At 34.2% G+C, this 57,671-nt stretch carries 48 protein-coding genes, 2 tRNA genes, 1 other RNA gene and 1 pseudogene (1 of these 52 running past the window's edge); 41 read left to right on the top strand and 11 right to left on the bottom strand.

Annotated elements, in window-relative coordinates; translation table 11 throughout:
- The 11 genes from PHS07_02295 to ligA form a co-directional block, all read left to right on the top strand.
- On the top strand, positions 1–2,757 hold the end of the coding sequence (locus tag PHS07_02295) for a hypothetical protein (GenBank protein MDD4607147.1). 5,688 nt of this gene lie to the left of the window's left edge; 2,757 of the gene's 8,445 nt are visible here — the last part of the coding sequence; its start codon lies beyond the left edge, outside the window; it ends in the stop codon at positions 2,755–2,757.
- Between the two features lie 110 nt (positions 2,758–2,867).
- The gene (locus tag PHS07_02290; protein ID MDD4607146.1) at positions 2,868–3,482 is read left to right on the top strand and encodes a hypothetical protein; all 615 of its coding nucleotides are present in this window, start codon (positions 2,868–2,870) and stop codon (positions 3,480–3,482) included.
- A gap of 222 nt (positions 3,483–3,704) precedes the next feature.
- Entirely contained in the window at positions 3,705–4,448 is a 744-nt protein-coding gene (locus PHS07_02285) for a prepilin peptidase (GenBank protein MDD4607145.1), read from the top strand.
- A 263-nt stretch (positions 4,449–4,711) separates the two neighbouring features.
- Positions 4,712–8,257 (top strand): DUF2341 domain-containing protein, encoded by a 3,546-nt coding sequence (locus tag PHS07_02280; protein ID MDD4607144.1) that lies wholly within the window; start codon positions 4,712–4,714, stop codon positions 8,255–8,257.
- A gap of 26 nt (positions 8,258–8,283) precedes the next feature.
- Complete coding sequence (locus PHS07_02275; GenBank protein MDD4607143.1) at positions 8,284–8,784, top strand: hypothetical protein; 501 nt, start codon at positions 8,284–8,286, stop codon at positions 8,782–8,784.
- Positions 8,785–8,831: 47 nt separating this feature from the next.
- A complete protein-coding gene (locus PHS07_02270) occupies positions 8,832–9,425 on the top strand; it encodes a prepilin-type N-terminal cleavage/methylation domain-containing protein (GenBank protein MDD4607142.1) in 594 nt (197 codons plus the stop codon).
- A gap of 11 nt (positions 9,426–9,436) precedes the next feature.
- Entirely contained in the window at positions 9,437–10,927 is a 1,491-nt protein-coding gene (locus tag PHS07_02265) for a hypothetical protein (GenBank protein ID MDD4607141.1), read from the top strand.
- Between the two features lie 62 nt (positions 10,928–10,989).
- Complete coding sequence (locus tag PHS07_02260) at positions 10,990–12,465, top strand: hypothetical protein (protein MDD4607140.1); 1,476 nt, start codon at positions 10,990–10,992, stop codon at positions 12,463–12,465.
- 46 nt (positions 12,466–12,511) lie between these two features.
- Entirely contained in the window at positions 12,512–15,490 is a 2,979-nt protein-coding gene (locus PHS07_02255; GenBank protein MDD4607139.1) for a hypothetical protein, read from the top strand.
- Between the two features lie 113 nt (positions 15,491–15,603).
- Positions 15,604–16,863: a hypothetical protein gene (locus tag PHS07_02250; protein ID MDD4607138.1), complete on the top strand. Its 1,260-nt coding sequence runs from the start codon at positions 15,604–15,606 to the stop codon at positions 16,861–16,863.
- A gap of 69 nt (positions 16,864–16,932) precedes the next feature.
- Positions 16,933–19,017 carry an NAD-dependent DNA ligase LigA gene (ligA, locus tag PHS07_02245; protein ID MDD4607137.1) on the top strand — a complete coding sequence of 695 codons (2,085 nt, stop codon included), beginning with the start codon at positions 16,933–16,935 and terminating at the stop codon, positions 19,015–19,017.
- Positions 19,018–19,297: 280 nt separating this feature from the next.
- Here ligA and PHS07_02240 read toward each other — a convergent pair.
- Positions 19,298–19,370: transfer RNA gene (locus tag PHS07_02240), tRNA-Ser, on the bottom strand.
- Positions 19,371–19,645: 275 nt separating this feature from the next.
- Here PHS07_02240 and gatC point away from each other — a divergent pair.
- From gatC to PHS07_02210, 6 genes are all read left to right on the top strand, one after another.
- Complete coding sequence (gene gatC / locus PHS07_02235; protein MDD4607136.1) at positions 19,646–19,942, top strand: Asp-tRNA(Asn)/Glu-tRNA(Gln) amidotransferase subunit GatC; 297 nt, start codon at positions 19,646–19,648, stop codon at positions 19,940–19,942.
- A 1-nt stretch (position 19,943) separates the two neighbouring features.
- Positions 19,944–21,392, top strand: a complete 1,449-nt coding sequence (gene gatA, locus PHS07_02230; protein MDD4607135.1) for an Asp-tRNA(Asn)/Glu-tRNA(Gln) amidotransferase subunit GatA — start codon at positions 19,944–19,946, stop codon at positions 21,390–21,392.
- 4 nt (positions 21,393–21,396) lie between these two features.
- Positions 21,397–21,864 carry a hypothetical protein gene (locus tag PHS07_02225; GenBank protein ID MDD4607134.1) on the top strand — a complete coding sequence of 156 codons (468 nt, stop codon included), beginning with the start codon at positions 21,397–21,399 and terminating at the stop codon, positions 21,862–21,864.
- 79 nt (positions 21,865–21,943) lie between these two features.
- Positions 21,944–22,777: a hypothetical protein gene (locus PHS07_02220; GenBank protein MDD4607133.1), complete on the top strand. Its 834-nt coding sequence runs from the start codon at positions 21,944–21,946 to the stop codon at positions 22,775–22,777.
- A 1-nt stretch (position 22,778) separates the two neighbouring features.
- Entirely contained in the window at positions 22,779–23,615 is an 837-nt protein-coding gene (gene lgt, locus PHS07_02215; protein MDD4607132.1) for a prolipoprotein diacylglyceryl transferase, read from the top strand.
- Positions 23,616–23,842: 227 nt separating this feature from the next.
- Entirely contained in the window at positions 23,843–24,049 is a 207-nt protein-coding gene (locus tag PHS07_02210) for a hypothetical protein (GenBank protein MDD4607131.1), read from the top strand.
- Between the two features lie 91 nt (positions 24,050–24,140).
- On the opposite strand, the gene PHS07_02205 is transcribed toward PHS07_02210, so the two are convergent.
- The 8 genes from PHS07_02205 to smpB all read right to left on the bottom strand — a co-directional run bounded on the left by PHS07_02205 (position 24,141) and on the right by smpB (position 26,990).
- Complete coding sequence (locus tag PHS07_02205) at positions 24,141–24,323, bottom strand: hypothetical protein (GenBank protein MDD4607130.1); 183 nt, start codon at positions 24,321–24,323, stop codon at positions 24,141–24,143.
- A gap of 203 nt (positions 24,324–24,526) precedes the next feature.
- A complete protein-coding gene (locus tag PHS07_02200; protein MDD4607129.1) occupies positions 24,527–24,703 on the bottom strand; it encodes a hypothetical protein in 177 nt (58 codons plus the stop codon).
- A 178-nt stretch (positions 24,704–24,881) separates the two neighbouring features.
- Positions 24,882–24,955, bottom strand: a tRNA-Asp gene (locus PHS07_02195).
- 7 nt (positions 24,956–24,962) lie between these two features.
- A complete protein-coding gene (gene rplT, locus PHS07_02190) occupies positions 24,963–25,316 on the bottom strand; it encodes a 50S ribosomal protein L20 (protein MDD4607128.1) in 354 nt (117 codons plus the stop codon).
- A 6-nt stretch (positions 25,317–25,322) separates the two neighbouring features.
- A complete protein-coding gene (locus PHS07_02185) occupies positions 25,323–25,517 on the bottom strand; it encodes a 50S ribosomal protein L35 (GenBank protein ID MDD4607127.1) in 195 nt (64 codons plus the stop codon).
- A 14-nt stretch (positions 25,518–25,531) separates the two neighbouring features.
- Positions 25,532–26,026: a translation initiation factor IF-3 gene (infC, locus tag PHS07_02180; GenBank protein MDD4607126.1), complete on the bottom strand. Its 495-nt coding sequence runs from the start codon at positions 26,024–26,026 to the stop codon at positions 25,532–25,534.
- A gap of 79 nt (positions 26,027–26,105) precedes the next feature.
- Positions 26,106–26,506, bottom strand: a transfer-messenger RNA (tmRNA) gene (gene ssrA / locus PHS07_02175).
- 31 nt (positions 26,507–26,537) lie between these two features.
- Positions 26,538–26,990, bottom strand: coding sequence for an SsrA-binding protein SmpB (gene smpB / locus PHS07_02170; GenBank protein ID MDD4607125.1), 453 nt, complete (start codon positions 26,988–26,990; stop codon positions 26,538–26,540).
- 115 nt (positions 26,991–27,105) lie between these two features.
- Here smpB and PHS07_02165 point away from each other — a divergent pair, with 115 nt between their 5' ends.
- The 3 genes from PHS07_02165 to PHS07_02155 all read left to right on the top strand — a co-directional run bounded on the left by PHS07_02165 (position 27,106) and on the right by PHS07_02155 (position 30,676).
- Positions 27,106–27,867 (top strand): hypothetical protein, encoded by a 762-nt coding sequence (locus tag PHS07_02165; protein ID MDD4607124.1) that lies wholly within the window; start codon positions 27,106–27,108, stop codon positions 27,865–27,867.
- 255 nt (positions 27,868–28,122) lie between these two features.
- A complete protein-coding gene (locus PHS07_02160) occupies positions 28,123–29,304 on the top strand; it encodes a glycosyltransferase family 1 protein (GenBank protein ID MDD4607123.1) in 1,182 nt (393 codons plus the stop codon).
- Positions 29,273–30,676 (top strand): hypothetical protein, encoded by a 1,404-nt coding sequence (locus PHS07_02155; GenBank protein MDD4607122.1) that lies wholly within the window; start codon positions 29,273–29,275, stop codon positions 30,674–30,676. The genes PHS07_02160 and PHS07_02155 overlap by 32 nt, the downstream gene beginning before the upstream one ends.
- A 68-nt stretch (positions 30,677–30,744) precedes the next feature.
- Here the strand turns inward: PHS07_02155 and PHS07_02150 are convergent, their stop codons facing one another.
- Entirely contained in the window at positions 30,745–31,224 is a 480-nt protein-coding gene (locus PHS07_02150) for a hypothetical protein (GenBank protein ID MDD4607121.1), read from the bottom strand.
- 116 nt (positions 31,225–31,340) lie between these two features.
- On the opposite strand from PHS07_02150, the gene ileS reads away from it, so the two are divergent.
- The 14 genes from ileS to PHS07_02080 all read left to right on the top strand — a co-directional run bounded on the left by ileS (position 31,341) and on the right by PHS07_02080 (position 43,549).
- Positions 31,341–34,226 carry an isoleucine--tRNA ligase gene (gene ileS, locus PHS07_02145; GenBank protein MDD4607120.1) on the top strand — a complete coding sequence of 962 codons (2,886 nt, stop codon included), beginning with the start codon at positions 31,341–31,343 and terminating at the stop codon, positions 34,224–34,226.
- Between the two features lie 9 nt (positions 34,227–34,235).
- Entirely contained in the window at positions 34,236–34,982 is a 747-nt protein-coding gene (recO, locus tag PHS07_02140) for a DNA repair protein RecO (GenBank protein ID MDD4607119.1), read from the top strand.
- Positions 34,983–36,086 (top strand): tRNA guanosine(34) transglycosylase Tgt, encoded by a 1,104-nt coding sequence (tgt, locus tag PHS07_02135; protein ID MDD4607118.1) that lies wholly within the window; start codon positions 34,983–34,985, stop codon positions 36,084–36,086.
- 91 nt (positions 36,087–36,177) lie between these two features.
- Positions 36,178–36,465 carry a hypothetical protein gene (locus tag PHS07_02130; protein MDD4607117.1) on the top strand — a complete coding sequence of 96 codons (288 nt, stop codon included), beginning with the start codon at positions 36,178–36,180 and terminating at the stop codon, positions 36,463–36,465.
- Positions 36,466–36,534: 69 nt separating this feature from the next.
- Positions 36,535–36,747 carry a hypothetical protein gene (locus tag PHS07_02125; GenBank protein ID MDD4607116.1) on the top strand — a complete coding sequence of 71 codons (213 nt, stop codon included), beginning with the start codon at positions 36,535–36,537 and terminating at the stop codon, positions 36,745–36,747.
- 35 nt (positions 36,748–36,782) lie between these two features.
- Positions 36,783–36,914 (top strand): hypothetical protein, encoded by a 132-nt coding sequence (locus PHS07_02120; GenBank protein MDD4607115.1) that lies wholly within the window; start codon positions 36,783–36,785, stop codon positions 36,912–36,914.
- Between the two features lie 127 nt (positions 36,915–37,041).
- Positions 37,042–37,161 carry a DUF3310 domain-containing protein gene (locus tag PHS07_02115; GenBank protein MDD4607114.1) on the top strand — a complete coding sequence of 40 codons (120 nt, stop codon included), beginning with the start codon at positions 37,042–37,044 and terminating at the stop codon, positions 37,159–37,161.
- A gap of 83 nt (positions 37,162–37,244) precedes the next feature.
- Positions 37,245–38,621 carry a glycine--tRNA ligase gene (locus PHS07_02110; protein MDD4607113.1) on the top strand — a complete coding sequence of 459 codons (1,377 nt, stop codon included), beginning with the start codon at positions 37,245–37,247 and terminating at the stop codon, positions 38,619–38,621.
- Between the two features lie 9 nt (positions 38,622–38,630).
- On the top strand, positions 38,631–38,924 hold the full coding sequence (locus tag PHS07_02105; GenBank protein MDD4607112.1) for a hypothetical protein: 294 nt from the start codon (positions 38,631–38,633) through the stop codon (positions 38,922–38,924).
- Between the two features lie 6 nt (positions 38,925–38,930).
- Positions 38,931–40,205 carry a pitrilysin family protein gene (locus PHS07_02100; GenBank protein ID MDD4607111.1) on the top strand — a complete coding sequence of 425 codons (1,275 nt, stop codon included), beginning with the start codon at positions 38,931–38,933 and terminating at the stop codon, positions 40,203–40,205.
- Positions 40,206–40,294: 89 nt separating this feature from the next.
- Entirely contained in the window at positions 40,295–41,344 is a 1,050-nt protein-coding gene (locus tag PHS07_02095) for an AI-2E family transporter (GenBank protein ID MDD4607110.1), read from the top strand.
- Between the two features lie 2 nt (positions 41,345–41,346).
- The gene (rsmI, locus tag PHS07_02090) at positions 41,347–42,021 is read left to right on the top strand and encodes a 16S rRNA (cytidine(1402)-2'-O)-methyltransferase (GenBank protein ID MDD4607109.1); all 675 of its coding nucleotides are present in this window, start codon (positions 41,347–41,349) and stop codon (positions 42,019–42,021) included.
- A 12-nt stretch (positions 42,022–42,033) separates the two neighbouring features.
- Positions 42,034–42,666 (top strand): CvpA family protein, encoded by a 633-nt coding sequence (locus PHS07_02085; protein MDD4607108.1) that lies wholly within the window; start codon positions 42,034–42,036, stop codon positions 42,664–42,666.
- A gap of 4 nt (positions 42,667–42,670) precedes the next feature.
- On the top strand, positions 42,671–43,549 hold the full coding sequence (locus PHS07_02080) for a TatD family hydrolase (protein ID MDD4607107.1): 879 nt from the start codon (positions 42,671–42,673) through the stop codon (positions 43,547–43,549).
- An 80-nt stretch (positions 43,550–43,629) separates the two neighbouring features.
- On the opposite strand, the gene PHS07_02075 is transcribed toward PHS07_02080, so the two are convergent.
- On the bottom strand, positions 43,630–44,784 hold the full coding sequence (locus PHS07_02075; GenBank protein MDD4607106.1) for a hypothetical protein: 1,155 nt from the start codon (positions 44,782–44,784) through the stop codon (positions 43,630–43,632).
- 222 nt (positions 44,785–45,006) lie between these two features.
- Between PHS07_02075 and PHS07_02070 the strand changes: the two genes are divergently transcribed.
- From PHS07_02070 to PHS07_02040, 7 genes and pseudogenes are all read left to right on the top strand, one after another.
- Positions 45,007–47,979 (top strand): UvrD-helicase domain-containing protein, encoded by a 2,973-nt coding sequence (locus PHS07_02070; protein ID MDD4607105.1) that lies wholly within the window; start codon positions 45,007–45,009, stop codon positions 47,977–47,979.
- Positions 47,980–48,038: 59 nt separating this feature from the next.
- A complete protein-coding gene (locus PHS07_02065) occupies positions 48,039–48,227 on the top strand; it encodes a hypothetical protein (GenBank protein MDD4607104.1) in 189 nt (62 codons plus the stop codon).
- Positions 48,228–48,251: 24 nt separating this feature from the next.
- On the top strand, positions 48,252–50,012 hold the full coding sequence (locus PHS07_02060; GenBank protein ID MDD4607103.1) for a hypothetical protein: 1,761 nt from the start codon (positions 48,252–48,254) through the stop codon (positions 50,010–50,012).
- Positions 50,013–50,107: 95 nt separating this feature from the next.
- A complete protein-coding gene (locus PHS07_02055) occupies positions 50,108–50,506 on the top strand; it encodes a hypothetical protein (protein MDD4607102.1) in 399 nt (132 codons plus the stop codon).
- A 47-nt stretch (positions 50,507–50,553) separates the two neighbouring features.
- A pseudogene (pheS, locus tag PHS07_02050) lies at positions 50,554–51,528 on the top strand (phenylalanine--tRNA ligase subunit alpha).
- A 167-nt stretch (positions 51,529–51,695) separates the two neighbouring features.
- A complete protein-coding gene (pheT, locus tag PHS07_02045; protein ID MDD4607101.1) occupies positions 51,696–54,140 on the top strand; it encodes a phenylalanine--tRNA ligase subunit beta in 2,445 nt (814 codons plus the stop codon).
- Between the two features lie 887 nt (positions 54,141–55,027).
- The coding region (locus PHS07_02040; GenBank protein ID MDD4607100.1) for a leucine-rich repeat domain-containing protein at positions 55,028–57,671 on the top strand (2,644 nt) is incomplete at its 3' end.

The raw sequence follows: 57,671 nt of genomic DNA, 5'->3' as shown, positions 1-57,671 counted from the left end.
GCCTGTTTGGGTTTAGATCGATCAGAAGATTGGGATGATAAATATAGATATCGTCGAAATGTATGTAGCACGGATTATGGTTTAACTTCAAGTTGTCCAGGTGGAAGCTATGTCGGGGCTGGCACGTGTGTGGCTGTGACTAGAGCAGTTGAGGCCTATCAACAACGCGATATTTCTTGGCAGGGCGAAGATTATTCTGGTTGGTCTATTAATAATTTAGAACCCATTGAATTTTTAACCACTCAAAAATACGGTACTGGCGCGCCCGATGATCCGGAATTTTATGCCAGAACTTATATTTATAAGGAAGACTTACAAGGTTGTTCTGAGGGAGATACTAGTAGCAGTTGTCCGGGAAAATGTTATGGTGATGAATGTTGGATAGACTATGGTTTGAGTAATGATTTTTGTATTAATGATAGTGACTGTATCCTAAGCCAAACTTGTGATTTAACTATTAACCATTGTCGCTGTGCTAGTGATGATCAATGTCCAGACAATCAAATTTGCGGCGATGGTGCATGCGTAGTTAAAGCCAGTACGCGTTTATATGCTGAAAAGGATAGTCCCTTTGCGGCTGGGATGGATGAGCAGGCTTACACAACCCAGGGTAGGCCATATTATCCGGAAGCTAATGTGTGTGATGATGATAGCGGTGAAGAATGTCAATTAAAATATCGCAAAGTTAAATATGGTTCAGAAGTTAGATATTATAATATTAATACTTCGGGGTGTATTGGTGATGTTAATGACGACCCAACCGGAGAAACTTGCATTCCGGAAGGTATTTGTGTTTCAGTGGATACTGGCTATCAAATTGGTAATCGGTGTAAAACCGATAGTGATTGTGGATCTGAAATGGGGAGTTGTGCATTGAAACAACGCGATGATTTATACTATTCTTGGGGTGGATATTGTTTAGAAACAGATCCCTCACAACACGAAGATATTAACGCTTGTATGTCTTGGGATCCGGTGGATGAAACTCTGGGCGAGGTCTCAATTTTTAATCTCCAACCAGAAGCAGCCTATTTTGCTGATCAACCATGGTATTGTGTGGAGGAGATGGAAGATGCACCAGTGATTAATATTGATAAAAATAATTCAACAGAATTTTTTAGTGGACCAAGCAAGCAAGGAAGCTGTAGTGGTTGCGGAGATAATATGTGTGACAAATCTCCAGTTTGTGGCCAGTGGTGTTGTGCGCCAATTACTCATTTTGTGGGTGGATATTATGAAGTGGCTGACAATAAGGATTGTTCCGGTGACTCATGGAGCGAATGGAGTTTTGGAAATTGGCTTGGCAATTCTTTATTTAGAGATCAAATAGAAAAAATATATATAGAAGTGTATTCACCTGACGGGGATTTTTCTCTTGAAGATACAACCGGAGAAAACAATTGTGAACATAGTGGATGTGGGAATGACGATAATAACGATGGTATGGGATGTCCTGATTGCCCAAATTATCTAAATGTGTCAATACAAATTTCAAGTGGGGATGACGAGATTTATATAGGAGGAGATATTTCGGAAGGTGATAAATATCCAAAATGCAGCGCCTGTGATGATGGGGGAAAAATAGGTTTTTGGGTGAGGTGGAACGATGATGACTCATTAAAATCCATAGGAATAAGAGCGGAAGATTATGGCGGTTCTTTAGCCTTTTTAATTGAAAATATAAAAATTCATCTCAAACAAGGTTGTAAAACGGTAGTTGATGTGACGGAAAATAGCACAAATTTTCCCACTTTAACACAAGCTTGGACGAACCGGGTTAATAATTGGCAGAATATTAGTCGAATGCAAAATTACGATACAGCAATAGGTTTTAGTTCTATTGATGATAAAGATTTAAATTCAAATTGTAAACCATGGGGAGCGATTGGTTCAAGTAGTAACATTTTAGATACCTACATAACCGACAATAGTGGGTTAGGTGTGTGCGTTGATTATGCTGGGGCGATGTATGCGATATATTCTAGTAGTTGGAGAGATGGGATTACTTATATCAGTAGTGGTTTGGATAGAGTTTTCGCTTCGGCCAATGGGGTATATGAATTTAATATTGATGATTTTGAATATAATCTATTAACAACAACACACGCGTGGTCGCCACCTTCAACCTTGTGTCCTTTTTCAACTCGAGATGCTGGCACGGCTACAACCTATTGTGGCATTCCACCACAAGTAAAAGGTGTGGAGACTTCTAATAATTTTGACGTAATTAGTCCGACTGATAAATATATTGATGGTAGCCCAGTTATTAAAAACGGTGAACGCGCCGAGATTCGTTTTTATGCCAAAGCAGATGATAATCAGATGCCAATTCGTAGAATAGTAGTCGACGCTGGCGATGAATCAAATGCTTGGGAAAAAGACAATGTTTTATTGAAAAATCGCTGGGATGATTGCAACAATACCTCATTTGGGACTTCCGAAGCAGGGTGTATGAATGATGCATATTTTGCCATGACACATGTGTATGCTTATAAAAACGATTTGCCTTCTTGCGATTTTCGTATAGATAGAGAAGACAATTGTGAAAAAGATATGGTCATAGATGGGATCAATCAAACTGTTAATATCTACAAACCGCGCATTCAGGTTCAGGATAACTGGGGGTGGTGCACGGGGAGTTGTCACACAAACGGAGGCCAGAGCGGGTGTTTTAAGAGTGAATTTTTAGATGAATGCAATACTGCATCTAATGAATCATGGGTGAATTTTGATAAACAAATTATAGTAATTCAATAATAATTATTTTAGATAAACATACTTGGCAAATATAAATAAAAACAATATAATAAAATCACATTCATTTACAGGTTCATTGTAAACTTAAAAATACCAAAGGAGGTATTGCTATGCTTAGTAAGATGATTGCATGGGGGTGCATCTTATTTGTTATTTTCATCGCGATTATGGGTTGTGGTAAAAATGTAGTTACCAACCCACCAGATGATGATGGAGTTGATACGTTGTGCTATGGTTGGGTAAGAGTCGGAGCTATTCCCAGTAATTATGTGGGCACAATCATAATCAATGATTCTTCTGCTCAGATCAACTCACCACATATTTTTATGCTTAAGGAGGGCCAGTATACGATCGATTTAGTAAAAGATACTTATATTTCCGTGCCCAAAATAGTAGACGTCTTACCCGGCGATACTATTGAAGCTGATGTATCGTTGGGGAGAAATATAATCGGAAGATGGAAATATACAAGCATAAACTACACTGATGATATAGAAAGAATCGAGGGTTATTCATATATGTGCGCAATTAGTTTTGGACCCTTAGGTCCATTAAACGTTTTTTGCGTATATGGCGATTCTTTGTATCTAGATACATATGAGTTTGGGCGTAGAAGATATGCCGTTGGTTATATTTTAGAAAACGGATCAAGAATAGAATATACACTCTATAATTTTATGTATGAGGGAGATATAGACGAATATTCGTTTATTAAGCAAATATAGAGGGCGCTAAAGCGCCCTTTTTTATTAAAGTGTGCATTTGAATTTGGAATAGTGTTTGGGTTTGTTTTAGTGACGACTATTGTAAAGATATAAATACTTATCAAACTTAGAAAAAGTTATCTTAGTACAATAAAGCAATGGAATTTAAAGAATGCTTTGCGGGGTTCTTTTTTGTAAATAAAATTACTTTTTAAAATAATTTAAAAGTGTTATAATATAAGTATGATAATTGCAGGCGTTTTCATCCTAGGTTTGTGTTTGGGGAGTTTTTTAAACTGCCTAATTTATCGTTTAGAAATAAAATCATCGCCTTGGAAGGGGCGGTCTTTTTGTCCTCGATGTAAAAATTTTTTAAGTTGGTTTGAATTAATTCCAATTGTTAGTTTTATAATTCAAAAAGGCAAGTGTCGGCATTGTCAACAAAAAATTAGCTGGCAATATCCTTGGGTAGAATTAGCGGCGGCTGGCTTATTTGTTTTAGCTTATTTGATAGACTTTAATAACACGTGGTTGTTAGCTCGAGATTGGCTGATGATTTTATTTTTAATCGTGATTTTTGTTTATGATTTAAAACATGAATTGATTTTAGATAAAATTGTTTTACCCGCTGTTGGATTAGCTTTAATTTTAAATTTAATTTTAGGTTATGTTTGGTGGGAATTGTTAATTGCTGGTAGCGTGGGTTTAGGTTTTTATCTAATTCAATTTTTAATTTCAAAGGGCCGATGGGTTGGGGGTGGTGATATGCGTTTGGGTTTAATGATGGGCTTTTTATTAGGCTGGCCAGAATTAATGGTCGCTTTATTTTTAGCTTATATTTTGGGTTCGATTGTAGGTATAAGTTTAATTTTATTTAATCAAAAAGGTTGGAAGAGTCGCATACCATTTGCACCATTTTTAACTACAGCAACTTTAATAACTATGTTTTGGGGACAATCTTTGGTGCAATTGTTGGGATTGGGCTAGTGAGTAGTGAGTAGGTTGTAGTGAGTAGGGATTAGTATTGTCGTGCTGAATTTATTTCAGCATCTGTGGCCAAGAGAGACGTCTCAATTTGTAGTTAAGTTTTTAAGCGTTAACAGATCCTGAAACATCCTCCGATTTGGCGGACTAGAGTTCAGGATGACAACAACTAAATTTAGGATAATATAAAAAAAATATTTAGTTGTTACCCCAAACCCCATGTACTTTCCGCTAGGGTTTTATTCTCTAAAAATAATTATTTAATAATGTTTTCCAAAATAAAAAAACAACATCACGGTTTTACTATTACGGAATTAATGGTGGCTACCGGCATCATGGTTTTATTATTGGGAATTGTTTTAATTAATTACCGTGAGGCTGGACGTCAGAGGAGTTTAAGTGATGAAGCTGATAGGTTGGCCAGTGTCTTGCGTCAGGCTCAAATGAAAACTTTGGCCGGAGAAATTCCAGCTGGTCAGACTGAGCGTCCGGCGGGTGGTTATGGAGTTAAAATTACTAGTCCAAGCGACAGATATATTTTGTTTGCTGATTATGACGGTGATGGTGATTATGATGAAAATGAAAAAATTCAAGAAACAGTTTTGCCTAAAAAAGTTTATATTCAAAGCGTCGTTGGTGGTGATGAGATTATTTTTATTCCACCCAGTGGAAAAATATCAGGACCAGATTGTAAAATTACAATGGCCCTAGAAATGAAAACTCAAGGAAAAATAATTGATATTTCTTCAACCAGTGGTCAGATTTCTTTACGCTCAGGTGAAGTCGAGCGTAGTTCGTTAGTTTGTAAAATCGATGGTGTTTGTGAGGGCGATGAAGCTTTCAATAATTGTCCCTTGGATTGTTGTGAATCAGATTGCACGGCTATAGATGATACTTTGTGTCATCAGGAATGCGATGGCATCGGTGGTTGTGTTCTTCGGCCAGCATGTAATGGTGTTGTCGGGGGGGCGGGTATATGTTTAGATAATAACACAATGGTACCATGTTGTAGTGGGACGCCAATTGATTGTCCCGGAGATCAATTATGTTGTAGTGGTGCATGCCAAAATGTGACTTGTGTCGCTGATGAAGATTGCGGAGCATGCCAGGTGTGTTCGGGTACAGACTGTGATGCTACATGTTCGCCGGTAGCTTGTGGATTAAAATTGGAAGGTGGCTCAGATGACGGTTGTTGTCCAGAAGGTTGTACAGTTGAAAATGACAGTGATTGTGCTGGCTTGGCTGGTTATAAATATCGTACGCCGATTACAATTAATAACAATTCAGATCAAACTTTAACCGATTATCAAGTTAAAATCCAGGTTAATTATGAAGAGGGTAAGATGCAACCAGATTTTGACGACATTCGTTTTACTCAAACTACCAACACAATAGAATTAAATTATTGGCGTGAAAGTTATAGAGAAAGTTATGCAGTTTTTTGGGTTAAAGTGCCAGAATTAGATATGGGCGATAATCAGATTTATATGTATTATGGCAATGAAGATGTGGCTACAATAAGTAATGGAGATTTAACTTTTGATTTTTTTGATGATTTTATAGGAACTAACTTGGCGGCAAATTGGGCAACAAATGTTTCGGGTGGGACTATAACCGTAGCCAACGGGCAGGTTACCTTAGCATCAACTAGCATTGTTCCAGTGTCAATTTCATCGGCTTTTATACCTACATCACCATCGTTTTTTATTGAGACAAAGCACAAAGAAGGTGCATATTATAGAAACAGATTTTATGCAGCTACAAACTTAGGAGGGGGGAGTCCAATAGGATTTGACTATGGTTATTTTTATAATGGTGCTTCATGGGCTTACACGACAGGAAAATGTTATTGGAATGGAACATGGAATACGACAGTAAATGCAAATACTGATTATATAACTCGTTGGTTGCGGACGGATGGAACAGATACGGCGTATAATTGGTATACAATAAACTATTCAACTGGAGCAATCATTGACACAAGGACAACAACCAATTCTTCATTAATTAGATATATAACGATACGATTAAGTGAGGCAGCAAATACATCAACAATAGTAGATTGGGTAAGGGTCAGAAAATATGCAAATTCAGAACCGATTGTTAATTACAATTTAGAAAATGAAGAAAGATTAATTTTTGAATGTAGTGATGGAATTGATAATGATGGAGATGGAAGTGTAGATAATGATGGAGATGGAAGTGTAGATTTGGTTGATGAGGGTTGCGAGAGTACAAGCGATGATGATGAGTCAAATTGTGGAGATGATGTGTGTGAGGGAAATGAAACTTTTATAAACTGTGAAGCAGATTGTCATTTTGATTTTACTGATTCAAAAACAATTACTATCACTAATATAGCCAGCCAAATACTAACGGATTATCAGGTCAAAGTGATTGTTGATAGAGAACTAGAAATGCAAGAAGACTTTGGTGATATTAGATTTTTAAATGCAGATGAAACTCAATTTTTATCTTATTGGATGGAAAGCTCTGGTGATTTGTATGCAGTTTTTTGGGTTAAAGTGCCACAATTAAACATTGGCGATAATAATATTAAAATGTATTATGGTGATCCAGATTTAACGAGCGAAAGCAGTGTAGCTAATACTTTTATTCGTGAGATAGATGGCGTGGTGGGCGCGTGGGATTTTGACACGGCAGGCAGTTATGCCGATACTTCTGGCAACGGAAATAATGGAACATGTTTTGGCACGAGTTGTCCAACTTGGATTAGCAATGGAATGCGCGGAGGGGCTTATAGTTTTGACGGCGCTGATTATGTGGCTACTAATTTAAATATAGACCAGTCTTCTGGCCATACTACCACTATGTGTGCTTGGGCTTATCCAACTAACCCTATGAATACTGATGATTTAATGAGTACAGATAATAGCGGATGGGATTGGGCAATTGAAGGTCATTACGGACTTTGGCGAATTGCAGATGGAGGTGCCTATAGATCTACCGGCGTGTCAATGAATTTAAACACTTGGCAGTATGTTTGTGCTGTTTTTGGTTCTAGTAATACATCTTTTTATAAAAATGGGTTAGCAGTTTATTCTACTGGAGTTACGCCCGGATATGATGCATCGGATAATAATTTTAGAATAGGTATGAATCCAGGTGGTAGTTCTGAGGCTTGGTATGGTTCGATTGATGATGCGTTGGTATTTAACCGTTCATTAACCGCCAATGAAATTTTAGGTTTATATAATAATTATGGCTATACCACCACATATCATCCAGGTAAAGTTTTAATTCGCAAATATGTTAATCCAGAGCCGATTGTTAATTTTTATCATGAAGATTTTGAACATGGCTTTGGTCGATGGACGTCTTTAGGTGGGACACCAACAAGTAGTGAATATTATTATCATGATGGGATAAAAAGTTACACAACTAATGAGAATAAAGATATAATTCAAACTAGAGCTATCGGAGAAAGGGTGACTGTTTATTTTTATGATAATGCGAGTGATGCGGAAATGACAACTGGGGTTTGGGTTGATGATGGAATTACAACAGTTTTTTTAGGAGTAGATACGGATAGTACGTTGGGAACTGGTGTAGAAAATGAATATGTATATAGAATTGGAAGTTGGGGAAGGACAAATATAACTCGTACTACCGGTTGGCATAAATTTGAGTTTGATTATTCTTCTGGTAGTGGAGTAGTTTTAAAAATTGACGATATTGTTGTTGCTACCTCTAGCGCGATTTCGTCTTTTAATCGAATATTATTGGGAGATGTCTGGGATTGGAAAGTGTCAGTTGGTGATGTTTATTTTGATGATTTAACCATTGAATAGGATTTTTGTTTTTATATTTTAATTTTATGCAAAAAAATAATTCAGGCCAATCTTTAATTGAAACTATTGTGGCTTTTGGAATTTTAACTACTGGCATTGTGGCCATTATGTCTTTGACCGCTAGTGGTTTATTTAACAGTGGTATCAGTCGACAGAGAATTGTTGCGATTAATTTAGCGCGCGAGGGTTTAGAAATTACTCGAGCTATTCGCGATAGCCGTTGGTTGAATCCTGATACGGTTGATTTTTTACCAGCTGGAAAATATAAAGTTGATTATAATGATAATGATTTAGATAATTTAGTCAGCAATATAGTTGATTGTAAATTATACCAAGAAAGCGGAACACAACTTTTTACGCATTTTAATACTGGCACAGAAACAAATTTTTGGCGGATGATTACAATTAGCGCTGAGATGACAGGAGAATCAAATCGTCAAAGAAAAGTAGAATCGTGGGTGCAATGGCAAGATCGCGGTAAAACATATAATTATGAATTGGAAGAGATTTTAACTGATTGGAAATAGTTAAATTAGTTATATAATTAATAAATTAAATAGGCATAGAGTTAAATATGAGAATTAAGATTTTTAAGCCAAAAGAAATTAAAAATCAACAAGGTTTTACTTTAGTCGAAATGGTGGTCTCGGCTGGTTTATTAGTTATGTTAGTTATGGCGGTTTCGGGGATTTATATTCAGAGTATGAAAACCAATAAAAGTTTAAAAGAGATTTCCCTTTTACAACAGGAAGTACAATATATTATGGAAAGCTTTACAAAAAAAATTAGGATGAGTGAAATTAATTATGATTATTATGGGGGAAGTGTGAGTGGCTCGGTTCAAGAATTAGCCTTAATTGATGAAGAAAATAAATGTTTAGTTTATCGCTTAAAAGATAAGACTTTACAAGTGGCCTTTGGTGATGAAAGTAGTTGTCCTGAAGATCCTGAAGATCCCGAAGAGCCATCGGTTTTTACAAATTTAAGCAGTGAAAATTTAAATATTGAAGCTTTAGATTTTTATATTCAACCAGTAAATAAAAGCCTGATGATAATGGACTTTTTTCAGCCACGAGTGACAATTTCCATGCGAGTTCAAATTAAAAATAATGAGCCGGAAATTTTAGTCCAAGAAACTATCCCACAGAGATTTACTGAGAGGAAATAATTTTTATTTTTATGTTAAAACTGAAATTAAAATTTAAAAAAATTAAAAATCAACATGGTATCTCTTTATTACTGGCAGTTTTAATTTTAGCTGGTATGTTAGCCACAGCTTTAGTCGCTAGCGATATTTTAATTAAAACTTTCAATATTACCGGCAAGGTTGGTACTTCTGAAAAGGCCTATTATGCGGCTGAAACTGCGGCTGAAATTATTTTAAATAAAATTAATCACGAGTATGAAGATGTTAATACTTTAAGTCTTGAGGGGGAATTAGATTCGGGTGCAGAATATAAATTTGAAAATTATAATTTAGAAACAGTCAGTCTGCCATTAGAGATAATTTTACAACCTAGAGAGTCATATCAATTAGATTTAGACATTGAAGGAATTATTTATCCCGATAGGTTGACGGTTGGTGGCAGTGGCGGTTCAATGGTGGTTGTATCGATAAATAAAACTGATCAGCAAATAGTTCAGCATGATGTTTATAAAACCTTTCCGCAAACAATTGCCATAGGTTTAGACAGAGATAACTATCACAAGATTAGAATTATTAATGACATGGGACATCAGATTACATATTCTATTCAAGCCACTAGTAGCGATTTGGCTGTTGGTGTGAGTGTTAGAACTCGGGGAATTTACCAAAGTACAGAAAGGCTTTTAAATACTAAAAATTTAAAATGGCAGATTTATGGCGCAGTTAATCCAGAATTATTAGATTGTGGTGATGGTGAACTTGATCACGGCGAACAGTGTGATGGTAAGCCCTTTCCAGCCAACTGCAATCCATTTACTTGTCAGTGGCGGTATTTATATACTTTTGTGACAAGTCAAAGATATATGGTTGGTTATTTAGAGACTGGGGGAGAACCAGATTTTGACGGAGATAATTTAGACAGGGGAGTAGATGATGCAGATTATAAATGCCAAACTTTAGCAAGGGCAGCTAATTTACCTGGCCAATATCGAGCCTGGATTTCGGATCCTTGGAGAAACGCCAAGGATGAAATTTATAATCCAAGGGTCGCTGAGCTTGAATACCGTTTGCCGGATCATGAAACTATTGTAGTTGATAATTTTTATCAATTAGTTCCAACTAGTGATTCGGAAAATGACATTTTAAAACATGAAATTAATCAAAATGAGCATGGAGTAATAATTAATAGTGAGGATATCTATGTTGCTACGGGCACGTCATATAATGGTAATAAAGTTGAGGGATATGACACAATCAATATTAGTGGATTTGATAGCGGAATTTTTTGTGGTAGCAAATACGAATGGAATCCGTGGAGTTATCATACTGGTGGTCCTATACCAGCTGGAACGACTGGGGGTAGAATTACTTCAAAAGATAAAAATTGGGTAGACTGTACTGCCGCGGGTGATGCAATAGGTTGGTGTGAAAATAAATATCCAAATTATCATTGTTTCCCCTGTGTTAATGACGACTGGAAAGAACAACTTCATCTCTATTGCTTTCAGTATCTTGAAGACTAATTTATTCTATTTCAAAAGAGTGATATAATATAGAAGATAGAAATTGTTTTTAAAATTTAATCATGTCTAGATTTAAAAATAAAAAAATAATCGGTGCTTTTATTATATCTATTTTGATTATAGGCATAAGTTGTTTTTTTATTTTTAAAAATTTTAATTCTATCAAGGTTAATGCACAGATTGAAGGTTGCAATCCCGACTCTCACAATGTGAGAGGGTGGGGAGTTATATTTGAAGATATTGATTGGCTAGATTCAACTTTGGCCTTAAGTTGTACTTATCAGGGCGCTGGTGTAGAAATCTGGGAAGATGCATCGTATCCATTTAATGACCAAAGTGGATTACAAGTGTTTTACCCCATAGATATGGGGGTTAAGGTTGATTGGTCTGGTGATGGACCGTATAATGTAACTGGGAATGCTTGGAATTTATTGACAACTGGAATGTGTTTTGGCTCTACTTGCACTGAAGATGGTTATGGAGCTCCTCCCGGCGAAACAACAGCTTGGGCAATAGCAGAAGAAACTGACGAAGAAAATGTTTATAAACTTTCAGGTTGGGGAAAATTAATTATAAAAGATGACGAGAATTGGATAGATGGTTATGGTGATTGCGGTTGGGTGGCTTTTCAAGCAGACCAATGTAATGGAGTGACTTTTAGTGGCTGTTGGGGAAATTCAAACTGGCAGGATGTTTGTGGAGAAGGTTGGGGAACTAAAATATATCGTAGTGAAATTGATGGTTATAGTGTTTTAGGTAATTCATTAAATGGCACAGCATTAGATGGGGTAGATGAAATGGCAGATAAGGCCTTTGCCCCTGATTTAACAGGATGGATTCGTTGGTTGCCATTAAAATTAAACATGTTAAGCGATTTTAATTTAGAGGTTAGTCCGATTTGTGTTGGTGATGTTTCAGCTACGTCTTTGACGTGGAACGATTCAAGCTATGCTGATGATTATACAATTTATCGTTGTATTAGTGATGACTGCGGAAGTTGCGGTGATGGAGAGCTTTTAATAGAAAATTTAGAATCAATTAACTATCAGGATTATTTAGTTAACGAAAATACCAATTATTGTTATCGCGTTGAAGCAAATCTAAATGATTATTTTTTAGAAAATATAGAGGGTTGGGTTAGTGTTTTAACTAATGAATGTGAGGGGCCACCCTTGCCACCAGAAAATGTATTTTTTGATGATAACCATTGTGGAGAAATAAAATTAAACTGGTTGCAAGATTTAAATGTCGCAAGTTACAAAGTTTATCGTACATTTGATACGGATTATTGTGAAACTTGTAAAAGTACAATGGAGGGTTGCGAAGAAGATGCTAATTGTAAACTGATCGGTGAATTTACAACTGATAGTTTCCATTGTGAAAATGGTGAGTGTGTTTATTTTGACAGAGACATTATTCCACGTGTTGACTATTATTATTGTATTAGTGCCGATAACACCTTAGAATCTTTAACTTTTACTTGCCAGGGGCCAGCCAATACTTTGTGTTATCCTGGAGCTGAATGGCAAGAAAGATAAATTTGAGATATAATAAATAAATATATTTTAAAATTAATTTAATTTTATGAATAAAAAAACAATTTTTAGAATTTCAGCTTTATGTTTAGTTATGGTTTCTTTATCGATTTTGAGTCTTTGGAATTTAAAAAACGTTTCAGCTCAGGCGGTACCAGCTTTGGTAATTTTAGATAAATTAAGTGTGAGGCTCGGAGCTGCTTTTGGTGATCATCTGCCAAATACAATTTGGAAAATAACGACACCAAATATTTACATAGGCAATGGTTTGCGGGGAATAATGATTGGAGAGGGAGAAGGGCAGAGGTCTGGCGATCTTAAGGTAGATCAGAAGGTTTGGGCTGAAGAGCAATTTTGTGTTGGTGGAGATGGAACAGACTGCGTGAGCAGCTTTAGCGACTTAACGGCTGGTTTAGGCGAAGGTGATATTACAGACGTTTTAGCTGGCACAGGTATTACAGTAACTAATTCGGGAGGGCCGCAGCCAACTGTGAGTTTAAACGCTTCATATACCGATGGACTTTATCAAACAGAAATTGGCAGTGCTTGTCCAAGTGGACAATATGTTTCTGGTGTAAATGATAATGGAATTTTAGTTTGTTCAACGCCGGAAAGTGGTGGTGAGGGTGATATAACGGGTGTTATTGCTGGCACAGGATTGACTGGCGGAGGAACGAGCGGCGATGTGGTCCTGAGATTGCCAGAGTGTGCCATTGGTCAAGTTTTAAAATATAATTCATCCGACGAATGGTATTGTGCTGGCGATGATAACACTGGAATAGATTATGGTGCGGGTACTGGTATCAGTCTTGTGGGAACAACGATTAATGCTTTAAAAGATCAAGCTATATGGAATGCTGACAAGTTACAGGATAGAGCTTTAGCTAATTCTACACCAGCAATTAACCAGGTTTTAAAATGGGATGGTGTGGAGTGGGCGCCAGCTGATGATATAGCGGGTACGGGTTTGCCAAGTGGTGCTAGTGGCCAAACTTTAAGATATGATGGCACGAATTGGATCGCTAATAGCAATTTATATAATAACGGCACAAATGTAGGTATAGGTGGTTTAACTGATCCGGGTTATCTTTTAGATATACGAAATTTGTTATCCACAGGCACAGCTATGGCTCGTTTAGCTAATAATAGTGCAACCAAACTTTGGACAGGTCTTAGATTGGATCGATCTGGTTTGGCCGAAAAATGGTTCATCGGCATGAACGATTTAAACGAAAAATTAAGAATTAGACGCAATGGATCTACTGATGATATTGTGATTGACACCTCAGGCAATGTGGGTCTTGGTACGGAAAACCCAGCCACAAAATTAGAGGTAGCCGGTCAAGTAAAAATCACCGGAGGCAGTCCTGGCACGGGCAAGGTTTTAACTTCTGACGCGAGCGGTCTAGCTAGTTGGGTTACTCCAGCCAGTGGAGGGATGACTAATCCAATGACTAATTTGGGTGATATTATTTTTGGTTCAACAAGCGGAATTCCAACCAGGTTGGCTATTGGAGCGGTTGGCAAGGTTTTGAAAGTAACGGGCACGGGTGTATTGGGTTGGGTAGACGATATAGATACAGATACGATTTTTGGTGTTTTAACCAACAAAGGATTACAAAAGGTTGGTAATAATTTTGGGATTATAAATTGCGCAACTAATGGTCAAATTTTAAAATATAATACTACTTTAGACGCTTGGTATTGTGCCAGTGATGATAATACGGGAACTGCTTACGAGTCAGGTACTGGTATAAATATTGATGGTATAGAAATTAACGCTTTAAAAGATCAAGCTCTATGGAATGCTGATGAATTACAGGGGCGCAGCTTAGCTACTTCAACTCCAGCGATTAATCAGGTTTTAAAATGGGATGGTGTGGAGTGGGCGCCAGCTGATGATGAAGGTGGGGTTAGTTTGCCTACAGGAAGTAATAATCAAACTTTAAGATATAACGGCACAACTTGGGTAGCAGCTGGCAACTTATTAAATGATGGTACAAGTCTTGGAATTGGAGGTAATAATCCTGACGCAGGTTGGGATTTAAGCGTACAAGATGGAATAGTAATTAAAAACGGTACTAACCCTGGCGTAATTATTGGGCAAGGTAATGGGCAAACGGCTGGAAATATAAAAGCTGATAAAGATATCTGGGCAGTTGAAAAATTGTGCTTGGGTAGTGATAAAAATTGTATTAGTGAATGGCCCGAATGGATTGGTCCTGGTGGACCAGATTGTGGCAACAATATTGTAGAAATGGGTGAATACTGTGATGGTGTGGCTATCCCAGAAACGTGTGCTAGTTTGGGGTATGGTGGCGGTACCTTAAGTTGTAATCCAAATTGTACGTTTAATACAAGTTTATGTAACGAAAGTGGTGTAAAATATGTCTTTGCTACGGGTGGAACACCAACCGACGATGAAATTACATTATCAAGTATGACAAATGGGACTACCCAGGGAAGAATATGGGTTATTCAAGATGACATTGAATATGTAGGTCGTGATGCTGCTGATAAAATTTGTAATAATTTAGCAAAAAATTCTACAGTTTTACCATCTTCAGTTAAGCCAACTTATAATTCAGCAACTAATACTTATGAGGGAGTAACTTATAAAGCGTGGTTAAGTGGAAAAATTGGGGGAGAAATTTATTCTCCTGCTCTTAATTTTATTAAAGCATCAGATGATGTTTCTTATGTTTTACCGGGATTTCCGCTTAGAACAATAGCTTATGGGGGATGGTCAGATTTAATAGATGGTAACTTAAACAGACCTATTGATATAAACGAAGATGGTGTTTCTATATCGGGTAGAGTTTTTACCGGCACAAATACGCTTGGGGAGGTGGCAAGATATGACCTTCTAGGAGTGTGCGGAGAGAATTGGGATGTTGTTTTTTCATCGGGAGTCAATCATTATTGGGACGCTGGTACATCGACTAATAATGGTAGTTCTTGGACAATGGCTTATGTAGTGAACTCAGATTGTTATGTGAATAACCGTATCTACTGTTTTCAACAATAATAGTTAAATATAATATCAACCCCGCCGCTCGCGAGCGGCGGGGTTTTGTTGTTGTTATAAAATTAATATGTTATAATGTAGATAAATATAATTTAAAAAATAATTTTAATTTTATGCAAAAAAATAAGTCTATTATTAAATTGACAGCCATTGGTTTGGTAGTAATGATTTTAATATTAGGAAGTGCGTGGTCATTAAAGAGAGTTTTAGCTCAACCAATGCCAGATTTAGCAATTCTTGACAAGTTGATTGTAAATCTCAATTCGGCTTTTGGAGATAATTTATTAGATAGCGGTTGGGATGTGACAATTAATAGGGGTGTGGTGGTTAAGGGTTTAGACACTACAGATCCAGGCAAGGGAGTGATGATTGGAGAAGGATATAATAAGGCAGGACAAGTTGTTCAAACGTCTGGCAATATTAAGGCTGATGAAACAATTTGGGCAGTCAACCAATTTTGTGTTGGTCAAAACGGAGACGACTGCGTGAGTAGTTTTGATGATTTGGGTGGAGGAATAGGAGGTGAAAGCTATTGGATAAAAGACGGGGAGAATATTTATTATGATGACGGTAAAGTGGGGATTGGAGTTAAAAATCCAAATGGAATTTTACAAATTAATGGTGCTATTTCACGTCAAGCTACCACATTAAATGGTTCTAGAACAGATACACATGTTAATTTGGGTCGTAGTTCAGAGACTGGCCGAAACAATACAGATTGGCGCGACATTACAATTTCTGGTGGTTATGATAATAAAGCTGAAGGACAATTGTCTACAATCTCTGGCGGATCTGGCAATACGATAACTACTTACGGACACGGTGGCGTTATTGCCGGTGGACTAGATAATACAGCTAACAATTTAGCTGTTGTGTCTGGGGGAAGAAATAACATAGCAGATGGACAACAATCGACAATTACTGGTGGCACGAACAATAGTATTACTGGAATAAGTAACATGTCTTCGATTCTTGGTGGTGGAAGTAATACAATTGACGGCTGGGATTCAGTAATTTTAGGTGGTTATGGTAATTCAATTAAAGGTAATTATTCTTGTGTTGGAGGAACAAACATGCAAGTTAATGCAAATGAGACATTTGTTTGGGGCTATTCAAAAGATCCCGTAGAAATTAATCAATCAGATGCTTTCATAATTTATTCTGGTGATGTGGGAGTAGGCACAATAGCTCCAAATGAGAAATTAGAAGTAAATGGTGGTATAAGATTAAATACGGTTAGTCCTAGACCAGTTTGTAATGTAGATAAGCGTGGAAGTTTGTGGTTTAATCAAGGTAAACCAGGCGTTAAAGATTCATTAGAGATTTGTGCCAAAGATGCAAGTGGATATTATTTATGGAGAGTTATATATTAGAAATATTAAGGCATATTTTTCAAAAAAAAGGAGCGTGTCAAAACGCTCCTTTTTTGATATAATAAAATTATGAACAAACAACAAGCCCAACAAAGAATTGAAAAATTAAGAAAAACGATTGATCATCATCGTTATCTTTATTATGTTTTAGATCGTCCTGAAATTTCTGATGCAGCTTGGGATTCGTTAAAACATGAGTTAGAAAATTTAGAAAAACAATATCCAGAGTTGATCACACCAGATTCGCCAACTCAACGGGTGGGAGGACAGCCATTAGAAAAATTTGTTAAAGTTGAGCATCCAGTGCCAATGTTATCTTTTAATGATGCCTTTTCAGAACAGGAAATTAAAGACTGGTTGCAACGTGCCGAAAATTATTTAAAAAACGAGGTTAAGGGTGGTTTTTATTGTGAGCCAAAAATTGATGGTTTGGCAATTTCTTTGATTTATAAAAATGGTATTTTTGAATTAGGTTCAACCAGAGGTAATGGGCAAATCGGTGAAGATGTAACTCAAAATTTAAAAACGATTAAAACTATTCCTTTAAAAATAAAAAAAATTGATCATCAAATTTATCAACAAAAATATCAAGCGCGCAATTTACATGAGCAAAAAGTCGAAAAACTGGCAGACCAAATTTTAGCCAATTTAAATTCAAAACAGGAATTAGAAGTGCGGGGTGAAGTATATGTTTCAAAAAAAGATTTTTATAAAATTAATCAACAACGTCAAGAAAAAGATTTAGAGTCCTTTGCCAATCCGCGCAATGTTGCAGCTGGGTCGATTCGGCAATTAGATCCGCAGGTAGCAGCTGAACGTGATTTGAGTTGCTTTATTTATTCACTGAAAACTGATTTGGATCAAATAACACACGAGCAAGAACATTTTATAACTAAAAAATTAGGTTTTAATGTAAATAATTTGTGTGAGTATTGTCAGGATTTAAATCAGGTTTTTGATTATTTTAAAAAAATAGCTCAGATGCGCGATCGATTACCGTATGAAATCGACGGGGTGGTTATTTTAGTTAATGATAATCAAGTTTTTAAAAAATTGGGTGTGGCTGGCAAAGCACCACGCGGAGCAATTGCTTATAAATTTCCAGCCGAAGAGGCGACAACGGTGGTTGAAAATATTCAAGTTCAGATTGGACGGACTGGTGCTCTGACCCCAGTGGCAAAATTAAAACCCGTTCAAGTCGGAGGAGTGATGGTTTCATCAGCCACTTTACATAATATGGACGAAATTGAACGTTTAGATGTGAGAATTGGTGACACGGTTATTATCCAACGAGCGGGTGACGTGATTCCAGACATAGTTAAAGTTTTAGTTGATTTTAGAACTGGCCATGAAAAAAAATTTCATATGCCCAAAACTTGTCCCTTTTGTGACGGTCAAATTATTCAACCGGTTGGTGAAGTGGCTTATTATTGTACTAATAAAAATTGTTTTGCTATTCGTCAGCGCGAGTTGTATCATTTTGTTTCGCGCCAGGCTTTTGATATTGACGGTTTGGGACCTAAAATTATTAATCAATTAATGAATGTAGGTCTAGTGCGCGATGCGGCTGATATTTTTAATTTAACTCAAGGAGATTTAAAGCCTTTAGAGCGTTTTGCTGAAAAATCAGCCGATAATCTGGTTCAAGCCATTGAAAAGAGTAAAACAATTTCTTTAGCGCGTTTTATTTTTGCCTTAGGCATTCGACACGTGGGCGAAGAAACAGCTATAGTTTTAGCTCAACATTTTAAAAAATTAAACAAAATTCAACAAGCCAGTTTAGAAGAATTAGAAAATTTACGCGATATTGGCTCGGTAGTAGCTAAAAGTATTTATGATTATTTTAACGATGATAAAAATTTAGATTTAATTCAGCGTTTAATAAATTCAGGTGTTAAAATTCAATCACCACAAGAAATTAGTAAAAAATTAACTGGACAAACTTTTGTGTTAACTGGTAGTTTGCCAAATTTAACCCGGGATGAAGCTAAATTAAAAATTCGCGAATTAGGTGGCAACATCTCTTCGAGCGTAAGTTCGCAAACTGATTTTGTAATTGCTGGTGATAATCCAGGTTCAAAATTTGACAAAGCTCAAGAGTTAGGAGTTAAAATTTTAAATGAACAGGATTTTTTAGATTTAATAAAAAATTAAAATTAAAACTAAATAAAAAAATCGCTATTTAAGCGATTTTTGCTACAAAAGAAAAGGGGTGCGCTCCCCATTAAGACGCCGGAACCAACTATTTTAACCTTAGTTACCCCCTGCCAGACACAATTCGGTTATTATAGTCCTGACTTTGTCAGTTTAAGATTCTTGCCTTTGAACAGATTACGCACCCTTACAAAATTCGCCTGTGGTGATATTTGAACCCGCAACACATAATTTTAATGACTAATCTCTGTTATTGAGTTACACAGGCAATTTTTAAAATAACTCGCGATAGGATTTGAACCTATACCTTTACGTTAGCAACGTAACGCTCTACCTGATTGAGCTACACGAGTAATTATTAAGACGATGTTGCCGATCGGGCAAGCTAAGCGCAATTTCCTTTATAAGGAGAATTTATCGACTACATCACATAAATAACAGGAAAATGATTACAATCCAAAAGTGGGGAAAGGAGGGGAAATTCACTGTCGGAATTGAAAACCATTTTCCTGTTTTATCAAAATTATAATGAACAGATAATTTAAGTTTAGCATACAACTAAAATTAGTCAAGATTAAATTGTGGATAAGGTTGATAAAAGTTAAAATTAAATGTATAATAAATTAACATGTCTATTACGCTACAAAAAATTGATGAGGTTAGTCGTTTAGCTAGATTAAGATTAACCCCATCGGAAAAAAAAGCTTTAGCCGACGATTTGTCGGTGATTTTGGATTATGTAGATCAAATTAAAAAAATTAAAATAGATTCAAATTTAAAAATTAATCGTCCAATTAATTTAAAAAATGTCACACGAATTGATCAAGCTAATGTGATTCAATTGGAAGTTAAAGAAAGATTAATTTCGCAAGCGCCTCAAACACAAGGGCAATATTTAAAAGTTAAAAAGATTTTTGAAGGTTAATATGGATTTTTCAAAATTAACGATAAAAAAATTTCATCAAGGTTTAAATAAAAAAACTTTTTCTTGCCAAGAAATAGTTAAGTTATATTTTGATCAAATTAAACTTCACAATCCAAACTTAAACGCTTTTATTAATTTAAATCAAGAAGAGAGTGTGCATCAAGCCGAAATGATTGACAAAAAAATTAAAGAAAAAAAGGAGATTGGCTTAATTGAGGGAGTGCCGATGGCAATCAAAGATAATATTGTGACTAAAAATTTAATTACAACGGCTGGATCAAGGATATTACAAAATTACACACCAGCTTTTAACGCGACTGTGATTGAAAAATTGAAAACTCAGCGTGCTTTAATTTTAGGTAAAACTAATCTAGATGAATTCGCCATGGGATCTTCAAACGAAACATCTTGGTTTGGCCCAGTTAAAAATCCCCTAGATACTCAAAGGGTACCCGGTGGATCTTCTGGTGGTTCGGCCGTGGCCGTGGCATCGCAAATGAGTTTAATAGCTTTGGGATCAGATACGGGTGGTTCTGTCCGTCAGCCAGCAGCTTTTTGTGGCTTATACGGTTTTAAACCAACCTATGGTCGTATTTCTCGTTATGGTTTAATTAGTATGGCGTCATCATTGGATCAGATTGGAATCTTAAGTCAAAACTTAGAAGATATGGAAATAATTTTTGATGCTATTCAGGGTTATGATTTAAAAGATGCTACTAGTTTAAATGAAGAACAAATTAAGCCTCTTGAGAGAAAAATTAATAAGAAAAAAACAGATTTAGTAATTGGTGTTTTGGGTGATAGTTTTATGACTAATTTAGATATTGGCGTAAAAAATAACTTTAAACGGAGTTTAAGAGAGTTACAAAAATTAAATTATAAAATAATTGAAGTGAAGTTACCACATCTTGAATATGCCCTGGCTTGTTATTATTTAATTATGCCGGCTGAAGTGTCATCAAATTTAGCACGTTATGACGGTATGCGTTATGGTTATTCTAGCGTCAATGATCCTAAAGTTAAAAGTACCAATTTAGAACAAGTTTATTTTAAAACTCGTGAAAAAGGTTTTGGTAGTGAAGTTAAGCGTCGCATTATTTTAGGCACTTATATTCTGTCGGCTGGTTATCGCGACGCTTACTATTTACAAGCACAAAAGATCAGAACTTTAATTCAACGAGACTTTGAACAAGCCTTTGAAAATGTTGATCTAATTGCGACACCAACAACCGCCACGCCAGCTTTCAAATTGGGCGAAAAGATGAATGATCCTTTGCAAATGTATTTATCAGATATTTATACTTGTCCAGTAAATTTAGCTGGTTTACCAGCTTTATCTATACCTAACGGACAAGCAGAAAATTTACCAACAGGTTTGCAAATTATTGGATCAGCTATGGGAGAAAAAAGAATTTTTGATTTAGCTCGCATCTATTCAGCTAATAAATAATTTTATGCAGATTAACTTAGATTTTCCGTCTTTACCTTTGAAAATGTGGTTATATATTGGGGGTGTTATTGTGATTGCTTGGTGGATTGTTTATCGACCCATTCAACGTATTAAAAATTTTTTTCATCGGTCGCCAGAATTATATTCTTTAGATAAAAATGATATCCAGCGCCAGTGGCGAGAAATTGATAAAAAAATTCAATCCAATCAGATGAGCGATTTAAAAATAGCCGTTATTGAGGCTGATAAACTTTTTGATCAGGTTTTGCAAGATATGCATTTTACGGGTGGAAGCTTTCAACAACGCTTAAGTCTAGCTTGCAAGAAATATCAATTTTTGGGCAAGCTTTATGCGGCTCATCGTTTTAGAAATCAATTAGTTCATGAGGCTAATTTTAATATTAACAGTTATCAAGCCCGTCAGGCTGTTGATCAATTTAGGTCAGGTTTAAAAAAATTAAAAATTTTATAAACACTTTATGGCTTGAAAGTTTAATTTAAAGTAGTATAATAAAATATTAAATAATTTAATTAATTTAACTAACAAAATTATGAGTAGAGAATTTTTTAAAGACACTCCACCCAAAGTGGTTTTTGTCTTAGGCCTTGCAGTAGGAATTGCCGTAGTTACTATTTTAACCTTGATCTTACTCTTGGTTAATTTTAACAATACTTCATCTATTCCATCTATCCCAACCGATGATTTAACAGCTGATCAAGCAGATGCTGGAGATCAAGCTGTGACTTTTGATGCGCCAGATGAAAAAGAACCTATTTTAAAGTTTTTTGTCATGAGTTTTTGCCCCTATGGCGAACAAGCTGAAGTCGGTCTGGGACCAGTTGCTAGATTATTTAACAAAGATGCTAAAATAGAACCGCATTTTGTGATTTATGAAAATTACTGTGCCAAACAGGGTGAGTGTACGGCAGAAGAGTTATCTCAATTTTGTTTAACCGATCAAGGAGAATATTGTTCCATGCACGGTATTGATGAGTTAAACGAAGATGTTAGACAATTATGTTTGTGGAAATATGATCAAGCTAAATGGTGGGACTATGTAGATGAAGTTAATGCTAAGTGTACTTTAGATAATATTAATACTTGTTGGAAAGAGGCTGCTCAGACTGCCAAAGTTGATATCGGAAAAATTGAAAATTGTTTTAACAACGAAGCTGCAGAATTGTTAGCGGCTGAGAAAAATTTAAACATAGAAATGGGAGTCATGGGTTCTCCTCAGGTCTTTGTTAATGGCAGTGAATATCGTGGAGCCCGCGCACCAGAAAATTATAAAGATGCTTTATGTTCAGGCTTTAAAAAGCAACCCAAAGATTGTAGTAAAGAATTAAGTTTAGCCGGAGCGGCAGCCACTGGTGGTTGCAACTAACATGTCTTTTGGTTTAATTAAATTATTACACACTTACCACCCCCAACCAATTCTCTTTGAATTTAAGGGGGTGGTTGTTTATTGGTACGGTTTTTTTATTGTCGTTGGTATTTTACTTGGTCTAGGATTAATATTATATTTAGCTAAAAAATATCACATTCATTCTGATCATGTTTGGCAATTAGTTTTTTATTTGTTAATTTTTGGTTTAGTTGGAGCAAGAATTTATCATGTTTTGTGTGAAATGCCATATTATTTGTATCAGCCACTTGATATTTTAAAATTTTGGCAAGGGGGTATGGGAATTTTTGGGGGAGTCATAGCTGGAGTGGCAGTAGTTTATTTTTATACTCGCAAATATCATTTACCTTTTTGGTTATGGTTAGACATATTGGTCGTGGGTTTAATTGTTGGTCAAGCTATGGGGCGTTGGGGAAATTATTTTAATCAAGAGTTATATGGTTTACCAACGATTTTAAATTGGGGTATACCGATTGATGTGGCAAATCGTGTAGATAAATATGTGTTGTTTCAATTTTTTCACCCAACCTTTTTATATCAATCAATTTGGAATTGTTTAGCATGTAGTGTTTTGTTAATAAGTCATGCTTTTAGATTTAAAAAAATAATTCGCGGGCAATTAATTAGACCAGGGATAATTTTTACTACATATGTTTGGTTCTATTCGGTGGGGCGTTTTATGATAGAATTTTTAAGAATTGACCGCCAACCGGAATTTGGTATGTGGCGCTTGGGTCATATTTCTAGCCTAATTTTAATTATTACGGCTATAGTTATAACGTGTTGTTTAAAAAAAAGAAAAATGCAACTGATTTAAATTTGCCATAAAATTAATTAATTGATATACTGGAATTAGTTAATGATTAATTAACAAGATTTTAAATGATTTGTCTAGATTAAGGTTATAAATTAGAATTCGTTTAAGGCGGTTTAACGTTAATAAACGTTGCCCACCTGAGGCCCACCGATTCGGCGGGCAAACGGGCTAATAATTTGTAACCAAATCAAAGATTTGGACAAATTATTAGAAAGGGGGTGAAAAATATGTCACAATGGATTTGGTGGGTAATTATCATTGTAGTTTTAGTTGTTTTAATTATTCTTTTAAGTAAGGGTGGTAAAAAGGAATCAAGAGAGGAAGCAGGTGAAACGGAAATTCCAGCCTCAACAGAAACTCCACAAGAATCAACTTTACCAGAAGAAACTCCAGAAGAAGAAACTGAGACTCAAGATGATGAACCCGAAATTTAGTTTTATAAATCTTGCAAGTTTTATAAAAGTCAAATTTTATAAATAAAAAACCAATCGTTTAAACGACTGGTTTTTTATATAAGTTTAAAGACTACCATTCGGCGCTATCGCCTTCTTCTTCGTCTTCTTCAATTGTTTCATTGTCATCAGTGGTGACATCATCGTCATCGCTTATTGACATGTCATCATCACCACCCATGTCGTCATCAACCATACCATCATCGTCTACTTCTTCTTCGGTGGTATAGTCATCGTCAAAGTAAAAATTGATCATGTGTTTTTTTTATTAAACTTATTAGAGGAGTTTGGCTTCGACAATCCAAACTTTAAATATTAAAATTATCAAATTACACTTAATTATAAAGAGTTTTAAAAAATAGTCAATAAATAAAATGTGGATAAGTTTTTAATAAAAAATCGAGCTTTTGTGCCCGATTTTTTATTACCATTTTTTTCTTTACATTAGAATGCAGATGACTATTCTACGTCTTCTTGATTGTCTTCTTCTAATATTTCTGAGTCTTCTTCAATTACTTCCTCTGGTGTTTCAGCGACTTCTTCGGTGATTTCCTCTGGTGTTTCGGTTATCTCTTCAGTTGAAATAGCATCATCATCATTAGAAATATTTTGCATATCATCAAAATAATTAAACATATTTATTTGAATTATGATTTAATAAAAAAAAGAGTGTTTTAAAAGCTGTTCGACCATTTTAAAAAAAATCAGCCGGCACTCATTAAGAGTATACCTTATTTTAAGAATAAAGCCAATGTGGATAAGTTTTTAGGTATAAAAAACAGCAGTCCGATGGGCTGCTCTTTTTTATATCAAACGGGGACGACCGGGCTCGAACCGGCGACCTCTTGCGTGACAGGCAAGCGTTCTAACCGACTGAACTACGTCCCCTAGATAATTATTTTTTAGGCGTAACTTGCTTAATAAGCTGTTCAAAAACTTTGGGTTCATTTTCAGCTAAATCTGCTAAAACCTTACGATCTAATTCAATTTTATTCTTTTTTAAATTATCAATAAACTTACTATAAGTAGTTTCAAGCTGGCGACAAGCCGAATTGATATTAATTTGCCATAAACTGCGGGTAGTTCTTTTTTTATTTCGGCGATCACGATAGCTATAAGCACCTGCCTTTTTAACAGCGGTTTTGGCTTGACGGATAAGTTTTTTTCGACCACCTCGATAGCCCTTAACTTGTTTTAATAAATTACGTCTTTTTTTGTTATGAGTGGCTCCACGTTTAACTCTAGGCATATATTTTTAATGAATTGATTTTTTAATTAATTTTTGGTTACTGGGTGATAAAGTTTTGTCTTGACGTTTATTGCGAGTAGTTTTACTGTCTTCGCGAGCATTAAAATGACCTTGACCACAAGTGCGATGTTGAACTTTACCTTTTTTAGTTATAGTAAAACGTTTAGCAACAGCTTTACGAGTTTTAATTTTTTTAGACATATTTTACAAATAAATTATTTCTTTTTAATCACAGTTATAAATTTATGACCTTGATGAGTTAACGGTTGCTCAATCTCAATATTTTCTCCCAAATTTTTAATAAATCCCGTAATAATGTCTTGGGCAATATCCTTGTGAGCCTTTTCTCTGCCTTTTAATAACATTTCAATTTTGACTTTATAGTTTTTTTCTATAAATTTTTGAGTTTGTTCAATCTTAACTGACAAATCGTGTTCACCAATGCGTGGTGAAAGGCGAATACCCTTAGATTCTTTGGTAATTTTATTTTTTTTATTTTGTTTTTGCAAATTATATTTAAAACTACCAAAATCAGTAATTTTTACTACCGGTGGTTCAGCTTTAGGGGAAATTTCAACTAAATCTAGACCAGCCTCTTCGGCTTGTTTTAATGCCTCATTCAATGAAACAACTCCAATATATTCTTCATCTGTGCCAACAAGCCTAACCTCCGGAGCTTGGATTTTATGATTAATTCGATAATAAGGCAAATTTTGAGTTTTTTTCTTTTTTCTACGGTAAGCGATAAGTTTAAAATTAATTATAAATTATATAAAAAAAATAGTCAACTGGTGGAGATGGGGGGTCTCGCACCCCCGTCTAAGAAGATTAAATAAAAAAGTTATTACTTATATACCCTAGTTTAATTTAAGGTTAGATATAAACTAGATAAATTATTTCTAACCCGTGGCTTAGATTAAATTTTCGGACCAAAAGACTAAGCTTCTTTTATTCCTATCCCACTAGTTGACGCCTAATTTGTGTAGTGAGAATTGACAATTAGACGGCTGTCAGCTTAATTAAGCGGCGACAGCAGCTAAGGAATAACTTGGAGCCATTAAGCTGGCTACAGTACTCTTAACTTTAATAAAAATGTTTTTGGCATTTATTGGAATGATTTAGTTTAACGTCGTTAATCAAGACGATAAGACCTTTTTACCTAATTTTTCTCATCAACTTTAAACATCCCCGAGATATGATTTTTAAATTTTTAAGGTTTAACTATCTACGGCGGTACGTGGCTTGAAGAATTCTGCGATCAGTTTCTTTCTGTTTAATTTTTTCACGTTTATCGTGTTTTTTTAAGCCCCGCCCTAAACCAATTTCAATCTTGATTATACCTTTATTATTATATACTTTAATTGGTATTAATGTCAAGCCCTTAATCTGTAATTTACCGATTAAGGTTTTAATTTCTTTTTTAGTTAATAATAATTTACGCGAGTGGGTGGGCTGATAATTGGTTTGAACCTGAATAGCTGGTGGATAGGGAGCGATATGACAATTAATTAACCACAACTCTTGTTTAGCGTCTAAATTAACATAACTACCCTTTAAGTCTAATTTTTGTTGTTTGACTGATTTGACTTCTGGTCCACTTAAAACAATGCCTGCGGTCCAGGTTTCTAGAATTTCATAATCATGAAAAATAGTTTTGTTGGTAATTGATTCCATGTTCTAATAATAACTTTTTTTGAATAATTTGTCAACACATCTTGACAAGAAATTTAATTTATGCTAACATATAGATAGCTCTTTTAAAAATGACTAACAAAGAAAGGATATTCAATTGAGAAATTTAATTTTAGGAATTGTTGCTTTGTTCCGTGGTGATAAAGTGTGGCAAGTATTTAAATTGGCCAGGCTATTTGACAGACAAATAAAAACTCTCAGAAAACGTGGGTGTTCACAGTCCATTATTGCGTATATTCAAACTAAGAAAAAAGAGGTTATCACTAAAGCAAAAGCAATAGAAGTAGGCGATGGTCGTCTTCCCTTTGCTATAGTTATACCCAAGTCGCGTAATGGAACTTATTCTTTAAAATTGTCGACTTTAGTAGGCATGTTGGGTAAGATTAAAGAGCATAAACAAAGCTTACTTGAGTTTGATGGGGTTGAAGATAAAATACAAGTTCCAGAATTACCATATTTTATTTACGGAGTTGGTGTTGAGCTACTAACAGCAGGCAAGTCGCCCGAAGAGGCAAGGGTTATTGTTGAGGAGCTTGATCATCGTTGTTTAACGGTTGCTGAACTTGTTGCTTTTGCAACTCACACAAATATATTATCTTACTTAAAAAAGATAAGTAATGGTAAAATCTGGAATGTTTCCGTGTTTGCCGTATCTTCTCGTTACAAGAAACATGAGCCATGCATTGCGTTTCCAGATAGACATGTCATTCTGGTACCAGACTTGATTATAAGTGAAAGTAGTTATCTTTTGTGGCGGATAATCGTAGATGGATATAGTTATTCTTTACGAGCTACTAGCCATAATGATACTGGACTTGCAACTTATTCAATTACTGCCTCATGCTGTAGTCGGGGGTGATTTGTTCTTTTTTCCAAAAGGGCGCGCGAAATAGCGCCCTTTTTTATTTTTTTAAAATTTAAGTTGCTTGTGGATTGCTAATAATGTATAATATAATAATATAAAGATTTTAAAATTAATTTTTTAAAGAAAACAAAAATTATGCGTATAGGTATAGATCACCCCAATCAATCGCTACGCTAATTGGTGGGGTGATGAAAGTCGGATGTGACAAATTTACATTATATAAATAAATTAATATTTTAAAACAAAATTATGCGTATAGGTATAGATTGTCGGGCGATTGTAAATCCCAGTCGCGATAAGGCCGTGGGCGTTGCTCATTATACTTATCAATTAGCACGACATTTAATTAAAAATGATTCTAAAAATGAATACGTTTTATTTTTTGATCGAGATTTAGAAAAGAAAAAACTACAAGAATTTAAAAAGAAAAACGTTAAAATCCGATTTTTCCCTTTTCAAATGTATAAAAAGTTTATATCCTTTTTGTATTCAAGCAAATTAACTGATGCTTTTTTTGAAAGAGAAAACTTAGATATTTTACATTCGCCAGTTGTCGAGTTGCCACCAACATACAAGGGAAAGACAATTGTGACGGTACATGATATTGCTTTTAGTTGTTTTCCTAAATTATATACCAAAGAAGTTGTTAATCGACGTAAGAAAAATTTTCCGCGAATTTTAAAACAAGCCGATAAAATTATTGCTGTTTCAGAATCAACTCGGAATGATGTTGTTAAAAAATTAAAAATTCCGGCAAAAAAGATTGAAGTAGTTTACCATGGCCTGGATAAAGAATTTTTTAAAAAAATAAATAAAGTCGATATTCAAAAAATTTGTCAAAAATATAAAATAACCGGTGACTATATTTTATTTCTTGGAAAAATTGAAAAAAGAAAAAACTATGAAAACATAATTAAGGCTTTTGCTGATTTTAGAAACAGAAACGAACAATACAAAAATTATAAATTAGTTTTAGCTGGTCAGTGGTCTAATCATTTTAAACAAGAAAAAGATGAGCTATTTAAATTAGCTCCGCGTGGTAAAATAATTGCACCAGGCTTTATTCAAACTCCAGACTTACCAGCTTTATTTTTAGGCTCTCGAGTTTTTCTTATGCCATCATGGTGCGAAGGTTTTGGTTTATCAATTTTAGAAGCCATGGCTGCACAAACGCCAGTAATTACCAGCAAAATATCATCTATGCCAGAAACAGCCGGCAAGGCGGCTTTACTAGTTGATCCTCAAAAAGTTAAAGAAATTGCTGATGCCTTGGAAAAAGTTTTAACAGATAAAAAATTAGTTACCAGTTTAAAAAAGAAAGGGTTAATTCAGGTTAAAAAATTCAGTTGGGATAAGTGCGCTCAACAAACTTTAAAAATTTATAAAAAATTAAATCAGAATGTCAGTCGTCAAAAGAATAAAACCAAATAATAACTTTAATCATTTATATAAAAATTCTACGGGTAAATTTTATAATCCGCAGAAAACCACTAAAAAACAAACTACGCGCTTGTGGGCGTGGGTAGCGTTGTTTTCTTTTTTAGTTTTAATTTTGGCAGCCATTGTGGCCGGGATGGTTGTTTTTAAAGATGAAAATAAAAGTCAAGGCTGGTCAAGCGAAAAAATTATTTTACAAATAGAAAGTAAGGATAAAATTAAAGCTGGTGAAGAATTAACTTATCAAGTTATTATTAAAAATCAAGGCGACGTGGGCTTAGCTGAAGGTGAATTATCAATTTCTTTTCCGCGGGGTTTTAAATTAACTTCAATTAAGCCGGAACCAGCCAGTCAATTGGTAAGTGGCGCAGTTTGGCAGATAGCCAATTTAAAAGAAAAATCGAGCCAGGAGTTTGAATTTACTGGTCAGATTTTTGGTAATGTTGGCGAGACTAAAGATTTTATGGCTGCCTTAAATTATCAACCGGTCAATTTTTCTTCCAATTTTTTAGAGAGCACTTCTTTCAAAGTTGAAATTGAATCTTCAATTTTAGATGTGAGCATTAAAACGCCGAACGAGGTAGTTGAGGGACAAGTTTTTCCTTTAAATTTAAAATTAACCAACAATTCTGATCAGGATTTAGAAAATTTAAAAATTTTGTTTTTAGACACAGAGGGTTTAGAAATTATTCAGCAGGATGATTATGCTGTCGAGCATGGAGTGGTGAGTATAGATAAAATTAGCAAAAATTCAAATCAAGAAATTAATTTAGAAGCTAAATTTACACAAACGGCCGATACGGAAGTAATTTTAGAAATAGAAACGGGTATTCAGGATTTTAACACTCAAGAAATTGATATTATTACCATAACGAATGCGCAATTAAAAATTATTCAAGTAGCCCTAGATTTAAATTTAATTGTTAATTACAAGCAAGATACAGTGGCAACCGTTTTGGGCGAAAAATTAAACTATCAATTATTGATTGATAATTCTGGCCAGCAAGACTTAACCGATTTAATTGTGAAAGTTGATATTAGTGAAATAAGTTTAATTGATTGGGAAAGTTTACAGGTTGAAAGTTTAGAAGAAATTGGAGATGTTGAGCGCGATGGACAATTAGTTTTTAATAAATTTCAATTCCCAGAATTAGAAGAATTAACAGCTGGTGATCAATTTGAAATTGATTTTAATTTAAATTTACTCAAATCAGATCAAATTGGTGAAATTGTGGCTAGTTTACAAAAAGACAATCAAATTAAATTAACCACGCAAGCGACTTGCACGGCTAGTTTAAAAAACGAAGACGTCGGTGGATTTGAAATAACTACTCAGCCAGTTGAAATTATTGTTAATGTAGATTAAAAGTTTTTAAAAAAGACACGTTTTGATTTCGAAGCGTGTTTTTTTGTATAAAAATAAAAGCTCCGTCACTAAGGTGACGGAGTTGAAGCTGATTGCTCCATGTCGAGAGGGGTTTGGTCGAAAATTCTACTAAGCTGTGGTCTTGATTTTTTGATTTCTTTTTCAACCTCTCTCCAAATTTCTGGAAGAATTGCGAGAATTTTTTTTGTAAGGTCTTTTCCAAAAAATTCGCGAGAATTTTCCAGACAATAGTCATCTGGATTCTTGAATTTCGTGAAATAGGTGGGCGTTATTTGTTCTATCAATCCGGTAAGTTTTAGAAGAGAAAGAGATTGACGTATTTTATCGGACGAGGGGGGATATTCTTGTGTACAGAACATGACGGGAAATTCTGGAAATAGATTTTCTCGAGTTAACTTATATATCATCAGGTAGATAGCCTGATCAACAGCTGGGTGCCACCATTTTTCTTTGCTTTCCCCACAACGCAAGAAATAACAAATTAAATGAACCCAGGCATGGGCATTTTTTTGATAATCTTTTGCCATTATTTCTCCTTTTGAAATGAGCGTAATTGTTTATTGAGTTTATCTTAATTCAATCTTTAATTCTTGTCAAATCGAATTAAAACCGCTATAATGGGAAAATATAATTTAAAATTATTATGGCACAAGTTAGCTTTCCAGAAATTGAAAAAAAGATTTTAGATTTTTGGCAGAAAAATAAAATTTTTCAAAAAACCCTAGATCAAAAAAGTTCACAGGGGGACTTTGTGTTTTATGATGGACCCCCTTTTGCTACCGGTACGCCACATTATGGACATTTGGTGGGTAGTTTAATGAAAGATATGGTGCCACGCTATTGGACTATGCAAGGCTATCACGTTGAACGCAAATGGGGTTGGGATTGTCATGGCTTGCCAATTGAAAATATCGTGGAAGAAGAATTAGATTTAAAATCAAAAAAAGATATTCAAGATTTAGGTATTGATAAATTTAACCAAACTTGTCAGTCAAAAGTTTTATTATACGCCGAGGAGTGGCGCAAAGTAATCGAGCGGATGGGGCGTTGGGTAGATATGGACAATGATTATAAAACCATGGATTTGGATTATATGGAAAGTATTTGGTGGGTTTTTAAACAACTCTGGGACAAAGATTTAATTTATCAAGGTTATAAATCAATGCATATTTGTCCGCGTTGTGAGACAACTTTATCACAATCAGAAGTTACCCAGGGGTATCAAGATGTAAAAGATATTTCAGTTATTGCTAAATTTGAATTAATTGATGAGTCCACCCAAGGCGGACAGGCCTCGACTTTTGTTTTAGCTTGGACAACTACGCCGTGGACGTTAATTGGAAATGTAGCGTTGGCGATTGGGGAGAAAATAAATTATGTAAAAATTAAATTTGAAGATAAAAATTATATTTTAGCTAAAGCCAATTTAGAATCTATTTTTGAAAATAAAAAATATGAAATTGTTGATGAAATTAAAGCCAGGGATTTAGAAAATAAAAAATATAAACCATTGTTTGATTATTATCAAAATAAAGATTTAAAAAACAAAGATAATTTATACACAATTCAAACTGCTGATTTTGTGACCGTTGAAGACGGAACTGGAGTAGTGCATATTGCACCAGCTTTTGGCGAAGATGATATGAAGTTAGGTGAAGAAAAGGATTTGCCATTTATTCAGCACGTAGGTTTGGATGGGCGTTTTACAAATGAAGTTAAAGATTTTAAAAATTTAGAAGTCAAACCTAAAAATAATCCAACCAGCACTGATAAAAAAGTAATTGAATATTTAGAAAAGAAAAATTTAGTTTTTAAAGTTGAAGAATTTGAGCACTCCTATCCACATTGTTGGCGATGCGATTCGCCATTATTAAATTACGCCACTTCGTCTTGGTTTGTAAATGTGACTAAAATTAAAGACGACATTTTAAAGCAAGCAGAAAATATTCATTGGGTGCCTGAGCATATTAAAGATGGACGTTTCGGCAAGTGGTTAGAAGGTGCGCGCGATTGGTCAATTTCAAGACAAAGATTTTGGGGTTCGGTTATGCCAATTTGGATTTGTGATAAATGTGGCGAGAAAAAAGTTTTTGGTTCAATTCAAGAATTAGAAAAAATTTCTGGCGCAAAAATTAAAGATTTACATAAACACACAGTCGATCAAATTGAATTTAAATGTGATAAATGTGATGGTCAAATGAAAAGAATTGATGATGTCTTGGATTGTTGGTTTGAATCAGGTTCAATGCCTTATGCGCAGATGCATTATCCTTTTGAAAATAAGGAAAATTTTGAAAATAATTTTCCAGCGGAATTTATTGCCGAAGGAGTAGATCAAACCCGTTGTTGGTTTTATTATTTAAATGTTTTATCAGTTGCCCTAGAAAATAGTCATGCTTTTAAAAATGTGATTGCTAATGGCATTGTGCTAGCCGAAGACGGTAAGAAAATGTCCAAACGGTTGAAAAATTATCCCGAACCCATGGATGTTTTTGATCAATTTGGGGCCGATGCAGTCCGTTATTATTTAGCTACTTCACCGGTGGTGAAGGCTGATGATTTATGTTTTAATTCGAAAGATGTAGAAGAAGTAGTTAAAAAAGTTTTATTGATTTTGTGGAACGTATTTTCTTTTTATCAAATGTATGCCGAGAATACGAGTGTCGCTAATTTAGATATTAATAATATTAACAATATTTTAGACCGCTGGATTTTAGCTAAAATGGAATTATTGAAAAAAGAAATTACACAAGGCTACAATAATTATGATTTAAATCAAGCTACGCGCCCAATCCAAAATTTTATCAACGATTTATCAACTTGGTATTTAAGAAGATCTCGAGACAGGTTTAAATCAGATAATCAAAAAGATAAAAACGATGCTTTGGTTACATTAAAATATGTTTTAATTAATTTATGTAAACTCATGGCGCCAGTTATGCCGTTTGTATCCGATTTTATTTATCAAGAATTAAAGGGTGAACAAGAGTCAGTACATTTGGAAAAATGGGCAACCTTATGCGAGGATTGGATTGATAATAAAATTATTGATCAAATGGAAATAGTTAGAGAAATTGCTAGTTTAGGTTTAGAACAACGGGCGAGTGTTGGGATGGGCGTGCGCCAGCCTTTAGCTAAAATTATTGTTAAATTTCCAAATTTAAAAGAATTACCCACAGAATTAGAAGAAATTTTATTAGACGAATTAAATATTAAAGCTATAGAATATCACACTCAGGCCGAGAAAGAAGTTGAATTAGATACTCAATTAACTCCAGAATTAAAACGCGAGGGCGTTAAGCGCGAATTGGTTCGGCAAATTAATAATTTACGTAAAAATGCTGGTTTGACCATTAAAGATACAATAACCTTATATTATCAAAGTGACAATTTAGAGATGAAAGAAATCATAAACGATTTATTATCCGACGTAGTTGCTGGTAAATCGGTTGAGGAAAAGGTTAAAAGTTTACAAGAAAAAGAGTTAAAAACTGATTTGGGTGAGGTGTGGGTTGGCATTGTTAAATAATTTAAAACTATGTTTTATAACACTTTGGCCATAGTTTTAAAACAGACAGATTGGCGTCAAGCAGATAAATTAATTACAGTTTATACTCAAGATGCGGGTAAAAAAGTTTTATTAGCCCGGGGGATCAAAAAAGTTAAAAGTAAGTTAGCCGGTCACATTGAGCCGTTTTTTTTATCAGAAATTAGTATTGCACCTGGTAAAAATTATGATTATTTAGCTGGAGCAATCACGGATAATAATTTTAAAAATTTGAGACAAGATTATCATCGACTTTTTTTTGTGGCTAGTTTAATGGAATTAGTAGATTCTCTTTTAAATCAACATCAATGGGAAGAACGAGTTTTTGATTTATTAATAACATTTTTACAACGAGTTAATGAATTAAATTCTTCACAGAATAAACAATTATATTTAATGAGTTTAGCCTTTATTTTAAAATTAATTTCAATTTTAGGTTGGCAACCAGAATTTTATAATTGCGTGTATTGTGGACAAAGGGTCAAATCAAAGCAAATTTTTTTTAGTTCGTACAAGGGTGGAATTGTTGATGAGAATTGTCGCCAGAGTAAAGATATTAAAGTTTCGCCGGCTGTTATTCAAATTTTTAGATTATGTTTAAAACAACCATTTGATTTTTGGTTAACTAAATCAGCTAATCAAAAATATTTTAATGAAGCTAAAAAAATTCTTAAATCATTTTTAGAATATCACATGGAACGTTCAGCGGATTGGTTAAATTATTTAAAATTAAATTAAATGTCTTTCAAATTATTAAAAAAATCAAAAAAATCTCAAGCACGCATTGGAATTTTAAAAACTCAACACGGTAAAATTCAGACGCCGTTTTTTATGCCAATTGCCACTGTGGGCACGGTTAAAACTTTAACTTTTGAAGATTTACACAATTTACCAGCCCAGATTATTTTAAGTAATACTTATCATTTAATGTTGCGACCAGGCGAAGATTTAATTAAAAAAGCCGGTGGTTTGCACCGATTTATAAATTGGCATAAACCGATTTTAACTGATTCGGGTGGTTTTCAGGTTTTTTCTTTATCAAAATTAAGAAAAATTGACGATCGAGGAATTAAATTTAACTCACACATTGATGGACGCGAGTATTTTTTAACACCATTGAAAGCTTTAAAAATTCAACAAAAATTGGGCGTAGATATCGTTATGCTTTTAGATGAATGTGTGGGCTTGCCAGCTAGTCGTGAAAAAGTTGCAAAGGCGGTTGAAAGGACAACTAAGTGGGCCAAACAACAGCAAAATTATATTGCTACACTTCGGGATGATTATAAAAAATTATTTTTTGGTATAGTCCAGGGGGGCGTATATAAAGATTTACGTTTAAAAAGCACCAAAGAAATTACAGCTTTAAATTTTGATGGTTATGCGGTTGGTGGCTTGGCAGTGGGAGAATCAGAAAAGGAAATGTATCAAGTTTTAGATTGGGTTTGTCCAAAATTGCCATCAAATAAGCCACATTATTTGATGGGTGTAGGTTATCCAGAACAAATTATTGAAGCAGTTAAAAAAGGTATTGATATGTTTGATTGTGTGATTCCAACTCGCGAAGCTCGACACGGCAAGCTGTATCAATTTAAAAATAAAAAATTAGACAAAGGTTTTTATCAAACAATTAACATTAGCAATGCTAAATTTAAAAAAGATTTTAGCCCAATTAATCCAGATTCAAAACTAGAAATTTTAAGAAAATATTCAAAAAGTTATTTACATCACTTATTTAAAATCCAAGAGCCATTGGCTTTAAGATTAGCCACCTTGAATAATGTTGAATTTTATTTAAATTTAATGGAGAGGATTAGACGAGCGATAAAAGAAAACAATTTATAACCTTGACAAAATTTAAAATAAGAATTAAATTAAATAAATCGTTCGTTAAAATTTTATAACCCAAATTTAGTTAAAAGGCGAAAGGAGAAAAATGTCCCTAAAAATTAATGCAAGCAAAAGAGATGATTTAAATCCATTTATTCTTTTTGGTCAAGGAATATTTTCTTTGATCTGTTTAATAGTGGTTGTTGTGGTCTTTATTTTCATATCAATCTATTTTTATGTGATTGATCATGTAATAAACTGGCTATACTATTTTTTAATTTCTATAGCCGGTTTGGCCTGTGTTTTAGGAGCGATATGTGCCGAAGATTTGAATATTTATTTTTTCGATAAGAATCTTTTCGGCAAGCATATTTACGAAGATATAGATATATAAAATTAAAACCAAGGCAATCATAATATCAACAAGAATTATGCACAAATTATATTTAAGGGAGGAAAAGTATTGGAATATTATTACTTTGACGTGGTGGTTATGGTTGAGGGAAAACGCAAGGAGCTTTTAGTTGTAGCTAAAAACGAAGACGATGTTAAAGAGGTTGTTTCGGCTGAATTTTCAGACAGGGCAGTTGAATTTGTGAGTATTGATCTTTCCCTAAAAAACCAACTGGGGTCATCAAAATCTAAGATAATAGCTTACAGAGAGCGGTTATCTTAATTTGAAAGGAAGCTATTGTTTTTATCGTTGCCGCGATGTGTCCATCTGACGCACCAGAAACAATTAGACTTTTTAGATCTTCGAGTAAAACTTTTTCGATGATTGAAACTGTGCAAATAGGTTCGCAAGCCGAAATAGAAAGCCCTAAAGTTTTAAGTTGGGATTAAAAAAAGGAGTTGTCATGGCAAAAAGAGAAGCTGTTAACCATCCAGAACATTATGGGGGGGGGACAATCCATACGAAGCAATCAAGGTAATTGATGCTTGGGGTCTGAATTTTTCCCTAGGCAATGTCATAAAATATATTGCTCGAGCTGGCGAAAAGGATCCGAAAACTAAATTTGAGGATCTTGAAAAGGCGCGGTGGTATTTAAACCATGAAATTGCTAGATTAAAAAATTCTAGCGAAAAATAGATTTGAAAATCCCGGCATGTGTCGGGATTTTTTATTTGCCTGAAAATAGCTTTAATAGTATAATTAAATAAGAATCAAGAATTATGAATAAAGAAAAATCAAATATTAATTCTATGGATAAAATTATTTCGTTGTGTAAACGGAGGGGATTTATTTTTCCCTCAGCTGAAATTTACGGAGGGTTGCGATCAACTTATGACTATGGACCTTTGGGTGTAGAATTAAAAAACAATATTAAAAAAGCTTGGTGGCGTCGTATGGTGCAAGAAAGACAAGATGTAGTTGGTTTAGATAGCGCTATTTTAACTCCGGAAATTGTTTGGCAGGCCTCGGGTCATTTAGAAAATTTTACTGATCCCTTGGTTGAGTGTAAAAAATGTCATCAGCGTTTTAGGCAAGACGAATTAGAACAACGGGATTCTTCATTCGCCAAAAAGCGGATTCAGAATGACAGCTTGGCTTGTCCTGAATGTGGCGGTGAATTAACTCAGCCCCAGAGCTTTAATTTATTAATGAAAACTCAATTGGGCGTGGTAGAGGGTAAACAAGACGATGCTTATTTGCGTGGTGAAACGTGTCAGGGGATTTATTTAAATTATTTAAATATCAAAGATTCAATGCGTTTAAAAATGCCTTTTGGTATTGCTCAAATTGGCAAGGCCTTTAGAAATGAAATCACACCGGGCAATTTTATTTTTAGAATGAGAGAATTTGAACAAATGGAAATGCAATATTTTGTTAACCCCCAAGAAGCTAAAAAATATTATAAAACGTGGAAAGATTGGACAATGGATTGGTATCAAGAATTTATTCAACAACCTAAAAATTTACGTTGGCGTCAGCATGAAAAAGACGAATTAGCTCATTATGCCAAAGAGGCGTGGGATGTTGAATACAAAACACCTTTTGATGGTTGGAAAGAATTTGCTGGCGTACATAATCGTGGCGACTGGGATTTATCGCGACATAGTCAATTTAGTAAACAAGATTTGAGTTATATGGATTTGGAAACTAAAGAAAAATTTATACCCTGGGTACAAGAAGTTTCGATGGGAGTTGATCGAGCCATGTTAATGTTTTTAGTTGATGCCTATACCGAAGTAGAAACTCGGAGCGGTGATGAAGACTCTAAACACGAAACAGAAGTAGTTTTAAAATTACATCCAGAATTAGCGCCAATTAAAATTGCTATTTTACCGTTATCTAAAAAGGAGCCTTTGCAAAAATTAGCCCAACAAATTTTTGATGATTTAAAACAAAATTATAAATTAGATTATGACGAAACCACTAGTATTGGTAAACGTTATCGTCGTCAAGATGAGATTGGCACGCCATATTGTTTAACAATCGATTTTGAAAGTTTAGATGATCAAGCTGTGACTATTCGCGATCGAGATACAATGCAACAAGAGCGAATTAAAATTGCTGAATTAAAAAATTATTTCCAAGATAAATTTTAAGCAACAATTATGTCACTAGAAAATAATTTTGAGGGAGGGGGTCCAAAACAAGAAGATGCTTTATTAATGGGATCTCTCGAACAGACATTGCCTGGCATTACACAAGTAGTTGGAGGTGATATTAAAATGGCTGCCTTGGCTATTTGCCATGGAGATTGGAATATGTGTTCAGATCCAAATTTAGCTAAAGATTTAGCAAGAAAAATAGACGAGATGGATAGACTTCAATTAGAAGCAATTCAATCTAAAATATTAGAGCATTTAAAAAGTCACTCTTGGCGATCTAAAATAAAAGATTTATAAGAAAAAATGAACACTTATTATCAATTTAAATTAAAAAATGGTTTGCAAATAATTTCCGTGCCATTAAAAAACACTCAAGCGGTGACTGTTTTAGCTTTATTGCCGTGTGGCTCGCGTTATGAAAATTTAGAAATTAACGGCGTTTCTCATTTTATTGAACATTTAATGTTTAAAGGCACGCAACGTCGATCAACAACTTTAGATATTAGTCGCGAATTAGACAAGATTGGTGCTAATTATAATGCTTTTACCGGCAAAGATCATACAGGTTATTATATTAAATCAGCTTATCAACATTTAGATTTAAGTTTAGATATGTTAGCAGATATGTTGTTTAATTCTAAATTTGAATCGACCGAAATTAATCGTGAAAGGGGAGTGATTTGTGAGGAAATTAAAATGTATCAAGATAATCCGTTGTTATATATTGAAGATTTGTTTGAGCAGACTATTTTTAAAAATAACAGTTTGGGTTGGAGTATTGCTGGGCCACAAAAAAACATTCAACAAATTAGCCGTCAACAAATCCTAAATTATTATCAAAAGTTTTATCAACCACACAATATGGTTTTAATTGTGGCAGGTAAACACGACTCCCAAAATCTTAAAAAAAAGATAGAACAACATTTCAAAGTTAAAAATAAAAATCAAACCAAACAGAATTTTAAAAAATTTAAATTTACTAATTATCAGCCTGAAATTAATATTTTAAAAAGACAAACTGATCAATTGCAATTGGCTTTAGGGTTTCCGGGCGTAGCTTATGATGATAAAAGAAATGATGCTTTAGATTTATTGTCAATTATTTTAGGCGGGAATATGAGTTCGCGGTTGTTTGTTGAAGTTAGAAGTAAGCGTGGTTTGGCTTATTATGTTCAGGCCGATCACGATTCTTATCAAGATACGGGTTGTTTTTTAATTCGAGCTGGGATTGATAAAAAGAATTTAGAATCAACTTTAAGTGTAATTAATCAGGAATTAAATAAAATTAAAAAAGATGGAGTAACTTGTGAAGAATTACAACAGGCGCAAGATTATTTAAAAGGCAAAACCATTTTAACGCTTGAAGATTCGGCGATGTTAGCGTCTTTTTATGGTGCCCAAAAATTATTAATGTCGCAAATTTTAAACCCAGAAGAAAAATTTAAAAAAATAGATCAAGTTAAAGCTAGTCAGATCCAAGAAATAGCTCAAGAGATTTTTACCCAAAATAAATTTAGCCTAGCCTTAATTGGTGATATTCACGCAAAACAAAATTTAAAAAAGTATATTAATATTTAGAATTTTTCGTTAAGAAGGGGGTTGCCAAATCGGTTGATTTAGAAAACACTATTTAAAATAAAAATATTTAAGTTTTAAAAATAAAAATTATGTTAGATCAAAAAAGTTCTCAAACCGTAGATGTTATTGTCTGGAGTTTTTTAAAAATTTTAGCCATTATTTTAATTATTCTTTTTTTGTATTTAGTGCGAGATATCGTTTTAATTTTATTTGTGTCAGTTATCTTAGCTTCAGCTGTTATTCCTTGGGTAGATAAATGGCAAGAAAAAAAAATTCCTCGAATTTTAACCATTGTTTTGATTTATTTAGTTTTAGTCGGGATTGTTAGCTTAGTTACCATATTAATTATTCCAGCCGTCGGTCAGCAATTAACTCAGTTAGCTAAAGCTTTTCCTTTTTATTATGAAAAGGTTATCGGGTTATTTCAAAATAAACCAGAGTTATTACAAGAAGGTGCTTATAACTTTCAAAACTTTTTACAGAGTTTAAGTGCCAATATGGGTGTAGCCACTAAAAGTTTAATTGACACCATCGGTAGTATTATGGGTGGTTTGACTTCATTTGTTTTAATTTTAATTATAACTTTTTATATTAGTGTTAAAAAAGATAGCACCAAGATATTTTTAGAATTAATTGTACCGCAGAAATATCAAGTTTATACCGTGCAATTGGTTGATAAAATGCAAAACAAAATTGGTCAGTGGTTAAAGGGGCAACTGTTTTTATGTTTAATTATCGGTATTTTATCTTATGTTGGTTTATTAATTATTAACGTTAAATACGCCTTATTGCTGGCTTTAATTGCCGGGATTATGGAAATTATTCCATTTATCGGGCCAACTTTGGGTGCTTTGCCGGCTATTTTATTAGCTTTTATGCAATCACCTCTAAAAGCTCTGTTAGTTTTAATTTTATATATTGTGATTCAACAATTAGAAAATAATTTAATCGTGCCACACGTGATGAAAAAAGCCGTAGGTTTAAATCCAATTGTGACTATTATTGCGATTGCGATTGGGGCTAAATTGGCCGGTGTTTTGGGGGCAATTATTGCTGTGCCAGTTGTGGCCTCGTTAAGCATTTTGGTTAAGGATTTGCCTTATTTAACTAAATCAACTCGTAAGGTTAAGATACAGTAATTATGTCCACTCTCTACATCGTTGCCACACCAATCGGAAACCTAGATGACATTACATTACGCGCCTTAGAAGTGCTTAAAAATGTTAATTTGATTTTATGTGAAGATACGCGTCAAACTAAAAAATTATTGGATCATTATCAAATTAATAAACCAACCTTAAGCTATCATCAACATTCAAATTTAAATAAAGTTGAACACATTATTCAAGAATTAAAAATTGGTCAGAATTTAGCTTTAGTTTCGGATGCCGGCACACCAGGCATTTCAGATCCTGGTAATCAGTTGATTGAAAGCGTGATGCAAGAATTTAAAGATCAGGTTGATATTATTCCCATTCCTGGGGCGTGTGCAATTACCACTTTGGCGAGCGTAGCTGGTTTGTCAATGGATAAATTTATTTTCATGGGGTTTCCGCCACATAAAAATAAGCGTTTAAAATTTTTTAAAGAATTAGCTCAATTTGAATATCCGGTTGTTTTATACGAATCGACTCATCGAATTATAAAAACTCTAGAACAACTATTAGATATGGTCGGAGATAGACAATTGGTGGTTGGACGTGAATTGACTAAAAAATTTGAAACAATTTATCGTGGCAAAATTAGTGAAGTTATTCAAAAACTTAAAAATGACAGCATAAAAGGCGAGTTTGTCTTAATAATAAATAATCAATAATTTAAAAAAAGTATGACAGTCTTAGACTTAATTTTAATTTTGATTCTAGTTGGTTTTTGTTTGAGTGGAGTTAAATATGGTTTTATTCACTCACTGGGTTCGATTGTCGGTGTAGTTTTTGGAGTTTATTTTGCTAGCAAATGGTATCCTTTGGTGGTTGAAAAAATAGCACCAATTTTATTTGGCCAAGAGCGCCTAGTGGCTTTGTTGGCTTTTGTAATAATTTTTATTTTGTTCAACCGCGTTATCGGAATCGTCTTTTACTTTTTAGGTAAAATGTTCGGCATTGTCGCTTTTGTGCCGTTTTTAAAAACCTTCAACCGAATCTTGGGTGGAGTCTTGAGTGTTTTTGAAGGTATTTTAGTTTTGGGAGTAATTTTTTATTTTTATAGTCGTTATCCGATTTGGCCGGCTTTAAATGAAGCGATGATTAATTCTAGAATTATACCTTTTGCTTTAAATATAATTAAAATTTTAATGCCCATTATTCCTGAAGGGGTTAAGCAATTGGATTCAGTTATGGATCAGCATGGAGTTAACCAAGTTATTGAAGAAAATTTGGACAAAGGTTTAGATAAAGCTATTGAAGGCGCTAGTCAGGGTTTAGAAAAGGCAGTTGAGGGTGGAGGGTTAAACGTAGAATAATTTTATGATAGACACTCACAGCCATTTAAATTTTAAAGCTTTTAATCAAGATTACGCTGAAGTTGTTCAGCGTAGTTTTAACAATGGCATCTTAAAAATTATTAATGTGGGGGCTAAATTAGATTCAAGTCAGCGCGCAGTTGATTTGACTCAAGAATTTGAAAATTTATATTCGGCTGTGGGTTTACATCCAATTCATGTGAACCCCGTTAGAAATTTAGATATCAATGATGAGGTTAATAAAATTAATCAGGATTTGCCTCAAAAATTGAATAATTTCAATGATTATAAAATTTCTAACGGGGTGAACGATGAAGAATTAAACATTGGTGCTTATCGCGAATTAGCTCAAAGAAATAAAGTCGTGGCAATTGGCGAAATTGGTTTAGATTATTTTTATGGCAAAGAGAAAGCACTACGAGAAAAACAACAACAAATTTTTAGACAATTTATTCAATTGGCTCAGGAACAAAATTTACCTCTGATTTTACATTGCCGTTCAACTAAAGAAGAGCCCGATCAAGCCTATAATGATATGTTAGAACTTTTAGAAAAATATCAATATTTTAATGGTGTAATTCATTGTTTTACTGGTAGTCCTTTGATGGCTAAAAAATTTTTAGAATTAGGATTTTATGTTGGATTTACTGGGGTGATAACCTTTGCGCCGGAATTAGTTGAAACAGTGGCGAGTGTGCCTTTGGATAAAATTTTATTAGAAACGGATTGTCCCTATATGTCGCCGGAACCACATCGTAGAGAAAGATGTGAACCATGGTATATTAAATTCACAGTTCAAAAGATCGTTGAAATTAAAAATATAGATTTAGAACAAGTTTTAGAACAAACCACGTTTAATGCTATAAACTTATTTAATTTTTGAGTTTTTAAAAATAATTTTTATAAAAAAATAGGGGCGGCTTTAAAGTCGCCCCTTTTGATGCGTCCCCTTCGTTGTGGGACTTAAGTCCTACCGGGTCTCTCCGGTACAATCCGGCATTGGCGTTTCCGGTGGATCGCTACAATGATGACTATCAAGACGATAACCAGAATAATTATGACAGCCACACTTCCTATGATATGCAACGTGTCTTGGAAGAAGAACCCCAGAACAGCATTTTTTTCCTTTTTATCGCGGGGAGGGTCAATGAGGTTCTGTTCGGTTGTAGGATCTTTCGGTGGAGGATTGACGAGTGAGGAGTTGTGAATCTTTACGTCGGTGGAATCGGGCGGCTTAGGAGTGGTTACCAGGTCACTAAAACCCTTAGATTTTTTAAACGCTTTGTTCAAAGAATCAATCTTTGTTTCAAGCGTTCGAAGTGAATCATCAAGATTTACAGGATTGAATAATGAAATTATTCTTTCCTGTGACTGCCCCTTGATTCCCAGGTTGTTGCAGGCGGAACGGAATGTATCTGCCCTGGCTGACTTCATAATTTCTTCTTCACCGGCTTTAACCTTATTGCCAGCGGAGTTCCACTCTCCCAAGAGAATTCTAGCTAGTTTTTCTGGGCTAGATTTTTCGTGTATAATCTTGGGATCGCTCGGTTCATATCGCAACAGATTCGTTAACAGCTCGAGGTTGGCCGAATAAGTAATTTCTTCGACCAATCTAACATATTCGAGTGAATCTTCGATCACTTGAGTGACTGAATCGGCGATTTGTTGGTTTCTCTCGTTGATAGCATCAGCTTTGATGCTATCAATGAAAGCCTGTGAAACATTCGTTGCCGGCGAGGGGCTTTCTTCCTCACTGGCAGAATCTTCCGTTGTTACTGCCGATTGATTGTTTTTTTCCACCAAACTTTTGACGACAAGCGTCATATATTTGGTATAGTCAATCGACATTCTGTCTTTAATCTCGATAAATTTGAGATGTTTATTGACAATGACTACGCCGATGCTTTCTGGGACGACACCGTAAAACGGTGATTCCAGAAGTCGACCAAAGATTACATCCGCCGTTCCAGGTGTAATATTTTCTGCGTAGTTTACAACCTGCAAGAACGAAACTTTGGTCGAATCAGAAAGATTTGACAAATCGACCGGAGAATCGGCCTGAGCACTGGCTACCAGTATGGTAGCGACGACGATTGCGACGAGAAAAACGTTTCTCATTGGGTCCTCCTTTGTTGGACTTTTTTCTATTTTTTTGTGATTTTTTTTTAAGAACAAAAGGATTTTTATCCTTAAATATATACTATCATAATTTTATTTTCTTGTCAAGAGGTATAGCTAGATTTTTATCCACAGGGCTTAAAATGTATTTTTAAAAGTTAACAGCTTTACCTTTAACTAATTAAAAGTTAAAATAAACATAAGATAACTTTAATTTAAATAATGCTGGATAATATTTTACAAAATTTAAATCCCGAACAAGAGCAGGCAGTCAAACACAAGCAAGGACCACTTTTAATTGTGGCAGGAGCGGGGACAGGCAAAACCACGGTGATTACTCGTCGCATTGCTTGGTTGATTGACCAAAAATTAGCTGAACCTAATCAAATTTTAGCGTTGACTTTTACTGACAAAGCAGCTGGCGAGATGGAGGAGCGAGTGGACAAGTTATTACCTTATGGCTATGTTGATTTGTGGGTGTCAACTTTTCATGCTTTTGGGGAACGAATTTTACATCAGTATGCAATTGATATTGGTTTGCCAGATAATTTCAAATTACTTAATCAAACCGATCAATCATTATTAATTCGTCAAAATTTAGATAAATTTGATTTAGATTATTACAAACCCTTAGGCAATCCAACTAAATTTATTCAAGCTTTAATTAAACATTTTAGTCGTTGTAAAGATGAACTTTTGTCGCCAGCAGATTATCTTAAATTTAGCGAAGAACAAATTTTAAATCAGGACACGAGTATGTCAAGCCAAGGTTTAAAGCAAGAAGTTAGTCGTTTACAAGAGGTTGCTAATGCTTATCATACCTATCAACAAATTTTACTCGACAATAACAGTTTAGACTTTGGAGATTTGATTAATTACACTTTAAAATTGTTTAAAGAACGTCCATTAATTTTACAAAAATATCAACAGCAATTTAAATATATTTTAGTCGATGAATTTCAAGACACTAACTATGCTCAATATGAATTGGTTAAATTATTAGCTCAACCTAACAACAATTTAACAGTCTGTGCTGATGATGATCAGTCAATTTATAAATTTCGCGGGGCATCAGTTAGTAATGTTTTACAATTTAAAAAAGATTACCCGTTAGCTCAAAATGTAGTTTTAATTAAAAATTATCGTTCTGGTCAGCCTATTTTGGATTTAAGCTACAATTTTATTCAACTCAACAATCCCAATCGTCTAGAAATACAGTTGCAAACTACAGCTGGTATGCAAATTAGTAAAAAATTAATTAGTCAACAAGATTATCAAACCCAAATTAAACACTTTCATTTAGCTACGCAAGAAGATGAAGCTGAAAAGGTGGTTAGTCAAATTTTAGAATTTAAAAAAACAGATCCAGATTTAAAATGGAGTGATTGTGCTATTTTAGTTCGGGCTAATAATCAAGCGGATTTATTTATCCAAATGTTAGAATGGGCTGAAGTACCGCATGAATTTTTAGCCTCAACGGGTTTGTATAAAAAACCGATTATTCTAGATATTTTAGCTTATTTAAGATTGCTCGATGACTATCACGAAAGCTCGGCCTTGTTTCGAGTTTTAAATTCGCCTGTTTTTAAAATTAACATCGACGATTTACATACTTTAACTTATTTTAGTCGACGTAAAAATTGGTCATTATATGAAGCTTTAAATCAGGCTCCAAGTTTATCAAATTTAAAACAGACTAGCTTAAAAACGATTACCAAGCTTTTGGGTTTAATTCAAAAACATACTCAATTGGCGGTCAACCAATCTGTTGGTAAAATTATTTTTAGTTTTTTGGAAGATAGCGGTTATTTAAAAATTTTAACCCAGCAAGAAACCAAAATTAATTTTGACAGTTTAAATTGGTTAAACCAATTTTTGAAAAAAGTTGAAGAATTTGAAAGAGTTAATCTTGACAAATCAATCAATAATTTTCGAGAATTTATCGATTTAGCTTTAGAGGCGGGGGATATGGGTAGTTTACATAATTCTCTAGAACAGTCTAGTCCAGACTCGGTTAAAATTATGACTATCCACGGTTCAAAGGGTTTAGAATTTAAATACGTTTTTATTGTTAATTTAGTTGATAAACGTTTTCCAAGTATAGAACGTTCAGAAGCTATTGAGTTGCCGACCGATTTGGTTAAAGAAATTATACCTAGCGGTGATGTCCATTTGCAAGAGGAGCGACGTTTATTTTACGTAGCCATGACGCGGGCTAAACAAGGTTTATTTTTAACTTCAGCCGAAGATTATGGTGGAACACGCAAGAAAAAAATATCACGTTTTTTAACTGAGTTAGATTTCAATCCTGTTTTAACGTCTGAAGATGAAAAAGTTTTAAACTTAAAACAGCGTTACAAAAATTTATCGATTAAAACTGGCAGTTTAAACGAAGTTAAAACGAGAATCGAAGTCTTACCGGATAAATTCAGTTTTACTCAATTGAAGGCTTTTGAGACTTGCCCTTTGCAATATAAATTCGCTCATATTTTAAAAATTCCCGTTCGCGGGCGGTTTACTTTTAGTTTTGGTAAAACCATGCATGCGACTTTGTATAAATTTTTCCAACAGATTTTAGATCAGAAATTAAAACAACCCTCCATATTTGAAAAGAACCAATCAGTTGAAAATAAAATTCCAAGTTTGGGGGATTTAATGAGACTTTATCAAGAAAATTGGATCGACGATTGGTATTTAGATAAAAAACAAAAAGAAAAATACTTTCAACAGGGAGAACAAATTTTAAAAGATTTTTATCAAAAAATTAAACAGGAAAAACCGCAAGTTAAATTTTTAGAAATTGGTTTTAATTTTACTTTAGATAAATACAGCTTGCGAGGGCAAATTGATCGAGTTGATGATTTAGGAGACGGCCAGATTGAAATTATTGATTATAAAACCGGTAGTCCCAAAGACGCCAAAGGTTTAAACTCTGAAGATAAGGAACAACTTTTAATTTACCAAATGGCTGGTCAACAAATTTTCAAAAATGAAATTAAAAAGTTAACTTTTTATTATTTAAATAACAATCAAGCAGTTTCTTTTTTAGGCAGTCAGGCAGAGCTAGATAAATTAAGAAATAAAATTTTAAAAATTATTCAAGATATTAAAGTTAGCCATTTTCCAGCGACGCCATCTAAGTTCACGTGTCAGTATTGTGATTTCAGGGACATTTGTGAACATAGCCAAGGATAAAAATAAATTTTGACAAAGCGTTTTATTTATGCTAAGATAGAAATAGTTTAAATAAATTTATGATTAAAAATAAAAAGGATTTAACACCACAACAGGCTCAAGAAAAAATAGATCGTATGCGGGCGATTTATAAAGACTTTTTAAAAGATTTAGAGCAATTAAAAAAGAAACAAGATCAAATCATTAATAATTTTGCACGGGCTTTAGAAAAAAAGAAAATTAAGCAAATTAGAAAAGATTTAGAATAATATTTATATTTTAATTTTATTTATATGGAGGGTGAAAAAAAAACATCAACATTAGATGAGTTTGAAAAAATAGAGGCGATTAAAAATAGTAGTGACGATATAACAAAATATTTAGTTGAAAATTTGCAAGTAGCTGATGATATTGATAGAAGATTTGGTGATAATGCGATCTGTGTGGGAAAAGCTTATTGTAAAAAAATTGAGCAAGGAGATTTTTTTGGTGATATTGAAACAGAAGTATCTGTAAAAAATTCTAAAGGCGACAGAACAAATAAAGAAGTCAGGACATTTATGCCACTATATGAGCGTTTAAAAAGCGAATTAGATAGGATTAATAATTTAACAGAAAGAACAGAAAATGACGATAAAATTGATTCAGATAAAAAATCTTTGAGTTTGGGACTTTTAAAATCTAAACAGGAAAAACTAAATCAAATCATTGCTGATATAGAAAAATTAGCCGGCTTTACAGAATATCAAGAAAAGAAAGCTTTAGAGGAAAAAACAACTAAACCGCCAGAAAAAAAATCTTGGTGGCAAAGATTAAAAACAGATTTTATGAGTTTAGATGAAGATATGCAAGGACAATCTGAAGAAGCTAAAGAGTCTGCTGAAGAGAGGGTGGAAGAGATAGTTAAAAATAATTCAGGAGTTAATCCTGAGCCAGAAAAGAGTCAGGCAGAAGATGAATTAGGAAAGGTGGCAACAGAAATAGACCGAAATCAGCAGGCAACACAACAAGAGCTAGAAAGAGAAGCTGAATTAACGCCTCAAGAAAAAGGGGAGAAGATGGAAAATGAAATGAAAGAATTAGTCACGAAGTATATTGATAGATATAAAGGGTGTATTATTGAACAACAAAATTTAGGAGAATTATCTCAAGGAGAATTAGATAAACTAAATGAAGATTTAGCTCGCTTAAAAGATCTTCAAGAACAAGTTCAGCAAGGCATTTATTATAGTGTTTATAAGATAGAAAATGATCGAACATGTATGTCTGATTCTTTAGAAACTTTTTTATGTACTACGTCATCAGACATTAGTGATGAAATAGATAAAATTGAAACCGAAATTGGCCACTTGGAAAATGATTACAGAGTTGGCAAGATTAGTCTAGTAGATAAAGATGTTAAAATTGAAGAATTGATGCGTTTTAAAAAAGAATTAGAACAGGAATTGGTTGATATAAATAAAATTTTTAAAGCTTTGGGTGATGATTATTTAAGAGATAGATTTACAAGACTTCATCGAGAGAAATTGACTCAACTTTTTAAAAATAAAAGTGGAGATGGGGAAAATTTTGACAATAAAGAGCCGGCGTTAGATGAAAAAAATAAAAAAGAACCAACTTCCGATCCAACTCCAACTCCAGAACCAGAACCACAGCCACAGCCACAGCCTGAACCAGAATTAGTGTCACCTCAACCTTCTTCATTTAAAGAGCCTTCACCAGCGCCCGAAACGAACAAAGAAAAAGAGTTGGAATTAACAATTGAAAATTTAACTAATTTGGTAGATCGAATTGACAATGATGAGTTAGATTTAGAAAGTAGAAAGCAGTATGTAAAGTTAATTCAAAAATTGCGTGTCTTAAAGGTTGAAGTAGCTGCTGGCGATGGAGATGTAGAAAATTTAAAAAAATTAATTGAAGCTTCTCAGGTAAATAGATTATTAAAGAAAGTTATAGCAGATATAAAAAAAATTGAATTAAAAAAACAAAAATTATCCAAAGGCAAAACTTTTGAAGATACTTGTAAAACTGTGGGGAGTATTTTTGTGGGTTAGAAAAAATATTTTATAAATATTGAAACAAGAAAAATATAAATAAAATTAGCTTCAAAAGCTTTTTTTATTTTTTAGAATTTGTTATAATATAAGATATGAATCTGAAACAATATTTAATTTTAATGGCCGTAGCGACAGTAATTTGTTGGACAGCTTTTGGCTTGGTTCTTTTTAATATTGATCCACAAATCACAGATATTTGGGGCTTTGGTATGTTTTATGTTAGCCTATTTTTAAGTTGCATGGGGACGTTTGCTATTTTGGGTGTTTTACTAAGATTTAAAAGTATTAGAAATCGACCAGCAATGCAATTAGTCGTTTTAGCTTTTCGGCAAGCAATTTTATTTAGTTTATTGATTGTTTTTTTACTATTATTACAGAGTTTCAAATTATTATGTTGGTGGAATATTATTTTATTTTTATTATTTTTAACTAGTTTAGAAATTTATTTTATTTGCCGTCAGGCACGTCAACAATTATGCGAGCAAAATTAGAAAAAATTCAACAAGATTTTTTAAACGATATTTCATTTGTAAAAAATGAAATAGATTTAATTAATATAGAAAAAAAATATCTTGGTCGTAAGCAGGGTCAATTAACTGAAATTTTACGTGGTTTAAAAGATTTATCAGTCGAGCAAAAAAAGGAAATTGGTCCATTGGCTAATCAAATTAAACAATTCATTGAAAAAGAATTAGAAATTAAACAGCAAGAATTTAAAAATAAAATTAATTTAAATCAAAAAGACGTTGATTTAACTTATCCAATTGATAAAGAAAAATTAGGGCATTGGCATCCTAATTCAATTGTGCAATATGAATTGGAAGATATTTTTAAATCATTAGGTTTTAAAATTTTAGACGGACCAGAATTGGAATCAGAATTTTTTAATTTTGAAGCTTTAAATATCCCCGCTGATCATCCAGCTCGAGATATGCAGGATACGTTTTTTGTTGACAATGGCGATAAGGTTAAAAATGATAATCGTTTATTATTACGCACTCATACATCAGCGATGCAGGTGCGAGCTTTAAAAAAATACGGTGTGCCTTTTCGTGGAGTTTTCCCAGGACGTTGTTTTCGTTATGAGGCCATGGACGCTTCACATGAAAATACTTTTTATCAAATGGAAGGGTTAATGATAGATAAAAATATTTCAATTGCCAATTTAATTGCGGTAATGAAAGTTTTATTACAAGGTATTTTTAAACAAGAAGTAAAAATTCGTTTGCGACCAGGTTATTTTCCTTTTGTTGAACCAGGATTTGAATTAGATATTCAATGTTTAATTTGCGGAGGCAAAGGTTGTTCGGTCTGTAAACAATCTGGCTGGTTGGAATTATTGCCTTGCGGTATGGTTCATCCAAACGTGTTAAAACACGCCGGTGTTGATTCTAAAAAATATTCTGGTTTTGCCTTTGGTTTAGGTTTAACGCGTTTAGTGATGATGAAATATGGCATTGATGATATTCGTTTATTAAATTCAGGCGATTTACGTTTTCTTAAACAATTTTAACAATTTTAAAGTGTCATCCTGAACTTGATTCAGGATCTAGGGTTAATCAAATAAATACTTTGATTTAAAAAAATCTTTTTAAATTGAATATAATTTATTTTAGAAAAAGTTTGTTGTTCTTGACCTTAGGTTCCGGCTTGCGTGGGAATGACAAAAATAATTTTAATATGAATATATCCCTAAAATTTCTACAAAAATTTGTCGATCTACCAAAAAATCTTAAACCACAAGATCTCGCTTTAAAATTAACCATGTCAACGGTTGAAGTTGAGGAAGTTAAAAAAATAGGACAGGATTTAGATAAAATAGTCGTAGGTAAGGTGGTCAAACTTGAACAGCATCCAAATGCTGATAAATTAAAATTAGCGTGGGTAGATATAAGTCAAAAGACAAATTTAAAAATTGTCTGTGGTGGTTCAAATTTAAAAGAAAATATGTTGACAGCGGTGGCCTTAATTGGCGCGCAAGTTAGATGGCATGGAGAAGGCGATTTGGTTACCTTAGAACCAGTTAAAATTCGGGGCGAAGAATCACAAGGGATGATTTGTGCGTCTTCAGAAATCGGTTTAGCTGAAATGTTTCCAATGGCCGATGACCATGCGATTATGGATTTAACTGATGCCAATTTAAAAATCGGTCAGTCATTAGCTGGGGCATTGGGTCTAGACGATATTATTTTAGAAATTGATAATAAGTCATTAACTAATCGGCCGGATTTATGGGGACATTATGGTATGGCGCGCGAAGTCGCAGCTTTATATAATTTAAAATTAAAACCAGTAGAATTAAAGACACCAAAAATTAAAAAATTAGAAAATTCAAGAATTCAAAAATTGGAAATTAAAGTTGAAGATAAAAAATTATGCCCACGTTATATGGGGGTGATAGTTGATAATATTAAAATCGCCTCATCACCAAGTTGGTTGCAACAACAATTAATAGCTATTGGTCAACGACCAATAAATAATGTAGTTGATATTACTAATTATGTTTTGCAAGAATTAGGTCAGCCATTACATGCTTTTGATGCTGATAAATTAAATAATAAAATAGTTGTGCGTCGAGCTAAAAAGGGAGAAAAAATAACAACCTTAGACGAAGAAGAAAGAAAATTAGATGAATCAATTTTAGTCATTGCCGACGAAAAACAACCTTTGGTTATTGCCGGAATTATGGGAGGTAAGGGGAGTGGCATTAATGATCAAACAACAAAAATTATTATTGAATCAGCTAATTTTGACGGCGCGACGATTAGAAGTGGATCAACTCAATTAGGTTTGCGGTCAGATTCATCAGCGCGTTTTGAAAAATCACTTGATCCGAACTTAGCAGAAATTGGGATGCAACGCGCTTTAACTTTAATTCAACAAATTATTCCTCAGGCCGAAGTGGTTAGTCCAATTGTGGATGTAGCTAATTTTTCTAAACAAATTAAAGTTATTGATTTAGATTTAGATTTATTGTTTAAACGCCTTGGTCAAAAAATTAAAACAGAAACAGTTATTAAAATTTTAACTAGTTTAGGTTTTAAAGTTAAAAATTTAAAAAATAAATTATCAGTGGTTGTGCCAAGTTGGCGGGCAACTAAGGACATTAACATTGCCGAAGATTTAATTGAAGAAATTACACGAATTTATGGTTATGATAATTTACAACCAGTTATGCCATCAATTGAAATTAATTATCAAAGTGATGATAAAAAAATGGAACGTCAGCTTAAAGATATTTTAACTCAGGGTTTTAATTTTAACGAAATTTATAATTATTCTTTTGTCAGTCAAAATTTAATTCAGAAAACAAAATTAAATTTGGACGAACATTTGAAATTAATTAATTATTTATCTGAAGATCAACAATTTTTAAGAACTAGTTTAATCCCCAATTTATTAAAAAATGTTCAACAAAATTTGCGTTTTTATGATGCAATGAGAATTTTTGAATTGGGACGAGTGTTTCAAAAACAAACAGGGGAGTGGCCAATTGATAATTCAAATCAACAATTTTTAAATTATCAGCCAAAAATGTTGACTGGTTTAATTTTAGAGTCAGAATCTTTTTATAAAACTAAAGAAGTGGTTGAAAATTTATTATCAAAATTAAATTACGATTATCAGTTAAAAATTAGCCAGTCAGATTTGCCGGTTTATTTAAATCCCAAAATGTCTTTAGATATTTTAGTTAATAATCAATTGGTGGGTTATATATCTGAAATTCATCCACAAATTTTAAATAATTTTAATATTCAACCAGCTGTTGGTGTCTTTGAAATTAATTTTTCTGAATTAGAAAAAATTAAATCTCAACAAGTTAAATATCAAAAAATGCCTCAATATCCAGCTATAATTTATGATATTTCAATGTTAGTTAGTCAGGATATTTTATGGCAGGAAATTGAGGAGGCGATTTTAAAAACTAATCCGTTGATTAGAAAAGTGGAGTTGTTTGATATTTATCAAAATAAGGGAGTTGAAGAAAATAAAAAGAGTTTGGCTTTTCATGTAGTTTATCGATCAGATAAAGAAACTTTGACCAGCCAACAGGTGGATAAAATTCATCAACAAGTTGTCGATATTTTGAAAAATAGATTTAAAGTAGAGATCAGGGATAAGTAGAATATTTGTAATAAAGGCTCTGTAATAAAATCCTCTCCTTACCAAGGAGGGGACAAAGGGGTGGTTCTAGTTATTTAAAAAAATAGGATCAACCACCCTCTGACCCCCTCCTTAAAAAGGAGGGGAAGGAATGACACTATTTTTTCTGTCATGCTGAACTCTAGTCCGCCAAATCGGAGGATGTTTCAGCATCTGTGGTCACGTTGAGCGTTTTATTTAACATAGACGTTTTGAGCGCTAACAGATCCTGAAATAAATTCAGGATGACAGAAGTGGTTCAGTGTTTGCGCTTGGTGTGTTTGATAACGAGATTGCCATTCGTGATTTACAACAGGATTGCCATTTTACTCCCTTGTCATTGCGAGGAGAGTAGCGACGAAGCAATCCCGATGATTGGCGAGCGATTCGTTTTCTCCTGTCATTGCGACCCGCCGATTTGGCAGGGAAGCAACCCCAGTGATTGGCGCGCAAGGCGTTGATTTACGGGATTGCCGCGTCGTCGGATTACCTCCTCCTCGCAATGACACCCCTCCAAACCGTCATTCTCACTTTTTCTACGTCATTCCCAACTTGATTGGGAATCCAGATTGAATCAATTCTCGATCCCCGGTCCCCAGTCATAAAGATGGGGCAGGCAAGCCAGGGATGATGAAAGAGAGGAATGGGATGACGAAAGAAGTGTCATGCTGAATTTATTTCAGCATCTGTGGTTGGGTTAGTCATGTTGTTAGAAGTAGACGTTTTAAGTGTTTACAGATTCTGAAACAAGTTCAGAATGACAGCTAAGCTTAGGATGATAACATTCGTCATGCTGAACTTGTTTCAGCATCTGTGGTCGCAACAACAAGTATCTTGGATTTTTATTTAAAATAAGATATAATATAAGAATGCTAACTCAAAACAAAAAACAATTTAAAGCCAGAATGAAAAAAAGTCTATCTATTCTAGTCTTGGGTTTTTTGGTTTCATCAATCGTGCTGACTATGCTCATCGCCCAACCCTGGCAAGTCAAACCCGCCAACGCCGCTGTCATCACTTTTCCCGACGCTAACTTGGAGGCCGCAGTGCGCGATGCCATCGGCAAGCCGACTGGTGATATCTATGATACGGATGTGAGTGGGTTGACGAGTTTTAGTGCTGACAGCAGTAGTATATCGGATATAACTGGTATGGAATATTTTACTTCATTAACTTATCTTAATTTATCTTCCAACCAAATCTCCGACATCTCCGCCTTATCAACCCTAACCAGTTTAACTATTCTTTATTTATATGACAACCAAATCTCCGACATATCATTCCTGTCAGGTTTGATTAATTTAACTCAACTTGATTTATGGTCCAACCAAATCTCCGACATCTCCGCCTTATCCGGTTTAACAGATTTAACTTATCTCTCTTTATACCACAACCAAATCTCCGACATCTCCGCTTTGTCGGGTTTGACAGATTTAATTTATCTTTCTTTATCTTACAACCAAATCTCCAACCTCTCCGCCTTATCAACCCTAACCAGTTTAACTACTTTTTATTTAGATGACAACCAAATCTCCGACATCTCCGCCTTATCCGGTTTAACAGATTTAACTTATCTCTCTTTATACCACAACCAAATCTCCGACATCTCCGCCTTATCCGGTTTAACAGATTTAACTTATCTCTCTTTATACCACAACCAAATCTCCGACATCTCCGCCTTATCAACCCTAACCAGTTTAACTACTCTTTATTTATATGACAACCAAATCTCCGACATCTCCGCTTTGTCGGGTTTGACAGATTTAATTTATCTTTCTTTATCTTACAACCAAATCTCTGATCTCTCCGCCTTATCAATTCTAACAAATTTAACTAATCTTAATTTATACCACAACCAAATTTCCGACATTTCATCTTTGTCTAGTTTAATAAATTTAACTGTTATTGAGTTACAAGAAAACCAAATCTCAGACATTAGCGTACTCTCAACCCTCACAAACTTACAAATTCTTAACTTACACCACAACCAAATCTCCGACATCTCCGCCTTATCCGGTTTAACAGATTTAACTTATCTTGAGTTGTCTTGGAATAAAATTTCAAATATTGATATTTTATCAAATTTAATAAATTTACAAAGTTTAAGTATATACAAAAATAATGTTTTTAATATAGCTCCTTTAATTGATCTTATTAATTTAACAGTTGTTGATGTGCGTCATAATTTGATTGACATTAATTTGGCTAGTCCAACTTCACAAATGGATATTGTTAATAATATAGATATTTATGCTAGTATATATTATAACGAACAATACGAATCCTACTGCTCCGACGGCTACGACAACGACCAAGATGGCAATATTGACACAGCTGACAGCGATTGCGAGTTGCCCAGCACGTTGAAAACCAATGGTTCAGTCAGTCCAGTTAACGTGGTGACAACCAACCCTGATTTCACAGCTCAATACAATGATTTTTTAGGTTCAGGTCAATACGCTCGTTCATATCAAATTCAAGTCATTGAAAATGGTGGCGATTTTAATTCGCCTCTGTGGGATAGTGGTCAGGTTGATTTAGATAGTTATCCACCCGGTCTAGCAGAGGAGAGTGTTAGCGAAGATATTCCCTATGGAGGTAGCGCTTTGGACCTTGATGGCACTCAATACAACTGGCGTATTCGTTTTTATAGCGCGATTGGTAGCATCTCAGCTTGGAGCGATGGCACATCGTCTTTTACCATGCAAGATATCCCCACCGATCCCAGCGGGTGTTCAGCTTCACGCGTCAGCGACGTTGAATTCAATGTGTCATGGTCAGACAATTCAACCTATGAAGACGGTTTTGTGGTTCAACGCAATACTAATAGTTCAGGTAGTTATGCTGGTTGGCAAACCCTTGGCACAGTCAGTAGCGATACAACTAGTTTTGTAGATAACAGTACTAACAACCCAGCTGATCCACCTCAAATTGATGAAAAATATCAATATCGTGTTTATGCTTACAACACGGCTGGCAATTCAGGTTACAGCACTGATGCAATTGAACACTACACTACCCCCGACGCTCCAACCGAAGTCGCTGGTAATTACGTTTCAGATAGTCAATTTTCCATTGGCTACACTGACAACGCTGGCGCAGAGGACACTCATCATTTCAATCGATGCACTGGCACTAATTGCGACAGCGCCACCTATGAAACAGATTTAAGCACGACCGAGAGTTCGCCAATGACTGATAGCTCTGGTCTAAGCATTGATGAAAAATATCGTTGGCGTGCTCGTTCAGAAACGCCTACTCTGTTGTATTCCAGCTATGGCTATTCTAATTACGAATACACCACTCCAAGCGCGCCAAGTGCTGTCGTCGCAACCTATGTTTCAGACAATGAGATTGGTTTAACTTGGATTGACAATTCAACCTATGAAGATGGCTTTAGAATTGAGGTCTCAACTGATGCTGGCGCTTATGAAGAAATCAGCCCCGGCGTGAATACGGTTGGTGCAGGTATTACGACTTACAATTTTACTGGTGCAGATACCAATCACAAAT

The organism is Patescibacteria group bacterium (genome assembly GCA_028707495.1).
In the GTDB taxonomy this organism is placed as follows: Bacteria; Patescibacteriota; Patescibacteriia; order UBA2591; family JAQWAS01; genus JAQWAS01.
The sequence above is the reverse complement of the archived record's forward strand: the minus strand, read 5'-3'. Positions and strand labels throughout refer to the sequence as shown.

Bases quoted from the DNA above. Each gene is read 5' to 3' on its own strand.
- PHS07_02290 (MDD4607146.1), top strand. From the start codon at position 2,868: ATGCTTAGTAAGATGATTGCATGGGGGTGCATCTTATTTGTTATTTTC.
- PHS07_02285 (MDD4607145.1), top strand. From the start codon at position 3,705: ATGATAATTGCAGGCGTTTTCATCCTAGGTTTGTGTTTGGGGAGTTTT.
- PHS07_02280 (MDD4607144.1), top strand. From the start codon at position 4,712: ATGTTTTCCAAAATAAAAAAACAACATCACGGTTTTACTATTACGGAA.
- PHS07_02275 (MDD4607143.1), top strand. From the start codon at position 8,284: ATGCAAAAAAATAATTCAGGCCAATCTTTAATTGAAACTATTGTGGCT.
- PHS07_02270 (MDD4607142.1), top strand. From the start codon at position 8,832: ATGAGAATTAAGATTTTTAAGCCAAAAGAAATTAAAAATCAACAAGGT.
- PHS07_02265 (MDD4607141.1), top strand. From the start codon at position 9,437: ATGTTAAAACTGAAATTAAAATTTAAAAAAATTAAAAATCAACATGGT.
- PHS07_02260 (MDD4607140.1), top strand. From the start codon at position 10,990: ATGTCTAGATTTAAAAATAAAAAAATAATCGGTGCTTTTATTATATCT.
- PHS07_02255 (MDD4607139.1), top strand. From the start codon at position 12,512: ATGAATAAAAAAACAATTTTTAGAATTTCAGCTTTATGTTTAGTTATG.
- PHS07_02250 (MDD4607138.1), top strand. From the start codon at position 15,604: ATGCAAAAAAATAAGTCTATTATTAAATTGACAGCCATTGGTTTGGTA.
- ligA (MDD4607137.1), top strand. From the start codon at position 16,933: ATGAACAAACAACAAGCCCAACAAAGAATTGAAAAATTAAGAAAAACG.
- gatC (MDD4607136.1), top strand. From the start codon at position 19,646: ATGTCTATTACGCTACAAAAAATTGATGAGGTTAGTCGTTTAGCTAGA.
- gatA (MDD4607135.1), top strand. From the start codon at position 19,944: ATGGATTTTTCAAAATTAACGATAAAAAAATTTCATCAAGGTTTAAAT.
- PHS07_02225 (MDD4607134.1), top strand. From the start codon at position 21,397: ATGCAGATTAACTTAGATTTTCCGTCTTTACCTTTGAAAATGTGGTTA.
- PHS07_02220 (MDD4607133.1), top strand. From the start codon at position 21,944: ATGAGTAGAGAATTTTTTAAAGACACTCCACCCAAAGTGGTTTTTGTC.
- lgt (MDD4607132.1), top strand. From the start codon at position 22,779: ATGTCTTTTGGTTTAATTAAATTATTACACACTTACCACCCCCAACCA.
- PHS07_02210 (MDD4607131.1), top strand. From the start codon at position 23,843: ATGTCACAATGGATTTGGTGGGTAATTATCATTGTAGTTTTAGTTGTT.
- PHS07_02205 (MDD4607130.1), bottom strand. From the start codon at position 24,323: ATGATCAATTTTTACTTTGACGATGACTATACCACCGAAGAAGAAGTA.
- PHS07_02200 (MDD4607129.1), bottom strand. From the start codon at position 24,703: ATGTTTAATTATTTTGATGATATGCAAAATATTTCTAATGATGATGAT.
- rplT (MDD4607128.1), bottom strand. From the start codon at position 25,316: ATGCCTAGAGTTAAACGTGGAGCCACTCATAACAAAAAAAGACGTAAT.
- PHS07_02185 (MDD4607127.1), bottom strand. From the start codon at position 25,517: ATGTCTAAAAAAATTAAAACTCGTAAAGCTGTTGCTAAACGTTTTACT.
- smpB (MDD4607125.1), bottom strand. From the start codon at position 26,990: ATGGAATCAATTACCAACAAAACTATTTTTCATGATTATGAAATTCTA.
- PHS07_02160 (MDD4607123.1), top strand. From the start codon at position 28,123: ATGCGTATAGGTATAGATTGTCGGGCGATTGTAAATCCCAGTCGCGAT.
- PHS07_02155 (MDD4607122.1), top strand. From the start codon at position 29,273: ATGTCAGTCGTCAAAAGAATAAAACCAAATAATAACTTTAATCATTTA.
- PHS07_02150 (MDD4607121.1), bottom strand. From the start codon at position 31,224: ATGGCAAAAGATTATCAAAAAAATGCCCATGCCTGGGTTCATTTAATT.
- ileS (MDD4607120.1), top strand. From the start codon at position 31,341: ATGGCACAAGTTAGCTTTCCAGAAATTGAAAAAAAGATTTTAGATTTT.
- recO (MDD4607119.1), top strand. From the start codon at position 34,236: ATGTTTTATAACACTTTGGCCATAGTTTTAAAACAGACAGATTGGCGT.
- tgt (MDD4607118.1), top strand. From the start codon at position 34,983: ATGTCTTTCAAATTATTAAAAAAATCAAAAAAATCTCAAGCACGCATT.
- PHS07_02130 (MDD4607117.1), top strand. From the start codon at position 36,178: ATGTCCCTAAAAATTAATGCAAGCAAAAGAGATGATTTAAATCCATTT.
- PHS07_02120 (MDD4607115.1), top strand. From the start codon at position 36,783: ATGTGTCCATCTGACGCACCAGAAACAATTAGACTTTTTAGATCTTCG.
- PHS07_02110 (MDD4607113.1), top strand. From the start codon at position 37,245: ATGAATAAAGAAAAATCAAATATTAATTCTATGGATAAAATTATTTCG.
- PHS07_02105 (MDD4607112.1), top strand. From the start codon at position 38,631: ATGTCACTAGAAAATAATTTTGAGGGAGGGGGTCCAAAACAAGAAGAT.
- PHS07_02100 (MDD4607111.1), top strand. From the start codon at position 38,931: ATGAACACTTATTATCAATTTAAATTAAAAAATGGTTTGCAAATAATT.
- PHS07_02095 (MDD4607110.1), top strand. From the start codon at position 40,295: ATGTTAGATCAAAAAAGTTCTCAAACCGTAGATGTTATTGTCTGGAGT.
- rsmI (MDD4607109.1), top strand. From the start codon at position 41,347: ATGTCCACTCTCTACATCGTTGCCACACCAATCGGAAACCTAGATGAC.
- PHS07_02085 (MDD4607108.1), top strand. From the start codon at position 42,034: ATGACAGTCTTAGACTTAATTTTAATTTTGATTCTAGTTGGTTTTTGT.
- PHS07_02080 (MDD4607107.1), top strand. From the start codon at position 42,671: ATGATAGACACTCACAGCCATTTAAATTTTAAAGCTTTTAATCAAGAT.
- PHS07_02075 (MDD4607106.1), bottom strand. From the start codon at position 44,784: ATGAGAAACGTTTTTCTCGTCGCAATCGTCGTCGCTACCATACTGGTA.
- PHS07_02070 (MDD4607105.1), top strand. From the start codon at position 45,007: ATGCTGGATAATATTTTACAAAATTTAAATCCCGAACAAGAGCAGGCA.
- PHS07_02065 (MDD4607104.1), top strand. From the start codon at position 48,039: ATGATTAAAAATAAAAAGGATTTAACACCACAACAGGCTCAAGAAAAA.
- PHS07_02060 (MDD4607103.1), top strand. From the start codon at position 48,252: ATGGAGGGTGAAAAAAAAACATCAACATTAGATGAGTTTGAAAAAATA.
- PHS07_02055 (MDD4607102.1), top strand. From the start codon at position 50,108: ATGAATCTGAAACAATATTTAATTTTAATGGCCGTAGCGACAGTAATT.
- pheT (MDD4607101.1), top strand. From the start codon at position 51,696: ATGAATATATCCCTAAAATTTCTACAAAAATTTGTCGATCTACCAAAA.